General features: G+C 56.0%; 54 protein-coding genes and 1 pseudogene (2 of these 55 only partly in view). 17 read left to right on the top strand and 38 right to left on the bottom strand.

What is annotated here, in order from left to right; genetic code table 11:
• Nucleotides 1-1726 carry the 5' portion of an extracellular solute-binding protein gene (locus J8G15_RS04780; protein WP_210546404.1) on the bottom strand. It extends 71 nt beyond the left edge of the window, so only the first 1726 of its 1797 coding nucleotides appear in the window; it begins with the start codon at nt 1724-1726; its stop codon lies off the left edge, out of view.
• 125 nt (nt 1727-1851) lie between these two features.
• On the opposite strand from J8G15_RS04780, the gene fabI reads away from it, so the two are divergent.
• Nucleotides 1852-2646, top strand: a complete 795-nt coding sequence (gene fabI / locus J8G15_RS04775) for an enoyl-ACP reductase FabI (protein ID WP_210546403.1) — start codon at nt 1852-1854, stop codon at nt 2644-2646.
• Nucleotides 2647-2750: 104 nt separating this feature from the next.
• On the opposite strand, the gene J8G15_RS04770 is transcribed toward fabI, so the two are convergent.
• On the bottom strand, nt 2751-5003 hold the full coding sequence (locus J8G15_RS04770; RefSeq protein ID WP_210546402.1) for a bifunctional (p)ppGpp synthetase/guanosine-3',5'-bis(diphosphate) 3'-pyrophosphohydrolase: 2253 nt from the start codon (nt 5001-5003) through the stop codon (nt 2751-2753).
• A 24-nt stretch (nt 5004-5027) separates the two neighbouring features.
• Nucleotides 5028-5924, bottom strand: coding sequence for an alpha/beta fold hydrolase (locus J8G15_RS04765; protein WP_210546401.1), 897 nt, complete (start codon nt 5922-5924; stop codon nt 5028-5030).
• Between the two features lie 111 nt (nt 5925-6035).
• On the opposite strand from J8G15_RS04765, the gene J8G15_RS04760 reads away from it, so the two are divergent.
• A complete protein-coding gene (locus J8G15_RS04760; RefSeq protein WP_210546400.1) occupies nt 6036-6806 on the top strand; it encodes a 3-hydroxybutyrate dehydrogenase in 771 nt (256 codons plus the stop codon).
• A gap of 74 nt (nt 6807-6880) precedes the next feature.
• Here J8G15_RS04760 and J8G15_RS21415 read toward each other — a convergent pair whose 3' ends face one another.
• The 5 genes from J8G15_RS21415 to J8G15_RS04745 all read right to left on the bottom strand — a co-directional run bounded on the left by J8G15_RS21415 (nt 6881) and on the right by J8G15_RS04745 (nt 12925).
• The gene (locus J8G15_RS21415; protein ID WP_240538449.1) at nt 6881-7864 is read right to left on the bottom strand and encodes a hypothetical protein; all 984 of its coding nucleotides are present in this window, start codon (nt 7862-7864) and stop codon (nt 6881-6883) included.
• Nucleotides 7833-8531, bottom strand: coding sequence for an HDOD domain-containing protein (locus tag J8G15_RS21410; RefSeq protein ID WP_240538448.1), 699 nt, complete (start codon nt 8529-8531; stop codon nt 7833-7835). The genes J8G15_RS21415 and J8G15_RS21410 overlap by 32 nt, the downstream gene beginning before the upstream one ends.
• Entirely contained in the window at nt 8528-9388 is an 861-nt protein-coding gene (locus J8G15_RS21405; RefSeq protein ID WP_240538447.1) for a serine/threonine-protein kinase, read from the bottom strand. Before J8G15_RS21405 ends, J8G15_RS21410 begins: the two co-directional genes overlap by 4 nt.
• 83 nt (nt 9389-9471) lie before the next feature.
• Nucleotides 9472-11979: an EAL domain-containing protein gene (locus tag J8G15_RS04750; protein ID WP_240538446.1), complete on the bottom strand. Its 2508-nt coding sequence runs from the start codon at nt 11977-11979 to the stop codon at nt 9472-9474.
• Nucleotides 11980-12214: 235 nt separating this feature from the next.
• Nucleotides 12215-12925: an SIMPL domain-containing protein gene (locus J8G15_RS04745; RefSeq protein ID WP_210546399.1), complete on the bottom strand. Its 711-nt coding sequence runs from the start codon at nt 12923-12925 to the stop codon at nt 12215-12217.
• 501 nt (nt 12926-13426) lie between these two features.
• Between J8G15_RS04745 and ompR the strand changes: the two genes are divergently transcribed.
• Nucleotides 13427-14158 (top strand): two-component system response regulator OmpR, encoded by a 732-nt coding sequence (gene ompR, locus J8G15_RS04740; RefSeq protein WP_210546398.1) that lies wholly within the window; start codon nt 13427-13429, stop codon nt 14156-14158.
• Nucleotides 14159-14163: 5 nt separating this feature from the next.
• Nucleotides 14164-15573: an ATP-binding protein gene (locus J8G15_RS04735; protein WP_370627536.1), complete on the top strand. Its 1410-nt coding sequence runs from the start codon at nt 14164-14166 to the stop codon at nt 15571-15573.
• A 12-nt stretch (nt 15574-15585) separates the two neighbouring features.
• Here J8G15_RS04735 and J8G15_RS04730 read toward each other — a convergent pair whose 3' ends face one another.
• Both J8G15_RS04730 and J8G15_RS04725 read right to left on the bottom strand, forming a co-directional pair.
• On the bottom strand, nt 15586-17946 hold the full coding sequence (locus tag J8G15_RS04730; RefSeq protein ID WP_210546396.1) for a YgiQ family radical SAM protein: 2361 nt from the start codon (nt 17944-17946) through the stop codon (nt 15586-15588).
• An 89-nt stretch (nt 17947-18035) separates the two neighbouring features.
• Nucleotides 18036-19136 (bottom strand): oxidoreductase, encoded by a 1101-nt coding sequence (locus J8G15_RS04725; protein WP_210546395.1) that lies wholly within the window; start codon nt 19134-19136, stop codon nt 18036-18038.
• A gap of 129 nt (nt 19137-19265) precedes the next feature.
• Between J8G15_RS04725 and J8G15_RS04720 the strand changes: the two genes are divergently transcribed.
• On the top strand, nt 19266-20159 hold the full coding sequence (locus J8G15_RS04720; protein WP_210546394.1) for an acyltransferase: 894 nt from the start codon (nt 19266-19268) through the stop codon (nt 20157-20159).
• 372 nt (nt 20160-20531) lie between these two features.
• On the opposite strand, the gene J8G15_RS04715 is transcribed toward J8G15_RS04720, so the two are convergent.
• The 3 genes from J8G15_RS04715 to J8G15_RS22000 form a co-directional block, all read right to left on the bottom strand.
• Nucleotides 20532-20759: a hypothetical protein gene (locus J8G15_RS04715; RefSeq protein WP_240538445.1), complete on the bottom strand. Its 228-nt coding sequence runs from the start codon at nt 20757-20759 to the stop codon at nt 20532-20534.
• A gap of 118 nt (nt 20760-20877) precedes the next feature.
• Nucleotides 20878-21249: a heme-binding protein gene (locus tag J8G15_RS22005; RefSeq protein WP_370627491.1), complete on the bottom strand. Its 372-nt coding sequence runs from the start codon at nt 21247-21249 to the stop codon at nt 20878-20880.
• 78 nt (nt 21250-21327) lie between these two features.
• Nucleotides 21328-21465 carry a heme-binding protein gene (locus J8G15_RS22000; protein WP_210546392.1) on the bottom strand — a complete coding sequence of 46 codons (138 nt, stop codon included), beginning with the start codon at nt 21463-21465 and terminating at the stop codon, nt 21328-21330.
• Between the two features lie 385 nt (nt 21466-21850).
• On the opposite strand from J8G15_RS22000, the gene J8G15_RS04700 reads away from it, so the two are divergent.
• Nucleotides 21851-22444 (top strand): HD domain-containing protein, encoded by a 594-nt coding sequence (locus J8G15_RS04700; RefSeq protein ID WP_210546391.1) that lies wholly within the window; start codon nt 21851-21853, stop codon nt 22442-22444.
• A gap of 334 nt (nt 22445-22778) precedes the next feature.
• Here the strand turns inward: J8G15_RS04700 and J8G15_RS04695 are convergent, their stop codons facing one another.
• Nucleotides 22779-23831, bottom strand: coding sequence for a TauD/TfdA family dioxygenase (locus J8G15_RS04695; RefSeq protein WP_210546390.1), 1053 nt, complete (start codon nt 23829-23831; stop codon nt 22779-22781).
• A gap of 437 nt (nt 23832-24268) precedes the next feature.
• Between J8G15_RS04695 and J8G15_RS04690 the strand changes: the two genes are divergently transcribed.
• Nucleotides 24269-24478 (top strand): hypothetical protein, encoded by a 210-nt coding sequence (locus J8G15_RS04690; protein ID WP_210546389.1) that lies wholly within the window; start codon nt 24269-24271, stop codon nt 24476-24478.
• Nucleotides 24479-24650: 172 nt separating this feature from the next.
• Here J8G15_RS04690 and hflC (J8G15_RS04685) read toward each other — a convergent pair whose 3' ends face one another.
• Nucleotides 24651-25652 carry a protease modulator HflC gene (gene hflC, locus J8G15_RS04685; RefSeq protein ID WP_210546388.1) on the bottom strand — a complete coding sequence of 334 codons (1002 nt, stop codon included), beginning with the start codon at nt 25650-25652 and terminating at the stop codon, nt 24651-24653.
• Entirely contained in the window at nt 25649-26713 is a 1065-nt protein-coding gene (gene hflK / locus J8G15_RS04680) for an FtsH protease activity modulator HflK (RefSeq protein WP_210546387.1), read from the bottom strand. The genes hflC (J8G15_RS04685) and hflK (J8G15_RS04680) overlap by 4 nt, the downstream gene beginning before the upstream one ends.
• A gap of 533 nt (nt 26714-27246) precedes the next feature.
• On the opposite strand from hflK (J8G15_RS04680), the gene J8G15_RS04675 reads away from it, so the two are divergent.
• Both J8G15_RS04675 and J8G15_RS04670 read left to right on the top strand, forming a co-directional pair.
• Nucleotides 27247-27642 carry a hypothetical protein gene (locus J8G15_RS04675; RefSeq protein WP_210546386.1) on the top strand — a complete coding sequence of 132 codons (396 nt, stop codon included), beginning with the start codon at nt 27247-27249 and terminating at the stop codon, nt 27640-27642.
• Nucleotides 27643-27769: 127 nt separating this feature from the next.
• Entirely contained in the window at nt 27770-28165 is a 396-nt protein-coding gene (locus J8G15_RS04670) for a nuclear transport factor 2 family protein (protein WP_210546385.1), read from the top strand.
• 128 nt (nt 28166-28293) lie between these two features.
• On the opposite strand, the gene J8G15_RS04665 is transcribed toward J8G15_RS04670, so the two are convergent.
• Both J8G15_RS04665 and J8G15_RS04660 read right to left on the bottom strand, forming a co-directional pair.
• The gene (locus J8G15_RS04665; protein WP_210546384.1) at nt 28294-28872 is read right to left on the bottom strand and encodes an MOSC domain-containing protein; all 579 of its coding nucleotides are present in this window, start codon (nt 28870-28872) and stop codon (nt 28294-28296) included.
• Nucleotides 28873-28891: 19 nt separating this feature from the next.
• Nucleotides 28892-30055 (bottom strand): acyl-CoA dehydrogenase family protein, encoded by a 1164-nt coding sequence (locus J8G15_RS04660; protein ID WP_210546383.1) that lies wholly within the window; start codon nt 30053-30055, stop codon nt 28892-28894.
• 112 nt (nt 30056-30167) lie between these two features.
• On the opposite strand from J8G15_RS04660, the gene J8G15_RS04655 reads away from it, so the two are divergent.
• From J8G15_RS04655 to J8G15_RS04630, 6 genes are all read left to right on the top strand, one after another.
• Complete coding sequence (locus tag J8G15_RS04655; protein WP_210546382.1) at nt 30168-31373, top strand: acetyl-CoA C-acetyltransferase; 1206 nt, start codon at nt 30168-30170, stop codon at nt 31371-31373.
• Nucleotides 31374-31447: 74 nt separating this feature from the next.
• A complete protein-coding gene (locus J8G15_RS04650; RefSeq protein WP_210546381.1) occupies nt 31448-33607 on the top strand; it encodes a 3-hydroxyacyl-CoA dehydrogenase NAD-binding domain-containing protein in 2160 nt (719 codons plus the stop codon).
• A gap of 51 nt (nt 33608-33658) precedes the next feature.
• Nucleotides 33659-34552, top strand: a complete 894-nt coding sequence (locus tag J8G15_RS04645; protein ID WP_210546380.1) for a triacylglycerol lipase — start codon at nt 33659-33661, stop codon at nt 34550-34552.
• A 151-nt stretch (nt 34553-34703) separates the two neighbouring features.
• Nucleotides 34704-36050 carry an HD-GYP domain-containing protein gene (locus tag J8G15_RS04640; RefSeq protein WP_210546379.1) on the top strand — a complete coding sequence of 449 codons (1347 nt, stop codon included), beginning with the start codon at nt 34704-34706 and terminating at the stop codon, nt 36048-36050.
• A 3-nt stretch (nt 36051-36053) separates the two neighbouring features.
• Nucleotides 36054-36665, top strand: a complete 612-nt coding sequence (locus J8G15_RS04635) for a chromate transporter (RefSeq protein ID WP_210546378.1) — start codon at nt 36054-36056, stop codon at nt 36663-36665.
• A complete protein-coding gene (locus J8G15_RS04630) occupies nt 36662-37252 on the top strand; it encodes a chromate transporter (protein WP_240538444.1) in 591 nt (196 codons plus the stop codon). The genes J8G15_RS04635 and J8G15_RS04630 overlap by 4 nt, the downstream gene beginning before the upstream one ends.
• On the opposite strand, the gene J8G15_RS04625 is transcribed toward J8G15_RS04630, so the two are convergent.
• From J8G15_RS04625 to J8G15_RS04615, 3 genes are all read right to left on the bottom strand, one after another.
• Nucleotides 37249-37593: a hypothetical protein gene (locus J8G15_RS04625; protein WP_240538443.1), complete on the bottom strand. Its 345-nt coding sequence runs from the start codon at nt 37591-37593 to the stop codon at nt 37249-37251. The two genes, J8G15_RS04630 and J8G15_RS04625, sit on opposite strands and share 4 nt — an antisense overlap.
• 47 nt (nt 37594-37640) lie before the next feature.
• Nucleotides 37641-38408, bottom strand: a complete 768-nt coding sequence (gene rlmB, locus J8G15_RS04620) for a 23S rRNA (guanosine(2251)-2'-O)-methyltransferase RlmB (RefSeq protein WP_210546377.1) — start codon at nt 38406-38408, stop codon at nt 37641-37643.
• Nucleotides 38409-38488: 80 nt separating this feature from the next.
• Nucleotides 38489-39178 (bottom strand): ABC transporter ATP-binding protein, encoded by a 690-nt coding sequence (locus J8G15_RS04615; protein WP_210546376.1) that lies wholly within the window; start codon nt 39176-39178, stop codon nt 38489-38491.
• On the opposite strand from J8G15_RS04615, the gene J8G15_RS04610 reads away from it, so the two are divergent.
• Together J8G15_RS04610 and mnmH are read left to right on the top strand one after the other, a co-directional pair.
• On the top strand, nt 39177-39851 hold the full coding sequence (locus J8G15_RS04610) for an arylesterase (RefSeq protein WP_240538442.1): 675 nt from the start codon (nt 39177-39179) through the stop codon (nt 39849-39851). The two genes, J8G15_RS04615 and J8G15_RS04610, sit on opposite strands and share 2 nt — an antisense overlap.
• Nucleotides 39848-40942, top strand: coding sequence for a tRNA 2-selenouridine(34) synthase MnmH (mnmH, locus tag J8G15_RS04605; RefSeq protein WP_210546374.1), 1095 nt, complete (start codon nt 39848-39850; stop codon nt 40940-40942). Before J8G15_RS04610 ends, mnmH begins: the two co-directional genes overlap by 4 nt.
• Here the strand turns inward: mnmH and J8G15_RS04600 are convergent.
• From J8G15_RS04600 to J8G15_RS04520, 17 genes and pseudogenes are all read right to left on the bottom strand, one after another.
• Entirely contained in the window at nt 40939-41124 is a 186-nt protein-coding gene (locus J8G15_RS04600) for a hypothetical protein (RefSeq protein ID WP_210546373.1), read from the bottom strand. The two genes, mnmH and J8G15_RS04600, sit on opposite strands and share 4 nt — an antisense overlap.
• A 79-nt stretch (nt 41125-41203) precedes the next feature.
• Nucleotides 41204-42025: pseudogene (locus J8G15_RS04595) on the bottom strand (DUF2189 domain-containing protein).
• Between the two features lie 52 nt (nt 42026-42077).
• Nucleotides 42078-43286 (bottom strand): PLP-dependent transferase, encoded by a 1209-nt coding sequence (locus tag J8G15_RS04590; RefSeq protein ID WP_210546372.1) that lies wholly within the window; start codon nt 43284-43286, stop codon nt 42078-42080.
• Between the two features lie 15 nt (nt 43287-43301).
• Nucleotides 43302-43826: a phosphoribosyltransferase gene (locus tag J8G15_RS04585; RefSeq protein WP_210546371.1), complete on the bottom strand. Its 525-nt coding sequence runs from the start codon at nt 43824-43826 to the stop codon at nt 43302-43304.
• Between the two features lie 86 nt (nt 43827-43912).
• The gene (locus J8G15_RS04580) at nt 43913-45289 is read right to left on the bottom strand and encodes an adenylosuccinate synthase (RefSeq protein ID WP_210546370.1); all 1377 of its coding nucleotides are present in this window, start codon (nt 45287-45289) and stop codon (nt 43913-43915) included.
• On the bottom strand, nt 45286-46458 hold the full coding sequence (locus tag J8G15_RS04575) for an ATP phosphoribosyltransferase regulatory subunit (protein WP_210546369.1): 1173 nt from the start codon (nt 46456-46458) through the stop codon (nt 45286-45288). The genes J8G15_RS04580 and J8G15_RS04575 overlap by 4 nt, the downstream gene beginning before the upstream one ends.
• A gap of 57 nt (nt 46459-46515) precedes the next feature.
• Nucleotides 46516-46662, bottom strand: a complete 147-nt coding sequence (locus J8G15_RS04570) for a DUF2065 domain-containing protein (protein WP_370627535.1) — start codon at nt 46660-46662, stop codon at nt 46516-46518.
• Between the two features lie 59 nt (nt 46663-46721).
• Nucleotides 46722-47621 (bottom strand): protease modulator HflC, encoded by a 900-nt coding sequence (hflC, locus tag J8G15_RS04565; protein WP_210546367.1) that lies wholly within the window; start codon nt 47619-47621, stop codon nt 46722-46724.
• 9 nt (nt 47622-47630) lie between these two features.
• Nucleotides 47631-49001: an FtsH protease activity modulator HflK gene (gene hflK, locus J8G15_RS04560; RefSeq protein WP_210546366.1), complete on the bottom strand. Its 1371-nt coding sequence runs from the start codon at nt 48999-49001 to the stop codon at nt 47631-47633.
• 69 nt (nt 49002-49070) lie between these two features.
• Complete coding sequence (hflX, locus tag J8G15_RS04555) at nt 49071-50219, bottom strand: GTPase HflX (protein ID WP_210546365.1); 1149 nt, start codon at nt 50217-50219, stop codon at nt 49071-49073.
• The gene (hfq, locus tag J8G15_RS04550) at nt 50197-50463 is read right to left on the bottom strand and encodes an RNA chaperone Hfq (protein ID WP_210546364.1); all 267 of its coding nucleotides are present in this window, start codon (nt 50461-50463) and stop codon (nt 50197-50199) included. Before hfq ends, hflX begins: the two co-directional genes overlap by 23 nt.
• 103 nt (nt 50464-50566) lie before the next feature.
• Entirely contained in the window at nt 50567-51901 is a 1335-nt protein-coding gene (der, locus tag J8G15_RS04545) for a ribosome biogenesis GTPase Der (protein ID WP_210546363.1), read from the bottom strand.
• Nucleotides 51902-51921: 20 nt separating this feature from the next.
• Nucleotides 51922-53055: an outer membrane protein assembly factor BamB gene (gene bamB, locus J8G15_RS04540; protein WP_210546362.1), complete on the bottom strand. Its 1134-nt coding sequence runs from the start codon at nt 53053-53055 to the stop codon at nt 51922-51924.
• Between the two features lie 14 nt (nt 53056-53069).
• Nucleotides 53070-53732 (bottom strand): tetratricopeptide repeat protein, encoded by a 663-nt coding sequence (locus J8G15_RS04535; protein ID WP_210546361.1) that lies wholly within the window; start codon nt 53730-53732, stop codon nt 53070-53072.
• A 12-nt stretch (nt 53733-53744) separates the two neighbouring features.
• Nucleotides 53745-55040 (bottom strand): histidine--tRNA ligase, encoded by a 1296-nt coding sequence (gene hisS, locus J8G15_RS04530; RefSeq protein ID WP_210547465.1) that lies wholly within the window; start codon nt 55038-55040, stop codon nt 53745-53747.
• Between the two features lie 35 nt (nt 55041-55075).
• The gene (ispG, locus tag J8G15_RS04525) at nt 55076-56341 is read right to left on the bottom strand and encodes a flavodoxin-dependent (E)-4-hydroxy-3-methylbut-2-enyl-diphosphate synthase (protein ID WP_210546360.1); all 1266 of its coding nucleotides are present in this window, start codon (nt 56339-56341) and stop codon (nt 55076-55078) included.
• A protein-coding gene (locus tag J8G15_RS04520) for a RodZ domain-containing protein (protein ID WP_210546359.1) crosses the window boundary here: on the bottom strand, nt 56341-56886 show its 3' portion. It continues 378 nt past the right edge of the window; the window shows 546 of its 924 coding nt (coding positions 379-924); its start codon lies off the right edge, out of view; the stop codon is at nt 56341-56343. Before J8G15_RS04520 ends, ispG begins: the two co-directional genes overlap by 1 nt.

Here is a 56886-nt window from a genome sequence, read left to right as displayed (position 1 = left end):
CCAAGCGCCAGCTGTTGTAAACCATGCGGTGCGTGCCGGCGGACCACTGGGGAATCAGCAAGTGAAGGTGGCTCACCACCCGGTCCAGCGCGCGGCAGGCGGGCAACAACTCGGCCTCGCTTTTGGCCCCCGTCATCTTCTGGACCAAGGCGTCAATGGCAGGGTTTTTGACACCCGACAAATTGCCGGAATCCTCGATGTCGGCCGCTGCCGAGCCAAAGAGGTCGGCGTACTCCTGCCCCGGGTTGTTGGTGCCGCCATAGGCCAATGAAGACATGTCGAATTCAAATTTTTGTAAGCGTTGCTGGTAGAGCGCAAAGTCAACCGCTCGGTGATTCAACTGAATACCCAGTTTTTCCAGGTTGCGCGCCCAAGGCGTGACGACCCGCGCGCTGCCTTCGTTGCTGTCCAGATACTCCAGCACAAAGGCCTCGCCTTTGGCGTTGCGCAGCGCCCCGTCTTTGACCGCCCAGCCCGCTTCGTTCAACAAGGCCTTGGCCTGACGCAAGTTGCCCCGCAAGGACGAATCACTATCGGTGCGCGGCGGCACGGTCATGGGGCCAAAGGTGGCCGCTGGCAGCGCAGTGCGCCAGGGCGCCAGCAGCGCCAGTTCCTCTGGACCAGGCAAGCCGCTGGCCTGGCAGTCCGTGTTGCCAAACAAGCCATTGACGCGTTGGTACGCGTTGTAAAACAGCTGACGGTTCAGCCATTCATAGTCAAAAGCCAGCCCCAGCGCCTGGCGCACGCGCACGTCTTTCAAAAATTCTTTCCGGGTGTTGAGCACATAGCTCTGAAACCCCGTCGGCAGGCGGTGCGGAAACTCCACTTTCACCAGTTCACCGCTGTCAAACCGCTTGCCCGTGACTCGCCGCGCCCAGTCTCCAGCCGAGAAGAAGCGCATTAAATCGAACTCTCCCGCTTTGAGCGCTTCGAGTCGGGCAGTGTTGTCCTTGTAAATTTTGACCGTGATGCGATCAAAGTTGTTGCTGCCGCGTCTGACATTCAAGTCGCGGGCCCAATAGGATGGATCACGCACATAGGTGATGTCTTTGCCGAATCGCACCGGGCCAATTTTGTAGGGTCCGCTGCCAATGGGGGTGTCGGTGACGACCTGGTCAAAGGACTTGGCTTTGCCGTTTTCCACCCCCCATTGCCGGCTGAACACCGGCAAACCGCCCACCGTCAGCGGCAATTCCCGGCTGGGTTTTTTGAAGTGGTAGCGAACCGTGCGGTCACCAATCACTTCCACACGGTCCACATCGGACAACAGGCTCTTGTAGCCGGGCGAGGTGAAAGGGCCAATCAGCGTGTCATAACTGTGTTTTACGTCCGCCGCCAATACCGGGTCGCCATTGTGAAAACGCGCTTTAGGGGACAGTTGAAAGGTCACGCTCAGTCCATCGGCCGCCACTTCAACGTCATTGGCCAGCAGGCCATAGCCCGCGCCGGTCTCATCCATGGCGCTGGTCAGGAGGGAGTCAAACATCAAATCCGACAAGTAGGCGGGTGAGGCGCCTTTGATGGTGAAGGGGTTGTATTTGTCAAACGTCGATACCCGCAGGTTACTGACCAGGCGCAACTCCCCGCCTTTGGGGGCTTGCGGATTGACGTAGTCAAAATGGGCAAAACCCGGCGGATATTTTAAATCAACCCACAAGGCGTAGCCGTGCGCAGACCACGCTGGACACCCAAGGCCCAGAAGGACAAAAAACAGCAGACTTCGCATGCGACAATTCTGCATCAACTTGCGCGACTGCCAGAGCGGCGCGCTGGGGGCTCGTGATAAACCGCAGGTGAGCTTGAGCCGGCACTTACACGACAAAGATTCACCTGACCAATTAAGAGGACGATATGGGATTCCTGACGGGAAAAAAACTGCTGATTACTGGTGTTTTGTCAACCCGCTCCATTGCGTACGGTATTGCCAAGGCTTGCCATGAGCAGGGTGCGGAACTGGCGTTCAGCTATGTGGGCGAGCGTTTCAAAGACCGCATTACCGAGTTTGCTGCTGACTTCAACTCCAAGCTGATCTTTGACTGCGACGTGGGTGATGACGCCCAAATTGAGAAGATGTTTGCTGACCTGGCCATCCATTGGCCCAAGTTTGACGGTTTTGTGCACAGCATTGGCTTCGCCCCCCGCGAAGCCATTGCCGGCAACTTTCTGGACGGGCTCACCCGCGAGAACTTCCGCATTGCCCATGACATCAGTGCTTACAGCTTTCCCGCCATGGCCAAGGTCGCCCTGCCCTACCTCAATGACAAGTCGTCTTTGCTGACACTGACTTACCTCGGTGGTGTTCGCGTGGTGCCCAGCTACAACACGATGGGTCTCGCCAAAGCCTCACTGGAGTCTTCGGTGCGCTACCTGGCCGACGCCATTGGCCCACGTGGCATGCGCGTGAACGGTTTGAGCGCTGGTGCCATCAAAACCCTGGCTGCCAGCGGCATCAAGGACTTTGGGCGCTTGCTTGCCATTTCTGCCAACGCGTCGCCTTTGCGTCGCAACGTCACGATCGAAGAAGTCGGCAACGTGGCCGCGTTCTTGCTGAGCGATTTGGCGTCTGGCATGACCGGTCAAATTTCTTATGTCGATTGCGGCGTGAGCCAAACGGCCGTGGCCGTGGTGGAAACGCCCGCTGCTTAAGTATCAAAAGTGACGCTGGCGCTTGTTAATCAAGCGTATGTAGCTACTTTATTGATAGCAACCAAAAATCGCCCCAAGGGGCGATTTTTGGTTGGGGTGTTGCCTCAGCGTCGGCGTGCCGATTGCACACCCGGCAACTCGGTCACCAGCCCCAGCACTTTTAACAGGCGCCCGGAATCGGACACCTCCACGGTGAAGGTCATCGTGGCCTTGCCTTTGACGGTTTGGGTTTGCATACCAATCACGTTCATTCGGTCTTTCGAAAAAACTTCAATAACGTCTTTGAGCAAGCCCAATCGGTCGGATGCCTCGACGATGACATCGACCGGATAAACGGCGTGGGTGGCGCTGGGGGCCTGCCCCCACTCCACGTCAATCACCCGTTCACCGTTTTTGCGCACCATTTCGCCCAGGTTGGAGCAATCGGTACGATGCACACTCACGCCTTTGCCTCGCGTGACAAAACCACAAATAGCATCCGGAGGCGCTGGTTTGCAGCACTGGGCCAGTTGCGTCATCAATGAATCAACCCCCACCACCAGCACCCCTCCTTTGGCGGGATTGGTGCCGCTGCGGGGTTTTTTAAGCGTAGGGATCTCTTCGTCGGTCTGCACGGGCTCGGGCGGGCGCAGCAAAATTTCAATGTTGCGAAGGGAAAACTCGTCTTTTCCCACCACCTCAAACAAGGCGTCTGCCGAGTTGAAACCCAGTTGAGACGCCAAGTCTTCCAGCTTGACCGAGGTTTTTCCCTCACGCTGCAGCAGCTTCTCGACCGACTCCCGTCCCTTGGCCACGGTCTCACCCAGCGCCAGGGCGTTAAACCACGCCCGGACCTTGGACCGCGCCCGTGGGCTGACCAGGTAGCCCTGTTCGGCAATCAACCAGTCCCGCGAGGGGCCGCCCTCCTTCACCACAGTGACTTCCACGGTTTGACCGTTCTTGAGCGGTGTATTCAGCGGCACCATGACGCCGTCAACACGCGCGCCCCGGCAGCGGTGGCCCAAAGTGGTGTGCACGCTATAGGCGAAGTCAACGGCGGTTGCGCCTTGAGGCAACTCCACAATGGCGGCATCTGGCGTCAACACGTAGATGCGGTCTTCAAATACGCCGGGCGCCTGGTCGCCTGACAGGTCACGCTCCCAGGCCAGCAACTGGCGCAACACCGCAATCTTGGCGTCGTATTCTCCGCTGGCAGACACACCGGCGTACCCCTTTGTGCCCGCTTCCTTGTAGGCCCAATGGGCGGCCACACCGTGTTCAGCGTGGTCATGCATGGCCTGGGTGCGAATTTGTATCTCAATCGGCAAGCCGGATTGATCACGCACCACGGTGTGCAGCGACTGGTAGCCATTGGCCTTGGGCTTGGCGATGTAGTCGTCAAACTCGTCTGTGATGGGCGAGAACGCACTGTGCACCCAGGCCAAAGCGGCGTAGCAAGCCGGTACGTCAGGCACGATGAGCCGCAGCGCCCGAATGTCGTACACCTGTCCAAATCCCAGCGCCTTACCCCGCATTTTTTTGACAATGCTGTAAATATGCTTGGGGCGGCCTTGAACGGTGGCTTGAACGCCCTGGGCCTGCAACTCAGATTCCAGGCGAGTGCGCAAATACGCCATGGACAGTTCACGTTCAGAGCGCTTTTCATCCAGCAGACCGGCGACTTGTTTGTAAGTGTCCGGCTCCAGAAAGCGGAAAGACAGGTCTTCCATTTCCCACTTGACCTGCCAAATGCCCAAACGGTTGGCCAGTGGCGCGAACACCTGTTGCGACTCCAGTGCCAGGCCCGGGGGCAATGGCAGCTTGGTGGCGGCAAAGTGGCGCAAGGTTTGCAGCCTAGACACCAGGCGCAGCATGACCACCCGCAAATCGCGCGAAAAGGCCAGCAACATCTTGCGCACGCTCTCAGTCTGCGCAGCCGCTGTTTGCGCCATTGGCACAGGGGTGGCCGCACGGGCGTTGGCAGCCTGTGTGATGCGGGCTTGCCTTTGCACGCGAACCAGCTTGGTGGTTTCCATCGCCAGTGCTGCAAAATTTTCGCCAAATGCCTTGGCGATGACTTCTTGGGGCTTGTTCAGGTGGTCGCAGGCGTACACCAAGTAGCTCGCCGCCTGCATGGCCTCGGAGCCACCAATGGTTTTCAAGATGGCGGCCACCGCGTCGGCGTGGCTCAGGGTGTTTTCGCCGGTGTCCAGCGTCTCCCCGCTCAGTAGAGGCTCAGCAAAGGCCCGAGCGCGGGCCAGTGCATTCACTTGCTCCGGCAGGGTCTGCGCGGTGGCTGAGATTAATTCGGGCACCGGGGCCACGGGTTGGTCGAGGTACCGACCCGACCCTTCGGGGTCAACGGAAAGCGTTTTCATCCAGGACTCGCTAGATCTATGTCTTTATTCCAGTAAAAAAGAGGCCAGTGCAGCCACTTGGTCGTCGGCCACAAAAGTCGGTGCATGACCAACACCAACAAATTCAATCAAACGGGCCTTTGGCCCGCGCTGTCCCATGGCCAAAGCGGTCTGGCGAGACAGCAAGTCCGACTCGGCGCCACGAACGAGAAGCGTGTTGGCCTGGATCTGGTCATACAACTGCCACAACTGGGCTTCACTGGCAGGTACAGATTCTTCGGTCATTTGGCTGAAGGGTTGGGCAATGGCGGGGTCGTAATGCAGCGTCAAGTCCCCCGACCCATCTGGCAGCGGTTTGACCATGTACTGAGACAAGGCCAACCATTCTGCGGAGGTATGGGGGCCAAAACTGCTGGAAACCGTCCACATGAGGTCAGCCGCCTGTTGCACAGATTTGAACCGGCCAGTGCGTCCCAAATACTCTCCAATGCGCTGCAAGGCGGTCCACTCCAGCGCCGGGCCCACGTCGTTCAGCACCAAGCGGCGCACCGGCACTGGCAGGGGCAAATTCGCGGTGCCGCACACCACCATGCCAATGAGGCCGCCCATGCTGGTTCCCACCCAATCCAGGGTGGTGGGTTGCAGCTGCGCCAGCAAGGCCAGCATGTCGGCGGCGTAGGTGGGCAACTGATAAGCCTCCGGGTCCTTGAGCCAATCACTTTGCCCACGGCCCACGACGTCCGGGCAAATCACTCGCACGGTTCCGTTTGAACGTTCACACAAACCGTGTGCCAGCGTATCGAAGTCCCGGCCCTGGCGGGTCAAACCGTGCACGCACAACACGACATGTTTGCTACTCGGATTGCCCCACTGCCAAAACGCCATGCGGTGCCCATCCAAGGCGTCCGGGCAATGTACGTAGTTCAGCGTAGGTTCAGTCATGGTGTGATGAATGGTTTGATAAAGTCAGGGGTCTGACAGATGTGCAAGTTCAAATTGCGTCTGCGAACCCTAATTCAACCACAGTGCCCCGCCCTATTTTGGAGAATCAGCATGCTTAAAGGCAAAACAGCCCTTGTCACCGGATCAACGAGCGGCATCGGTCTTGGCATTGCCAAGGCCTTGGCCAAGCAAGGCGCTAACATTGTCCTGAATGGCTTTGGTGATGTAGATGGTCCCAAAGCCGAGATCGCAGCCTTGGGCGTCAAGGTCGCTCATCACGGCGCCGACATGAGCAAACCAGCGGAAATCGAAGCCATGATGGTTTTTGCCGCTGCTGAGTTTGGTCGCGTCGACATTTTGGTGAACAACGCGGGCATTCAGCATGTCGCCAAGATCGAAGATTTTCCTATTGAGCGATGGGACGCCATCATCGCCATCAACATGAGCAGCGCGTTTCACACCACCCGTCTGGCGCTACCGGCCATGAAGGCGGCGGATTGGGGTCGAATCATCAACGTCGCATCCATTCACGGTTTGGTAGGTTCAGCTGAAAAATCAGCCTATGTGGCCGCCAAGCATGGCGTGGTCGGGCTGACCAAGGTCACGGCGCTGGAAAACGCAACCACCGGCGTCACTTGCAACGCCATCTGCCCGGGCTGGGTGCTGACACCGCTGGTTCAGAAGCAGGTGGACGCCAAGGCGGCCGCTCAGGGTATTTCCAATGAAGAGGCTACTCGTCGCCTGTTGGGTGAAAAAGAGCCTTCCATGCAATTCACGACCCCGGAGGAGTTGGGTGAGTTGGCGGTGTTCTTTTGCTCGGCCGCCGGCAACAACGTGCGCGGCGTGTCCTGGAATATGGACGGCGGCTGGACCGCCCAATAAATAATGCTATCCATTTGATATCATCTTGCGCAGGCTCCCTGTGGCCGAGGGAGTTAATATGCCTATAAAGCAGATTAGCTGGATTGGCGGAAAGCCATCACAGCCTGGTTGCGCAAGGTTCTGAGCAAAGCCAGTTCCTTGTCGTCGAGCACCATCTCGCCTTTCTCCGCTTTGTCCGCATAAATCAGGCCAAAGGGCTTGACTTTGATGGTGAGCGGCAGCAGCAAAAACGTTGGCGCATTGACCGATTTTATGTACCAGACGGGCAGACGACTGGCAATACGCGCTTCACTGGCGTCGCTGATCATGGTGTCAGCCCCCTTAAGACAGACTGCCGTGAACAGGTCAGGGTTGGACGGCGCCAATCCAATTGCAAATGTTTTGACCACTGACTCGACCCCGTTCCCAAGTCCAAATCGCCCCGTCAGCGCATCGGTTTTCGGGTCACGCATGCAAAACACCACACGTTGAAAGTTCATTGCCCTGAACATCGTCTCCAAAATCATGCGAAGGACGTCAGTGAGTTTGAAGTCCTCCACCATGGCGTTGGTGATGTCCTGTATGCCAGCCGCCAGAATCTCTGCGACTTGGCGTTCATCTGTCTTCTTTAAAGGCAATGACTTTTGTGACTCAAGTACGGTGGCCTGCAGGGCAAGCGAGTCAAGAGAATCAGCCGCAGCGTCGGTTGGAGGCGCATTGTCAATGGTTTTGGGCGGCGGACTCAGTAAACGTGCTGCTGCCGAGTTGGGCAGTACCTTGATGTCCATCGCCGAGGCCATCTCAATGAATTTCTGGCGTGCCAGCAGGGTTGAACTTTGCATTTCCTTCAAGCTAATGCCCAAAGTCGACGCATAAATGCCAGAAACCTGGACCACTTTGGCATCCACCTGCGCGGCGGGCGTGCGCAGCAAGATGTCCGACACTTCATTGGCCGCTGAGGCCAACCAGCGCAGGCGCTGCAGGGGCTGAAGTGAGGGGCGCAGCGGCGGTGAACCGGTTGGTTTGCGAATGCAGCTTTGAATCACCTCAGGCAATCCCCATACCTGGGCAATCCCCATACCTGGGCAATCCCCATACCTGGGCAACGCCCAGCCCCAATGCCTCATAACTCATACCGAGTACGTCAGCGGACGCCCTCGCCTCAGTCACCGGTTGACGTGGGTTGGCGAACTGGGAGCGCACGGTCGCAGCTTCTTCCGCGAAGTAAAACTCCGCCAACAAACGCCCCAGATTTTGAAACATGGTGCCAATAAAGGCCTCTTCACGGTCCTGAGGATTCGCTGAAAGCTCACTGGCAATGGCACCGGCCATTAGCGAACGCAGAAATTCTTCTTTCAGGACGTTTGCATGGGCTTTGTCCTGCATGTGTTCAAGCAACACCAAGCTTAAGGCCATATTGCGAATGCCGTTGAACCCCACCAGACTCACGGCCCGTGACACGGTGCTGATGTGGCCACCGCCGCCAAAATGCGCGCTGTTAACCAATCTGAGCAACTTGTTGGTGAGCGCAACGTCCTTCAGAATTTCATTGGTGACGCTCCCCACGCTTTCCGTCTCTGAACTGGCCATGCCTTGAATGCGCACAATGGAATCCGACATCGCCGGAAAATCTGATTTGTGGCGCATGCGGCGAAGCAGAAACTCCAATGTGCTGTTGGATGCGTTGCCCGACTGTGGCTCGCTGGATGCACTGGCAGACGCTGCCACCGACCCGGACCATTTCACCAACTCATCTCGGAACACCTGTGCGCTCGGGTGGCGCAGGTGCGGGTCGAGTTGAATGGCGCGAAGCAAGATAGCCCGCAAGGTGTCGTTGGCCTCGGGGGCCAGCCCCTTGGGCAAGGTAAGTTGCTCGTGGAGGACTTTTGCACTGCCTTGGCAGGGTTTTTCTCGGCAACCAAGGCCTGGCCAGAAAGCATTTCGGTCAGCACGATGCCTGCCGAGAACACGTCCATCAAGGGAGACGCTGCCCCGCGCTGCGTTGCCTCTGGCGACATATAACCTGGGGTTCTGCCATCAATGGCCGTCAGCATGACACCATCGTCCCGGCTTGCTCGCGCCGCGATACCAAAGTCCATGACTCGTGCCCGGCCGTTCAAATCAACCATCACGTTGGATGGTTTGAGATCCCGGTGAATGACCCCCGCCGCATGGGCGACCACCAGAGCGTCCAACACGTCAACCATGAGTGACACGGCTTGATGCACCGGCAACGCACCGTTTTGGCGCAAAACTGCGGTGAGGGTTTCCCCCTCGACATGCTCAAATACAAGATAAGGTTGACCATCCTGAATGTCGGCTTCAAACAGGGGCACTACATTGGCGTGGGCCAGGCGACTCACGCTGCGGGCCTCTTGCATCCACTGGGAAACCTCCAGTGCGTTTGCACTGGGCCGCACTTTCATCAGTTTGATGGCAACTTCTCGTTCGAGATGGGGGTCAAATGCCAGCCAGACGACCGATTGGGCGCCTTTGCCCAGAATCCGTTTCAATTGAAATCGTCCCAAACTCGCCGGCTCACTTGGGGCAACTTTGCGGCCAATGAGCTGGCCGACCACGGACAAAGGGGAAGAAGCGCTCATGAGTCTTTCACTTAGCCTGTCAAAGCCAACGTGTGGTTATTTAGCCGCAGTATCGCACTGCACCTTCAGGATGCGCAGGCCGGTCAGCTCGCTGGTGCCACAGCGTCTTTGGTGCCCAGCAATTTCTCAAAGGCATCAATTGACAATGGCCGACTGAACAAGTATCCCTGATAGTCCAGACAACCATGTTGCGCGAGAAACGCCCGTTGAGGCTTAGTCTCCACTCCTTCTGCGATGACCTTCAAACCGAGGCTGTGACCCAGAGTAATAATGGTTTTCGCGATGACGGCGTCGTTGGGGTCCGTCAGAACGTCTCGAACAAAAGACTGGTCAATTTTGAGTTGGCTCAGAGGAAGCATTTTGAGATAGGACAGGGACGAGTAGCAGGTGCCAAAATCGTCGAGCGAAAACTGAAGCCCACTTTGTCGCAATCGGTTCATTTTGACGATGACGTCATCCAGATTTGCGGCCAGCATGCTTTCAGTCAACTCCAGCTTCAAACGGCAAGGGTTGGCACCCGTTTTCTCAATCAAGGAAAGTACGTTTTGTGCGAAGTCTTTTTCCTTGAACTCCCGTGCGCTGACGTTCACGGCAATAAAGAGGTGAGCGCATGAGGGGCGTTTAGCCCAATCCACCAACTGAAGACAGGCCTGTTTCAAGACCACAGCCCCGAGCGGCAATATCAGCCCGGTTTCCTCCGCCAGCGGAATAAAGTGAGCGGGGGAAACCATGCCCCGAGCGGGGTGGTTCCAGCGCACCAGCGCTTCCGCCCCACAAATCTGCCCCATGGCATTGACTTGGGATTGGTAGAAGAGCGTGAATTGATTGCCCTCCAGTCCCAATCTCAAATCGTTTTCCAGCGTCGCTCGTTCATTGATGGCTGCCTGCATGGCAGGATCGAAAAACTGCAGCGTGTTGCGTCCCGCGGCCTTGGCCTGGTACATCGCCACGTCAGCCTGCTTGAGAAGTTCCTCCATTGGAACTTCAGCACCCCGAAACAAGGCAACGCCAATGCTGGGAGTGCTGTGGTAGTCCAAATTGCCCACCGGATAGGTTTCACCCAAGGCAGACATGATCTTGCATCCAACCGAGCGGGCATCAGCGGCGGCATTCCTGCCATCTAACCCCTCCAACATCAGCACAAACTCATCGCCGCCCAGTCGGGCGACCGTGTCAGTTTCCCGGACACATTTCAATAACCGATCGCCAACCTGTTGCAGCAGTTCATCGCCTTTTTCATGGCCAAGGGTGTCATTCAGAGTCTTGAAATGGTCAAGGTCAATGAAAAATATGGCCCCGCTGGTTTGATTGCGCTCACTAGATACAAGCGCCCGTGTCAGCCGATCCATTAGCAATCGCCGGTTGGGCAAGTCGGTTAGTGAGTCAAAGAAAGCCAGTTGGCGAATTTGGGCCTCCGCCTCTTTTCGCTGCGAAATGTCTTTGACCGTCACGACGAAGTGACTGACCTCGGCGCCTTCTGCGCTCACCGAGGTCACCCCTACGTAAACAGGAATCAGACCCTTGTCGGCTCGCTCCAGCTCGATCTCTCCCGTCCATCGCACCTGGTCCTGCAAAGCCAGATCCAGAGTGGCATAAAAATTCGGGATTAATTGCTCAGAAATCAAAATCACGTCGTTCAAAGCCTTGCCCACCATGGCCTCTGCAGGCTGTCCAAGCAAATCAGTGAAGGCTTTGTTGACTCGCAAAATGGTCAGCTTAGGGTCCGTGATCGCAATGCCGTCCTGGGCTTCGAACGCGGTCGCCGCAACGCGCAACTCCTCCTGCGCCCTGTGGCGCTCGGTTAGATCAATGTCAATACAAAACATTTCTGGGGGCCCGCCGCGTGGCCGAACCAAGGCGTGACTGGAGAAAACCGGGACCGTAGAACCATCTTTTCGTCGCAGTGGAAGTTCTCCAGCCGGAATCGGAATATTGTTTTGAAAGCTCGCCGTCATCGCTTGACGGACACCTTCGTGCATTTCCGGCGGGATGATCAAGTCCAAAAGATTTTTACCAATCGCCTCTTCCCTCGAGTAGCCGTAGACGGTCTGAGATGCGTTGTTCCAATAGATCGTGGTGCCGTCGGGCGAATAGCCTTGAACCGAGACACCGGGGATATCCTGCAACAAATTGCGAAACCGGGCTTCGGACTCTTTCAGTGCTTCGTTAACCTCCTGCCGGAGCACGCCATCTTTGAGCAATACCCCTAGTCCCAGCGCGATCGCCGCCATGCTCGCAATCCGGAATAAATCGATGGCCTCAAACATTTTCGACTGCGCCTCGCCGGGCAGCAAGGTAAAAAAGAGCAGTTCAGCTAGTTGCAGCAAGACCCCGAAACACAGGAGCTGCACAGCTCTGGTTGAAACCAATCTTCGCTCATTGGCCCGACGGTAAAGTAGACCCAAGGCGGCACTGGCCAAAATAACCAAAGCGCCGACCAACGCACCAACGCCACCGATCCAAAAGCGAAATCCGCTACCAATTAGGGCGCTGATGAGTGCAACGAGCGGGCCACCAAACAAGCCAGTCATCCCCATCACCGCTGAACGGGCGTCCAAAATAACACCCGGAGCCACTGTCACTGGAGACATCATTCCAGCCACAGCGACGCCACCGAATAGGCAACCAGCCACTATTTTCTACACTCCCGGTCGAGTCCGAAGCACGCGAATATTGATGCTCTGGAGCAGACTCAACGCCAAGAGTAATGCCCCGCCCTTGATGAGTTCAATCAGCAAAACAGCCCTACCTGGGTCGTTAGGATGAACTCATTATGGCTGCTGATCAATCTATCTGCAAATAAGTAATAGATTTAAGGCCATGGGCCTATTTCAGTTGAACGGTGCCTGTGACTGTGACCACAATCGACGCGTTGCCAGCATCCACGGGAACAGGCGATCCTGAAGGGACAGCTCTGGCCTCCATGGTCATCATTCTGGGGCGAGGTCCGCCGCCTTGGTCATTGGCTTGCACACTGACTTCACGCAGCGTGAAGCCGGAAAATCCAAATCTACCTGCAATCTCCGTGGCGCGTGAATTGAAGCCGTCAATGGCCAGTGCCTGGGCGTCACGTTCAGCCTTCTCGCGCTGAGCCCGACTGAGTCCAAAGCTGAGTTGGTTCACTGTCAATGTTTGAACTTTGCCTGCTACCGCTGTGATTCTGGCGAAATCTTGTCCTTCAAGCACCATTTCGGCTTGCCCCTGCCACCCCGACGATTTCCCGTCTCGCCCCCACCTGGGTGTCAGGCTGAAATTCCCGGTCCGTACCTCCATTGCCCCCGATTTCTCCAGTGGCTTGGCTTCGAGTAGCGCCGCATTGACGGCCTGCTTCAATTGGGTTTGAACGGCATTGGCATCGCTGCCTTCTCGTAGAGTGCTGACAGTCACCGTCATGAGATCCTGCTGAACCTCAACTACGCCGTTGGCGGTGAGCTGAATGATGTTTTGCTGAGGTGTGTTGACCAGCGGCTGGGAAAACCCTGCGCCACTGGTTGCCAATAGTGCCGATGCGACCACGAGTTTGATGGTTGGGTTCAATCCGTACTTTCAAATGGGGCAAGCTTACTTGCCAAACGGTTCAAAGCACTCGCTACTGGGTTGAATCGAAGCCAATTACCCTAAACTGTTCACGAAGTTGCCGCCTCAGGTCAGCCCTCTCTTTGGCAGAGAGCTGGTGCTCATGAAACCCGTCGCTGTCTGTTTTTTTGCGCTCGTCACTTTTGCTTGGGACAGGCGCACTGAGCGCCGAGCGAAGTTCCGCCCTGCGGTGCGCGCGGCTCTCAATTTCATCGCTATTTTTGGTCTCAGAGCGAGCAGACGCTGACAGGCCGACCAAAAGCAGGGACAGCAGCAAAAAAGACCAACGATTCTTCATGCCTCGAAGATACCGCGAAACTACTTCGCATATCTATCTCAGAACGTATGGGCTTGCCAGGTAGCGCAACATCTGTAACAGTGTGTCAACAATCCGACAAATTTGGCTCAATCGTCAATTTCAGCCTTCAAAATCGGCTCTGTTACAAATTCAATGGTACTTTCATGAGCCCCAATCCAAGCCGCAACGACAAGATCATGGTTGTCGATGACGATGCAAGAATTCGCGACCTGCTGCGCCGCTACCTGGCTCAGGAAGGCTTTGAGGTCTTGCAGGCAGAAGATAGCAAGGCAATGAGCCGGATCTTGCTGCGCGAACCCGTTGACCTGATTGTTTTGGACCTGATGCTTCCAGGTGAGGACGGGCTCTCGATTTGCCGCCGCTTACGTGCGTCCGGAGACCGGACTCCCATCATCATGCTGACGGCCAAGGGAGAGGACGTGGACCGCATTGTGGGTTTGGAGGTCGGCGCAGACGATTATTTGGGCAAGCCCTTCAATCCGCGTGAGCTGCTGGCCCGCATACATGCAGTGTTACGCCGCCGGCCCTCTGTCGAGGCGCCAGGTTCGCCTTCCATTGACCCGGAGTTGGTCACCTTTGGACCCTATACCTTTGATTTAGGCGTGCGTACCTTGCGCCGGGGTGACGAGGATCTGCCCCTCACTACCGGTGAATTTGCCATGCTTAAAGCGCTGGTGAGGCACCCACGGCAACCTCTTTCTCGCGAAAAACTGGCGCAATTGGCACGCGGGAGAGATTTTGAGCCGTTTGACCGGAGTCTGGATGTGCAGGTCTCGCGTTTGCGCAAACTGGTGGAAACTGACGCCGCCGCGCCGCGCTATATTCAGACGGTGTGGGGCGTGGGCTATGTCTTTGTTCCGGACGGCGCAGCTTGAACAACTTGAATGAGGCGTCGAGCCTTCAGCACGACCTCACTGGCCCTAGCCCGCTCGACACGGCGAATGACGATGGTGGTGAGCGCACCCGCTGGGGCTTGAGTCTTTTTTGGCGCACCTTTTTTCTATTGGCTCTGCTGTTGTTTGGCAGCATTCTGGCTTGGCTGCAAACCTTACGCGCGCTGGAATTTGAACCAAGGGCGATACAAACAGCCCAGCAAATTGCATCACTGGTGAATTTGAGCCGGGCTGCGTTGGTGCATTCCGACTCCATCGCCCGTGTGTCTCTGATCAAGACAATGACTGATCAGGAAGGCGTGCGAATCGTCCCGCGTGAGCCAACGGACACCTACGAGCGCTTTGAAACGGACACTTTGAGTCAGCAGGTTTCGAGCGAGCTGGCCGCCCGTCTGGGGCCAGACACCGTGGTGACCAACCGGGTGAACAAGGACGAGGGGCTTTGGGTCGGTTTCACGATCGATGGTGACCGCTACTGGATGCGCGCTGATCGAGCGCGCTTCAACCCAACCGCCAGCGCCACCTGGACAATCTGGCTGCTGTCCGCAGCCGCCCTCTCACTGGCCGGTGCCGCGCTGATTGCCAGGCTGATCAACCGCCCGCTTAAACAGCTGTCGTTTGCCGCCAGCCGTGTGCGAGACGGTGACTTTGACGCCAGTCGACTTGATGAAACCGTGTCGACCAGCGAGGTGCGGGCCGTCAACGTCGGCTTCAACCGGATGACACAGAAGCTGGCCAAGATTGAGCACGACCGGGCCCTGATGCTGGCAGGTATCTCCCATGACTTGCGCACGCCACTGGCGCGCCTGAGACTGGAGACTGAATTGAGTGTCCTGGATGTCGAGGCGAGAGACCATATGGCAGCTGACATTGATCAGCTTGACGCCATCATCGACAAATTCCTGGACTATGTGCGCCCAGGCAATGTGGCGCTGAGCGCTGTGTCCTTGCGCGATGTGGTCGAAACCTGCATTTACAGTGCCAAAGGTCGCACAGACATGCAGTTCAACCTCGATTTGTCGTTGGATTTGATGGTGATGGCCGACCCTGTGGAGTTGGGTCGTGTGATCAGTAACCTGCTGGAGAATGCCCGCCGATACGGAAAGTCCGTTGATACGGGTCTGGCTCAGGTCGACATTACGGCGAAGGCCCACGACGGTTGGGTGCTGATGCGGGTACGTGACCATGGCGAAGGCGTGTCACCAGAACAGTTGGTCGACCTGACGACGCCCTTTTACCGGGGAGAAGCCGCCCGGACTGCCGCCAAAGGCACTGGCTTGGGCTTGGCCATCGTTGAGAACGTGCTGGAACGCATGGGTGGCGCGTTCATGTTGAGCAACGCATCCACCGGCGGTCTGGCGGCCAATCTTAAATTGCGCCGCGCTCCCCTGCCCTGATTACCTTGTTGCTCAGCGCGGGCGCTTCGCCACTTTGCGCGGGGCTGGTTGGGCGCCAGTCTCACGCGGTGGCAAGCCCGTGTGCTGGGTCAACAAGCGCCCCGCCGACGGTTTGACAGCCACAGTCGTTGAGTTTTTACGTCGCGCACTGGTGTAGTTGCCGTCCGTCAAAGGCTGAAACGTCGGGATCAGGTGGTGCTTGCCATTGCCAATCAGGTCCGCACGCCCCATGGTTTTCAGTGCTTCACGCAGCAACGGCCAGTTGTTGGCATCGTGGTAGCGCAAAAACGCCTTGTGCAGTCGGCGGCGGCGATCGCCCCGAACAATGTCCACACTTTCACTGGTGCGCGTGATCTTGCGCAGTGGGTTGCGACTGGTGTGGTACATCGTCGTGGCAGTGGCCATCGGGCTGGGGTAGAAGGTTTGCACCTGATCGGCCCGAAAGCCGTTTTTCTTCAGCCACACCGCCAGATTCATCATGTCTTCGTCGCTGGTGCCTGGGTGGGCGGCGATGAAGTAGGGAATCAAAAACTGCTTCTTGCCTGCTTCAGCGGTGTATTTCTCGAACAAGGTTTTGAACTTGTCATAGGAGCCGATGCCGGGCTTCATCATCTTCGTCAGCGGCCCTTGCTCAGTGTGCTCAGGCGCAATCTTGAGGTAACCGCCGACATGGTGCGTCACCAGTTCCTTGACGTACTCCGGGCTTTTCACAGCCAAGTCGTAACGCAGGCCGGAGCTGATCAAAATCTTTTTGACACCCTTCAGCGCCCGCCCACGGCGGTACATCTGAATCAACGGACCGTGATCGGTTGTCAAGTTCTGGCAAATGCCGGGGTAGACACAGCTTGGCTTGCGGCACGCGGATTCAATCTCGGGGCTGCGGCAACCCAGACGGTACATATTGGCCGTGGGGCCGCCCAAGTCTGAAATCGTGCCGGTGAAGCCTTTCACCTTGTCGCGAATATCCTCAATCTCTTTGATGACCGAGTCTTCGGAGCGGCTCTGAATGATGCGCCCCTCATGCTCGGTGATGGAGCAAAATGTGCAGCCGCCAAAGCAGCCACGCATGATGTTGACTGAGAAACGAATCATTTCCCAAGCGGGAATTTTGGTGGCACCGTCATGGCTGCCGTTTTCGTCGGCGTAGCTGGGGTGCGGCGAGCGGGCGTAAGGCAAATCAAAGACCAGGTCCATCTCTGCTGTGGTCAGCGGAATGGGTGGCGGCGTGATCCAGACGTCGCGTGAAGTGACCCCTTCGCCATGGGCTTGCACCAGTGCCCGTGCATTGCCGGGGTTGGTTTCCAGGTGCAGCACCCGGTTGGCGTGGGCATAGAGCACCGGGTCAGCCTTGATTTGCTCGTAGCTGGGCAAGCGGATGACAGAGCGGTCGCGTGGTGGCACTTTGAGCTTGCCAATCAACGCGGGGTTGGGTACGAAACTCATGGCTTGCACCACGACTTTTGCCTCAACTTTTTGACCAATTTGGCCTGTAGCCCCCGTCGAATCAGCGGGAGGCGCTACGTTATTTGCAGCGTCTTCCTTGGCGCAAGTGCTGCCCTGTTGGGCCGCTTGCTCGCTGGTCGTCATGTAAGGGCTGACATGCGCCTCAACCCGGCCGGGCTCATCCACACTTGTGGAGTCAATTTCCAGCCAGCCTTTGCCCGTTTCGTCATCCGGGCGGCGTACAAATGCCGTGCCCCGAACGTCGGTGATGTGTTGGACGGGCTCATTGGCGGCCAGGCGGTGCGCAATTTCGACAATGGCGCGCTCGGCATTGCCGTACAAGAGCAGGTCGCACTTGGCGTCAACCACAATGGAGCGGCGCACTTTGTCAGACCAGTAGTCATAGTGGGCAATCCGGCGCAAAGAGCCTTCAATGCCACCCAAAATTACCGGCACGTCCTTGAAGGCCTCGCGGCAACGCTGGCTGTAGACAATCGCCGCACGGTCAGGGCGCTTACCGCCAATGTCGCCAGGTGTGTAGGCGTCATCACTGCGAATCTTGCGATCCGCCGTGTAGCGGTTGATCATGGAGTCCATGTTGCCGGCGGTCACGCCCCAAAACAAATTGGGCTTGCCCAGCGTCTTGAAAGCGTCGGCACTGGTCCAGTCTGGTTGGGCGATGATGCCGACCCGAAAGCCTTGGGCTTCGAGCATGCGTCCAATGACGGCCATGCCAAAACTGGGGTGGTCAACGTAGGCGTCGCCCGTGACCAAGACGATGTCGCAGCTGTCCCAGCCGAGCTTGTCCATCTCCGCCCGCGACATGGGCAGCATCGGGGCCGTGCCAAAGCGGGCCGCCCAGTACTTGCGGTAACTGGAGAGCGGCTTGGCAGCGCGCGCGAAAAAGGAGACGTCGACGGGGGCGTTCATGGATCAACCGGTGAGAAAAAGGCCCCGAGTGTAAGGTTTCCCCTGTATCAGCGCACTCTGCAAGGGTACTGCCCCCGCGTTTCGGCCGGTTAACGGCTTACAAATTGATCTTCTCTGGCGCTCTGTTCACCTAGCGTCAACCAGTGCATGACGGATCGAATTTGCTCTGGCGTCACCGTCAACTTGGCTTGGCCTCGCAAGTGATCGCGCAAATTCGCATAGTAAAGGAGGTAGTTGCCTGGCAGATCGGGGGCCGGGCAGCTCACGCGCTGGCGGATCTCGCCTACGATTTCATGACGGACGACCTGCCCCACCATGGGGTCGATCCCCCAGTCTTGCAACGCGTTCAGCTGAGGACGGCGCCCGGTTTTCAGTGCGTCTTCCTGCGTGTCCAACCCGTACTTGACGAAGGAGCCCTCTGCGCCATGCACCGTCCAGCGTGGGCCCAACTCCGGCACCAGCGCGCTGGCGTGCAGGATGACACGCAGGCCGGGGTGGCGACTCTCATAGCGCAATTGGGCGTGAAACCAGTCATTGGTTTTCGCACCTGTGCGTTGGCAAGCCAGTTCAACTTGAAGCGCGTCCGGCTCACCCAAAAGCTGCAGGGCTTGGTCCAGCAAATGAGCGCCCAGGTCGAACCACAGGCCAGAGCCCGGCAAGTCTTCTTCTCGCCAGCGGCTGGGCACGTCGGGCCGGTAGCGGTCAAAGTGCGACTCCAGGTGAACCATGCGCCCGAGTTGCCCGCTGGCCAATACCTGCTGCAAGGCAAGAAAGTCGGCATCGAACCGCCGGTTCTGGAACACGGTGATAACCCGGTTTTGAGCTTTTGCGGTCGCCAGCAGGTCTTCTGCCTCGGGCAGCGAAACGGTGAAGGGCTTGTCCACCACCACATGCTTGCCCGCCAGCAATGCGGCTTTGGCCAGCGGGTGGTGGCTGGTGTTGCTGGTGGCAATCACCACCACCTCAATAGAGGCGTCAGCAAACACGGCCTCAGGCGTCGGGAGCACCCGCACTTGGGGCCAATGCACGTGCACGGCTTCGGGTTTGCTGGAGCAAATGCAGGCCAACTGCAGGCCGGGTACGCCTGATATCAGAGGGGCGTGAAAAATGCGACCGGCGTTGCCGTAGCCAATGAGCGCCACTTGAATCGGCGCGGCGGATCCGCCTTGGGTGTGTGGGGTTGATGTCATGGCCTCCATCATCGGTCAGGTCAACGGTGTCAAGTTACCAAAGGGTTACCTGAGGCGCTGATGGGACACCGCCCTTTCATTCGGTCGCTATGATCAGCGCGTCCTACGAAATGCCCCGGAGAACGAACCATGTTGAATTTCCTGCCCTCCCTGCTGGTGGGCCTCATTGCCAGTATTCTGATGGCCATCAATGCCCTGTTCTGGGTGCCTATTTTGTTGCTGGTGTCCCTTGTCAAGCTGGTCATCCCCGTCAAAACGGTTCGGCTGCTGATTGACCCTGTGTTGTTGCGCATTGCCGAGAACTGGATTTCTGGCAATAGCGCCTGGATGGCCTTGACCCAGCGCACTGAGTGGGACGTGCAAGGCATTGAGGGCTTGGACCCCCGCAGTTGGTACTTGGTGAACTGCAATCACCAGTCCTGGGTCGACATTTTGGTGCTGCAGCATTTGTTGAACCGGCGTATCCCTTTGCTCAAGTTCTTTCTGAAGCAGCAACTCATCTGGGTCCCCGTGATGGGCCTGGCATGGTGGGCACTGGAATTCCCTTTTATGCGCCGCCACAGCGAGGAGTACCTCAAAAAACACCCTGAGATGCGCGGCAAAGATCAGGAAACCACGCGTCAGGCCTGTGAAAAATACGCGCTGATTCCAACCAGTGTGATGAACTTCCTGGAGGGCACGCGCTTCACCAGTGCCAAACACCAGCGCCAAAATTCGCCTTACAAGCATCTGCTTAAACCCAAAGTGGGCGGCTTTGCGCTGGCGCTGAACGCCATGGGTGATAAATTTCAGTCCGTTTTGGATGTCACCATCGTTTATCCCGACGGTCGCCCTGATTTCTGGGACTTCACTTGCGGCAAAATCAGGCGCATTGTGGTGCGGGTGCGTGCCCTACCCGTACCGCATCATTTGGTGAATGGCGACTACGCTAATGATCCCGCGACTCGCGAAGCCTATCAAAAATGGGTTCAGCAACTTTGGAAAGACAAAGATGCGCAAATCGAGGCACTTCTGACCCGTTGAGCATGTACGAAGGAATTTACTTTCCAGGTACTCATCGCCGAAATTGCAATGTCTGAAATGTTGCGTTTGCGGTCTCTCAACTGGGTGTGGGAATCACAAAATCGGAATTGTGGTTCGCGCAACCAACCTATTACAGTCCATGCTGAACTGGCGGCGGTACAGCCCAAGCAAGCTAAGTGTACTCATATAGCGACCAGCGCGAGACTGCCTCAGCATGTCGCACTTGCCCCCTCGCAACGCCGCTACGAGGGCGATAGTTCACCGACGAATTAGGGTTGAAGAGGCTGGGCGCTGTTTACAAGCCTCTCATCAACGCCTTCCGCTCAGGACCGGATGCGAGAAGGCATGTTGCCGTGAGGACTCCTCGGATCGTTACTCGACAGCTGCGCCCGGTCGGCGGATCACCACCACCAACGTCACCAGGGTTAGCGGCACGACAAAGCTCATCTTCACGCCCGAAAAGACCTGTAGCCCTTCGTGCTGCTGCGCCGCCAGAGTCAGGTAGGCGACGTAGTAGCCGATGAAGACTCCGCCTTTCCAGCGAGCGATTTCGCGGCCGGTCATGAAAACCGGCAGACAGGCCAGCGCTACCGCCAGCATCACCCAAATATCGAAGGTGAGAGCGATGGCGCAATCGCTAGGCCTAAGTCGCCCAACACCATCCCTGACAGGCCCAGGATTTTTCCTGAGCTCAACACGACTCTTCTGTGTGCTTTGCCTATTCCACCGCGATCAATATCTCACTGCGTCGCAGCAGGGGCGGAACGAACGGCGGATCGTAGCGGGCGAACCGAGGCTTTCCCATGGCTGTCAAACCTTGCTGCGTCATCCAGCTCTGGAGCAGCGCGGTTTGCGACGCAACCGTGGCTTCGGAGCTGAACTTGGAGAAACGCACCGCAGCCACCTTTTGCGACGGAATCTCGCGCAGGGTCACGCGCGGATCGGCTGGTTTGGGCAAGGTCTGCAGGGTGTACTTCGAGGGCATCACAAAGTGCAGCCGGTAGCTGGACTCCGCGTTTGGCTCCATGGTGACGGGTACCGTCATGAATATCTTCTCCGGCGTCTTTTCCATGGTGACGGGTAAGGTCATGGAGATTTTCTCGGGGTCACTCCAGCTGACATCAACGGGTTCGTTTGCACCTTCGCGGAATATGTAGTCCTTGACCAATCAAGCGCCTTCCTTGCCTGCAGTCGAAATGTCACCTTGCACGAAAACTTCGGCAACAATCATTGGCCGGTAGCTGCGCAGCTCGAAGTCAGACTCTTTTTTGACGATTTCGTATACTGGCTCCTCAAGCTGAAACATCTGCGCGGCGGCAAAAAAACAAAGACCGGTGGGTCGAAATCATGGCGTCAAGCCCTTTCTTTTTGTTGCACGAATGCCTCTGGAGCTTAGCTTCGATCACTCCATTTGGCTGCGTGCGCGGAACAAGGCATGACAACACTTGGGACATTTGACACGCGGATGATGCCGCGCATGTGAATTCAAGGTTTGGCTCGCCAGTGTCCTCTGCATCCCCCGTGAACAGCCACTTTCGAATCGAAGGTAATGTCTCTAATGGACAGGTTTGAGTTGTGAACTGCACCAAGCTGGGGGACCGCGCCCTACCAAAACCTGACAGCCGGCCATTGAGCCACTGCGCCCATCCAACCCTATACTGCTTCACCCGCCCCTTTTCTAGGAGACTTATATGATTGGCCAAGCGACATTCACACGCATGGAACAAAGCACAAAAGCGGACTGGGATTGCATCGTCCCTGAAGCGATACAGATGGCCAAGCAGTTGCCAGACAGAGTGCTCACGCACTTGCGACTCCTGGACGGAGACTTCGGGGGATTTCCCGTTGACCGACTGACGCACAGTCTACAGGCGGCTACTCTCGCGCTCGACGATGGCAGAGATGAAGAATATGTGGTGTGCGCCCTTTTGCATGACATTGGCGACACGCTTGGTTCGTTCAACCATCCAGACATTGCCGCAGCGATTCTCAAGCCTTTCGTCAGCGAAGAAAATCTTTGGATGATCCAGAATCACGGCATTTTTCAAGGCTACAACTTCTTCCACTACATCGGCCTGGATCGCAACATGCGAGACATGTTCAAGCTCCATACTTGCTACGAGCGTACTGCTGAGTTTGTGAATTTGTATGACAACCCTGCGTTCGATCCTAAGGCGAAAGCGTATCCCTTGAGTCACTTTGAACCTATGGTGCGACGCCTCATGGCTTCGCCAAAGCGGTCCGTATACAAGGCCGCAATGGCCGACGATCAAAACTCCGCCTAACGAGTAGGCCCGCATGGTGCGCGTTCATGGCAACTTCGCCGATTCTTGGGATCCCACTTCAACAAGTCTCGTCACGGACCTTGTTGGAAGTCTTGGAGCAAGAGCTTGAAGGAGTGTGTGCGATTTTCTGGATCCATCGCGTCAAACTAATTTAACCACGGGCTTCCAAACCGTTCGCCGGGGACTACGGCTACCAATCCGTGAGAGGTGTGGGCTAAGCAGATCGGGTTGGATCTTTGGAACGACGGGACCCATTCAATGCGCACCACAGCGCTCATTCACTCCGGTTCCGTTCAAGGTAAGTACGGACATGAAGTCGACCATGCCCTAAAGGTCAATCTAGAGGTGCATGCAGCCGTGTTTCCTTGGTCATGATGCCGCCGCGTTTGCCAATCTCGATAGAGCCATAGCGCTCTTTGAAGCATTCCGGCAGCGGCCGATCTCCCGCCACGGACAACCAAAGCCGCAGCAGGTGTCGCTTGTTAACGGGATTGGGCCAGTCGACAAATCCGGTGCGGTCATGCAGTTGCGAATGGTTGTAAACAAACTGCATGTCACCGGGCTGCAACTGCATACCGAAATGGAGGTCAGGAGCATTGGCCAAAGCGTCAAACATGTTGAGCGCATCAACGTGTTCAGGCGTCAAGCGCATTGCGCCTTCGAATCTTTGCGCACTGTCGATATATTGACGTTGGTAAAACACGGTCAGGTGGCCTTCATGCCAGCTCAAAGGAGGTATCGTCATCCATTGGTTGGCGCCTTCGGGTACTTCGCCCCGGCGGTCAGTGGCTATAGGGTCAAACAGCCTCTCGAGCAAGTCAGGGCGCAGCTCCCGCATTCGGTTGTAGATCGTCTCAGCACTCACCAGCAAGGATCGTCCGCCTTCCTTCGCCTCTCGAATGCATAACAAACCTACAACGTCAGCACTGTCAGTATGAAAGGTCTGGCGCTCGGATGTTTGGTAAATCCGCGTGTTCGGATCTCGGGACGATGCGCCGAGGTCACGTACATGCCCGAGGATATGCCCTGCCGCATTCTGTGACCGCGCACTGCCAAGATGGGCGCCGATGCCGCAGAAAATCGTGGCGGCAAATTCCTGGCTGTAGCTTGCAACGGGCAAACCGCGCAGCACTTCGATTCCATTGCCGTGCAACAGCTTCTTCTGCAACGCTTTCAAGTAGCCTGCGAATGAGAGCAACGGAAAATCAGTCGCTGAAATCTCGCCGATGTCGCGGCCCAAGGAGAGGTAGTGACGCGCTGCATTTTCCAAATCAGAAATATGTTCGGACGAAAGGTGGTACAGCCAGGAGTCCTCATCCCTTGCCATCGCAGAGCCAATCCATGCTGCCGGGCCAGTGATTACTTTGGGCAAATCTGAAATATTCATACAACGATTATCCGCAGACTTTCAGCCGAAAAAGGGCCAATGTGGGCTCCTTATCTCAGCAGCCTGGTCAATCAAAGGCTGGGGTTTCGATTTTTGATTTGTCACTAACTGTCCTATTTTTAAACTGGCCATCAGTATTGACCGAACTTGGCCCATTGAATCATGAAAATTTTCCACTTTTGATGGCTGCTATCGGGAGCTAACCGATCATTCAATTTCAAAGTAAAACTTGCAAATACCCATCAGCGCCAACTGGTAAGGGACTTTGCCAAGTGGACTGAAAAGAGCCCAGCGGATCTCAACCGCTGCTTGCTGCCAGCTCCTGCTGATCAGCTATTCAAGGAATCCGTTTGAGCGACCGTCGCGGGGAAATATGCATAAGATGCATATGAGCGGGTAAAAGCGCAGAAAATAGCACTTTAGCCAACGAGGTCCTTGTGAATCAATCCGTCCCCCATGCCGAACTCATCGCCGCTTTCAGGAGAGCGGAGGCAGATGCTGCTCACAAGTTCGGCTTGATCAAAGCTGTTTCAAAAAAAGGGCCCATGGCTATTCAGACGGCCGTAGATACGGCGGCAAAGGCTTCAAAGCGCAGGGATTCATATGCAAAAAAGCTCAATTTTTTGGGGGTGGACCTCAAGGATTGAGCAGGACTGAATACCTGTGCGGCCGGCGACCATCTGGGAGCCGGACCCCACTACAGGCCGCCGCGCATCACGGATGCCAGGCCCGTTTTTGCGAGGCCAATTGAGCGAGGCAGTGTCGCTGGTCAGTTAATACAGCGAGGCGCCTTTTTTCAGGCGCCCCATCCGTTCAACCTCAGCGACTGGTGCTAGAACGCTGGCCAGAAAGACTATTTCCACCCGGATTCATGCCTTTCAGAAATTTGAACAAATCACTGTCGGTGGTCAGAACCAGCGTCGTGTTGTCCGCAATGGTCGACTTGTAGGACTCCATGGTGCGTGTGAACTCATAAAACGCGACGGCTTGAGGGCTTTGGTTATAAGCCTTGGCGTAGATTTCGGTGGCTTTGGCATCTGCGACACCTCGAATTTCCTCGACCTGCCGGTAGGCTTCTGACTGAATTTTATTCAGGTCGCGGACTCGATCGCCACCGATTCGGGCGGCCTCGCCGTTGCCTTCTGACAAAAAACGTTCGGCGATCTGGCGGCGTTCACTGATCATGCGGTCGTAGATCTTCGGACGCACACTTTCGTTGTAGTTGATGCGTTTAAAGCGAATGTCGAGCAGTTCGATGCCAAACACGCGAACCTTCTCGGCTGCCTCAGTAAAGATTTCATTCTCGACCAATTTGCGGCCTTTCTGGATAGGCACAAGTGCGCCCATATCCTGCGCGCGCTCATCCGCGGTCAGTAAGGTGTCGCGCAGCGGCACGCGGTCCTTCGTCGTTCGAATGATTTCGATGAGTTCGTGTTTGGCGATCGCATTGCGGGTCTCGCTACCCAAGATGTCGTTCAGCCGCGATTGAGCGCTGCGTTCATCGCGTAGCCGCAGAAAGTACTGCAGCGGATCGGTAATTCGCCAGCGTGCGAAAAGATCGACCGAAATGTAAAGCTTGTCCTTGGTAGGCATATCTGACGGGCTACCGTCCCATTCAAGAACGCGTTTCTCAATCGAATTGACTTCCTGGATGAAGGGCACCTTGAACTTCAGTCCCGCAGTCGTCACAGGCTCGCCGACAGGTTTTCCGAACTGCGTGATGACCATCTGCTCTACTTCGCTGACCGTGTAGACCGAACTCGACGTCAGGTAGGCGCCAACGACGACCACGATGACGATTGCTATCTGGCTGATCTTCATGGCTTCGCCTCCTTCTTTGGATCGAGATTCAGCAGGGGCAGAATGCTACGCGCCTGTTCATCGATAATTATTTTTGAGCGTATGCGTGGCATCACGTCCTGCATGGTCTCGATATAGATGCGGCGACGGGTGACTTCCGGGGCCTTGGTGTACTCCGCCAGCAAGGCGTTGAAGCGGGCCACGTCACCTTCCGCTTCGTTGATGCGTTTGAGCCGGTATCCGTCGGCCTCGCGGATGCGTTGATCCTTTTCACCTTCGGCCAGCGGTATCACCTTGTTGTAATCGCGGCGAGCTTCGTTGATCAACTTCTCTTTTTCCTGCTGCGCCTGGTTCACTTCGTTGAACGAACTCTGCACCGGTGCGGGTGGATTGATATTTTTCAGCTGCACCTGGTCAATGCTGATGCCCATCGCGTACTTGGTAGAGAGCTGCTGCATCTTGACGAGGGCTTCGGTTTCGATCTCCTGTCGACCAATGGTGATGACTTCGTCTACGGTGCGGTCGCCGACGACTTCCCGCATCACGGATTCGGACACATAGCGCAGAGTGGCGCGCGGTTCGCGAACCTCGAACAGAAATTTAACCGGATCCGAGATGCGGTACTGAACCACCCACTCGACCAGCGCGGCATTCAGATCGCCGGTCACCATTTCGGTCTCCCGCTTTCCGTCGGTTGGCGTCTGGTATAAATCATTCGCATCCGGCGTGGAGAAACCGAATTCCTGTTTCAACTGTCGCTTGACAGGAACAACCGTTGCTATGTCGATGCCCAACGGCAGTTTGAAGTGCAATCCTGGCGGCACTTCCGTGAGATATTTACCAAATCGTTGGATTACAACTACCGAATCGCTCGGCACCGTGTAGTAAGACGTCCACGCACCGAGTGCGACCACGCCCAACAAAATAATGGTGACCACGCTCTTTGGCCCACCACTGGATCCTCCGCCGGGCATGAGTTGTTTGAACCAGTTCCCCGCTCGCCGCAGCAGTGCATCAATATCGGGGGGCCCCTGGTTGCGGCCGGTATTCCACGGACCCCGCTCGATGTTATCGTTTGACATCTGTATCTCCTTTGTTGTCAATCAATGAGGTAATCCTCAGCGTGCTCTTATTGCGTTCAGCAACGAGCCTATTTGTATAAATCTCCATTTTGAATTTCATGGCGGGCTGGCAGGATTGCCCATCTACGGCCGTTCATCACAACCAACAAGAAGTCGTTAATGCTCGCAACGGTATTGCCAAGAAAAATCAGGAAAGAACCACTTCCCGTCGCTCAACCAGCGCAGGTCTTGAGGCACCTCAAAAACCGGATGACTTTTAGATCGAGCGACGCACACTCGAAGAAGGGGGTTTGGGGTGTCAGGGAGTTACGACAAGCATTAGCAACTTTGCAATGCCAGCTCATGACCCATGATGGATTGATCTGGTTCAACCATATCACAGCCTTCTTTAAGACCGGGTCGTCCCGCGATTTAACGTCACAGCCAGCGAAAGGTAAAAGAGGCTCCCAGCCAGCGCAGAAGTGGTCGCCACTTAATCACGCTGAATTGCACCCCTACCCCAGCCATGAACCGCTCCGCTTAAACTGTTTTCCATGATAAAACGAACCTCCCTGCTCGGTTCCGTGCTGCTCAGTGTTTCGCTATCGACCTCGCTGTGGGCCGCAGGTGGCGCAGAGCAGAAGTATCCCGACGTGGTTGCCGTTCAGGTTAAGGCCCGTGGCGCCGACACGTTTGACTTTGAGGTGACGGTGTCATCGCCCTACGACTCACCCCAGCGCTACGCTGACGCATTTCGGGTGTTGGGCCCCAAAGACGAGGTGTACGGCGAGCGCTTGCTGGCGCACGATCACGCGGGTGAACAACCTTTTACCAGGGACCTCTATGAGGTCAAAGTGCCCAAAGGGCTTGGTCGCGTTTCCGTGCAAGGCCGAGACCAACACTTTGGCTATGGCGGCCAGCGGTTTGACGTGAAGTTACCGGGCCGCTAAGCCTGCGCTTTGTCGAATGAGCGACAGATGAATGACCCGGCACCGGGACATTGTCGATAGCATGCCGATTCACACGCGGGTGGCATCCCTTACTGCCTCGCTTCTTCTTTTGCATTGGAGACACCCCATGACACCCACCCCCTTGGCCACCTGGCATGAGGTCGCTCGCACCCGTGACACAACTGGGCTCAAGGCACTGTTGGCCGACGACTGCGTTTTCCACTCACCCGTTGTCAACACACCTCAAGTGGGCAAGGCCGTGACCTATCAGTATGTGTCAGCCGCCTTCAAGGTGTTTTTCAATGACTCGTTTCGCTATGTCAGAGAGGTGGTAGGTCCCAACGATGCGATTCTGGAGTTCCAGGTGGAGATTGACGGCATCAAAGTGAATGGCGTTGACATGATGACGTGGAACGATGCGGGCCAGATTGTGGACTTCAAAGTGATGATTCGTCCCTTGAAAGCCATCAATCTGATCCACCAAGCGATGGGGGCGATGTTGCAGTCGGCCGCGCCTCGGTAAGCTGAATAAGCACCTCTGCCATAGCGCTATGGCGTCGCTGGATTGGTGGCGAAAAATACAAGAAAAAATCCCCTGGCCCAATAAAATAATACGTGAGTAGCTATTATTTATATAGCAAACAACGAAAATCAGCTAAAGGGCTTGGCCATCTTGGCGTTGAACGACTTGAGGATGCAAAGGCTTCTTGGGCCCGGCACCACCTCGAACGACTCCCCCGCGCTGATCGTGCCCGGTTGGTCCACGGCCAAGTACCAGCCACAAAAGCCACTTTGGGCCATGGCCCTGACCGCGCCACTGTAGCCCATGGTGGCATTGAATTTGTAGCAGGGCTCGCGGGGAATGGTCACGCGCAGGCTGCAGTGGGCAAATTTGAACACGTCGCCCACCCATACCTCCGTTTCCAGCAGGCCCTCCAGACTGAGGTTTTCGCCCATGGATCCGAACAGCAAGGCGTCATCAATTTCGGCGTAGCCAGTGCGCGCCCGGGCCTCAGACCAGAACGGGTAGTGCTCTGAGGGGTACGCGTAAATGGCTTTATCCAGCCCGCCATGGACTGACAAATCAGCTTGCTCATCGCCCGCCAGCCCCAATGGCTTCACCACGATCGGGCCATTCACTGCAGTTTTGAAAATAGCTGTTAACACCGCGCGCCCCCCAATCTGGGCACGACGGGCTTTGGCAACCTGAACACCGAGCAATGTAGGCATATTGAATCCTTAGGATGGCTTATTTTGCGCCCAAGCCCATGGCCCGTGTGATGACTTCTTTCATAATTTCATTCGTGCCACCGTAAATACGTTGCACGCGTGCATCAGCGTATGCACGGGTGATGGGGTATTCCCACATGTAGCCATAGCCACCAAAGAGCTGCACACACTCGTCCATCACCTTGCATTGCAGGTCGCTGCACCAGTACTTGGCCATGCTGGCGGTAGCGGTGTCCAGGGTGTTGTTCAAGACCAACTCGGTGCATTTGTCCACGAAGACGCGGGCCACCTGCACCTCGGTCTGCAATTCAGCCAATTTAAAGCGGGTGTTTTGAAACGACGCAACCGGCTGGCCGAAGACGGTGCGCTCTTTGACGTAGTCCACCGTCCAGCCAATCGCCGCCTCGGCCGCTGCCACTGCACCAATTGCGATTTGCAGACGCTCCCAGGGCAACTGCTCCATCAGGCAGATAAAGCCCTTATTCTCGTGCGCCGGTCCGCCCAGCAAGTTGGCGGCGGGCACGCTGACGTTGTCAAAGAACAGCTCAGAGGTGTCTTGGGCCTTCAACCCGAGTTTCTTCAAGCGTTTGCCCACGGAGAAACCCGCCATGCCACGCTCCACCAGCAGCAGGCTCGTGCCTTTGGCACCGGCACCGGGGTTGGTTTTGGCCACCACGACCACCAAGTCGGCGTGCCAACCGTTGGTGATGAAGGTTTTGCTGCCATTCAGCAGGTAGCTGCCGTTGGCCTGCTGGATGGCCGTGGCCTTGATGCCTTGCAAGTCTGACCCGGCGGCGGGCTCACTCATGGCGATGGCGCCAATCATTTCGCCGCTGGCCAGTTTCGGCAGGTAGCGGGTTTTTTGATCTTCGGTGCCGTAATGAAGAAGATAGGGTGCCACGATTTCGCTGTGCAAGCTAAAACCAATGCCGGTGAACCCCGCGCGGTTCAGCTCCTCCATCTGTACCACGGAGTACAGCTTGTCGGCCTCCGAGCCGCCATAAGCCTCGGGCATGGTGGCACACAGAAAGCCGTTCTCGCCCGCCTTGTTCCAGACCGCCCGGTCCACAAAACCCTGCTCCTCCCAGTCGGCGTGAAACGGGGCCACCTCTTTGTCCAGGAATCGGCGAAAGCTGTCTCTAAAGGTTTCGTGGTCCGGCGTGAATAGTGTTCTCTCAATCATGTTGTCTCCAAGTTGACTCAATTGCTGCGGTTTACAGGGATGATTTGCGCCTCAACGCACTTTACTGCACCCTGCTGGGTTGCAAGCACCCAATTTCCCCCCAGGAGACCCCATGACTGAAGCCTATGTATTTGATGCCATCCGCACCCCTCGTGGCAAAGGCAAGAAAGATGGGAGCCTGTATGAAGTGAAACCAGTCGACTTGCTGGCGGGCGTTCTGACCGAGCTGCAACGACGCCATGACCTGGATACTGCTTGCGTGGATGACGTGGTAATGGGCGTGGTCTCCCCGGTCGGTGACCAGGGCGCCGTGATTGCCAAGGTGGCCGCCCTCAAGGCGGGTTGGGACTTCACCTGCTCTGGCGTTCAGATCAACCGGTTTTGTGCGTCGGGTCTGGAGGCTGTGAACATGGCGGCACAGAAGGTGCGTTCAGGCTGGGAGGATTTGGTTGTAGCGGGAGGCGTGGAAAGCATGAGTCGCGTGCCCATTGGCTCAGACGGCGGCGCCTGGGCGCTGGACCCGCACACCAATTCCGCCACCGCCTTCGTGCCGCAAGGCATTGGCGCTGACCTGATTGCCACACTGGCCGGCTTCACTCGCCAGGACGTGGATGCCTTTGCCCTGGAGTCCCAAAAACGAGCCTCCCACGCCCGCGCCAGCGGCTACTTTGACCATTCTCTGGTGCCCGTCAAAGACGCCATGGGACAAATCATTTTGGCGCGAGACGAGTTCGTCAAACCCAACACCACGTTGGAGGGGCTAGCCTCGCTCAAACCCGCGTTTGAGCAAATGGGCGGCATGGGCTTTGACCAGGTGGCACTGACCCGCTCCCCCCAGGTAGAGCGTATTCACCATGTGCACCACGCGGGCAACTCGTCCGGCATTGTGGATGGCGCTGCGGCAGTATTGATCGGGTCTGCGTCGGCGGCCAAGGCCCATGGCCTCACGCCCCGCGCCCGCATCGTCTCCGTGGCGCTGAGTGGGGCTGACCCCACCATCATGCTGACCGGGCCCATGCCCGCCGCCCGCAAGGCACTGGCCAAAGCCGGTATGACGATCGACCAGATGGACTTGATTGAGGTGAATGAGGCCTTTGCCGCCGTGGTCATGCGCTTCATGAAGGAGATGGGCGTCCCGCATGACAAGGTCAACGTCAACGGCGGTGCCATTGCCATGGGCCACCCGCTGGGTGCCACCGGCGCCATGATTTTGGGCACCTTGATTGACGAGTTGCACCGGCGCCAGCTGCGGTACGGCATGGCCACCCTGTGTGTGGGCGGTGGCATGGGCATTGCCACCATTGTGGAAAGAGTCTGATATTTCAGGTAATTTATACCTCTAGCGCCCGTCCAGAATGCGCGAGCAGCTCCTTTATCTATAGCAAATTAAGTATGAAAACCATCCACTACAACTTGCAAGACGGCATTGCCACCGTCACCTTTGATGAACCGAACTCGCCCGTGAACACCATGTGCCTACAGTGGCAGGATGACTTGGCCGAATTGTCGGAACAGGTGTTGAAGGACAAGAACAGCATCCGTGGGCTGCTTCTGACCTCAGCTAAAACCACTTTTTTTGCCGGTGCTGACCTGAAAGGCGTGATGCGTCTGCAAGCCTCGGACGCCGCTGCGGTGTTTGCCGGCATTGAGCGCGTTAAACACCACTTTCGCACCTTGGAAACCCTGGGCAAGCCCGTTGTGAGTTGCTTGAATGGCACCGCGCTGGGCGGCGGTTGGGAAGTGGCCTTGGTGGGTCATCACCGCATCTCGATTGACGACTCAAAGATTCAGTTTGGTTTGCCAGAGGTCACTTTGGGTCTGTTGCCCGGTGCCAGTGGCGTGACCAAAATGACCCGTCAACTTGGATTGATGGGTGCCCAACCGTATCTGGTTGAAGGCAAATTATTTTCACCCCAGAAAGCGCTGGAGCTTGGCTTGGTGCATGAGCTCATTCCTCAATCAAGCAATGCCGCAGCAGACATGCACGAACGGGCGCTGGCCTGGATTGCCGCCCACCCGGTGGCCCAGCACCCCTGGGAGGCCAAAGACTACAAAGTACCGGGCGGTACCCCGGCCAACCCCAAGGTGGCCGCCATGCTGGCCGTGGCGCCGGCCATGATCAAGCAACAAACACGTGGGCTCTACCCTGCTCCGGAGGCGATTCTGGCCTGCATGGTGGAAGGGCTCCAGGTGGATGTGCCCACGGCGCTGCGCATTGAGAGCCGCTACCTTGCCCAACTCATGACGGGGGCCAATGCCCGCGCCATGGTCAACACTTTCTTCTTCAACCTGAACTCGGTCAAAAGCGGCCAGTCACGCCCGGGGAAAACATCGCGCTTCAAGCCGCAGAAGGTGGGCTTGCTGGGCGCCGGCATGATGGGGGCGGGCATCGCCTATGCGCAGGCCAGCCGTGGCATGGCCACTGTGCTCAAGGACATCACGCTGGAAAAGGCCGAGGCGGGCAAGGCCTACAGCACCAAGCTCACCCAGTCGCGCGTGACCAAAGGCCGCATGAGTGCCGCACAGCAGGCCCAGCATTTGTCGCTGATTCAGACCACCGAGCAAGCGAGCGACCTCAACGGTTGTGACTTGATTATTGAGACGGTGGTGGAGAACCGCGCACTCAAGGCTCAGGTCACGCAGGAGGCCGAGCCCCTGTTGGCATCCGATGGCTTCTTTGCCTCCAATACCTCAACATTGCCCATTGGTGGCTTGGCCCAGGCCAGCGCGGCGCCTGAGAAGTTCATAGGCATCCACTTTTTCAGCCCGGTCGACAAAATGAAGCTGGTAGAGATCATTCGGGGCCCCCAAACCAGCGACGACACTGTAGCCAAGGCCTTTGACTACGTGCAGGCGCTGGGCAAACTGCCCATTGTGGTCAACGATGGCCAGGGTTTCTTCACCAGCCGGGTGTTTGGCACCTTTGTGATGGAAGGCGTGGCCATGCTGAGCGAGGGCATTCCCGCCCCGGCCATTGAAAACGCCGGCATTCAATGCGGCATGCCGGTGGGGCCACTGGCAGTGTTGGACGAGACAACATTGACCTTGAGCCTGCACGTGATGGACCAGGCCAGAGCCGACTGTGAGGCCGAAGGTCGGAGCTATGTCGCCTCAGCCGGCGAACTGCTGTTGGCCGACATGGTGCGCCAGCACAAGCGACCTGGCAGGTCCGGTGGTGCCGGGTTCTATGAGTACCCGCCAGAGAAGGGCGCTAAAAAAATTCTCTGGCCGCAACTCAAACCATTGTTTGAAAAGGATGAAACGACCTGGAACATCACGGATCTCAAAGACCGTCTTCTTTACCGCCAGGCAGTGGAAACGGCACGCTGCCTTGCCGAGGGAGTGTTGACCAGCGTGCATGAAGCCAATGTGGGTTCCATCTTCGGCATCGGATTTCCAGCCTGGACGGGGGGCTCCCTGCAGTTTATTTACGGTATGGGCATTGAGGCCTTCGCCCATCGTTGCAGCGAGCTGGCGGCAAGCTATGGTCATGGATTTGTGTTGACCGATGAGGTCAAAGCCAACCTTAAGCAAATTCAACCTTTCTATTGAGCTTCCCTCTAAACTTGGTTTTCTCTCCTGAACTCACTCAAAACGTCCTTTATGCTTGCCAGCCTGCTCCGCCGAATCATCATCACGCAACTGTTCTTCGGCGGTCTGTTGGGCTGGTGGGTGACTCGCAAACTTGAGATTTCGCCGGGCTGGGCGACCATTGGTGCCTTGATGCTTCCGGTGGTTTCCATCAAACTGATTGTGTTCATTGCCGCTGTGCGCGCCTACCCTGCCGGGACCAATCCAATGCTTTGGTGGCGTTCTATTGTTGGTGAAAATTGGTCAACGCTTCGGTTGGCCTTGCTGGAGATGCCGTGGACATTTCGCGCACCCGCCGTCATGCCCGCTTTAGGGGCCGAGCAACGAATCCCAATGGTTTTGGTCCATGGCTATGTGTGCAACCATCGTATTTTTGACCGCTTGACCGTCGACCTGCGGCGCGCCGGACACCCGGTGTTGGCGGTGGATCTGGAGCCCTTATTTACCAGCATTGATGACTACACACCGCTGGTTGAGCAAGCCGTGGAGCGCTTGTGCAAGGAGACGGGTGCCGCACAGGTGGCCCTGGTCGGACACAGCATGGGCGGATTGGTCATTCGAGCATGGATGCGTGAGTACGGATCGGCCCGCGTGGCCCGAGTCCTCACATTGGGCACGCCGCATTCCGGGACGAAGGCAGACCCCTTCCCCTTCACACCCAATAGTCGGCAAATGGTGTGGCAAAGCCCGTGGCTGAAAGCTTTGACCGACAGTGAATCATTGGCGACCCACCACCTCATGCAGATTGCTCTGAGCCCCCAGGACGCCATCGTTTTCCCGCAGCAAGAGCAAGTCTTGCCCGGCGCTGCAGTCGAGGTCTTTGAGGGGCTGGGTCACATTGAACTTTGCTTCAATCCGCAAGTTCGTAACTGGATCGTGGGCCAACTGGACATACCGAAGCTTTAGAAAGCGGCTTGTCTGAGCGGTATTGCCACCATCGGAACTCAATAGATAGCAGTTGGGTTGGCTGATAAATAGGGGCACACCTCGCTGTTTAGGGGCTGTCGCTGCGGTAAGCTCAAAGGCATGGAAATTTCTTAGAAACCGAGGAAGCGTCTTGAGTGAGATTGATACCGGCGACCAACAGCATTTCACACAAGCTGTAGCCAAGTTGGGAGAGACGCAGGTGGTCGTGGCCCACTGCGCCATCTTTAATGACAGTGGCGTCAAAATCGTTGACAAGGGTGTGGCCATTAACCAGGCGCTGTACAAGCGCTTGACGCAACACAAACTGTCCGCCCCCATTGAAAACTGCGTCGCAAGCGCTAACGGACTGACTGGCGACTCCCTTCGGGACGACGCTAAACTAATTCTGGACAGTAAGCCATTGTTTGGTCGTATGGCGCCAGACAACAAAACCCGGGACCTGTTTCTGGACGCATTGCAGACCCTGCCCCTGCCCGCACCCATCGCTTTGCAACTCACAATCGCCCGAGACCTTCATCCACCAATTTATCAGCATTTGCTTCGAACCGCTCTTACCGCCGCGTGGCTGAGCAAAACGCCCTTGCTGTCCCGCTTCGACGTGAACGCGGCTGTGATGGCCGGCATGCTGCATGACATTGGCATGTTGCACGTCGACCCGCGTCTGATGCAACCCAGCAAGACACTGAACCGTGAACAGCGCCGTCAACTTTATGTTCACCCCTTGGTGTCGACCGCGCTGATCGAGCGACACCATCAATACCCCAAGGAAGTTGTGCGAGCGGTCAGGGAGCACCATGAATACCTGGATGGATCAGGTTACCCGCGTAATCTGACGGGTGACGCCATTGGGCCATTGGCCCGAATTCTGGGCATTGCCCAGGTGGTTGCGGCCATGTTTTCCAGCAACCTCCCCGGTGCAGAGTTGCGACTGTCTGTGTTGCTGCGCATGAACACCCACCGCTTTGACGCGACGCTGGCCATGCAAGTGATTGGATTGTTGCGACCCAAAGACGACATGCCGTTGATGGAGGTCGAGCGCGCCGAACAGCCATTGGAACTCTTGCGACAGATTAACGTTCTGATGGACCAGTGGCCGGACGCCTTGCTGCAACAAACCGATCTGTCGAGTGCCCGGTTGGATCAGTTGCACAAGCTTGGCGCCCAACTCAAGGAAGTTCGGCGTGCGCTGGCCAAGGTGGGGGCTGCACCCGATCAGTTGACCCAATTGGGAGAGAGCCTGGATGATGACATCCTGATCGAAATTTCACTCATCACTCGGGAAGCCGCTTGGCAGTTGCGCACTCTCGCCAGACAAACCCGAAGTCGTTGGAAATTGGGCGAGCGGGAGAGTTACCCCGAACCGTTGAGTGCGTGGATTGGAAGTGTTCAAACCATGGTTCGACCTGTTTTTGGCCAGGCTGATGCCGGCTCCGAGGCAGTCGAAGGTGAGGATGTCATCAATGCGCCGTTGGATTGACTGATGAACGCCTCCCAACCGGCTGACACGGAGCTTGGGCTGAGTCGCCCTGAAAACCTGCGAGATCTCTTTTGGTCATTCACGCGCCTCGCATTGCAAGGCTTTGGCGGAGTGGTCGCGATTGTTCAGCGTGAATTGGTGGAAGAAAAGAAATGGATGACGCGAGAGCAATTTCTGGAGGACTGGTCAGTCGCCCAAATACTGCCTGGCGCCAACGTGGTGAATCTGTCGTTGATGATCGGCGACCGGTACTTTGGAATGCGGGGGGCGCTGGTGGCGCTAGCGGGCATGCTGGCGTTTCCGATGCTGGTGGTGATACTGGTGGCCCTGGCCTTTGCAGGTGTCGCGGATTCGCCCCATGTACAGGGGGCACTGACCGGGTTGGGGGCCGTGGCCGCAGGGCTGATTGCTGCCACAGGGCTGAAACTTGCCGCGGCGCTGGGTAAAAACATAATGGGATCGGTGGTTTGCTGGTTCTTGGTGGTGGTCACCATCGTGGCAATTGCCGCATTTCGGGTGCCATTGATTGCGGTGTTGGTGGTGGCCGGTGGACCGGCTTGGGTTTGGGCTTATCGACAACTTCGAAAAACGGCCCTTGCCAAGGATTCCGAATGAATATGACACCTGCCGACTGGCTGGCTCTGCTGACCCACTTCATGTCGCTTTCCCTGCTGGCCATCGGCGGCGCGATCACCACCGCGCCCGAGATGCACCGTTTTTTGGTGGACGAGCGGCATTGGTTGACCGACAGCCAGTTCAGCTCGTCCATCGCCTTGGCTCAAACGGCTCCTGGGCCGAATGTTTTGTTTATTGCGCTTCTCGGATGGAATGTGGGCGTGAATGCTGGGGGTGGGTTGGGTGCTGGCCCGATGGCCTGGGGCTTGGCAGCCTTGGGCATGATCATCGCCATGGCGGGCATTCTGGTGCCCAGTACCACCCTCACCTTTGCGGCCGCCCGATGGGCTCATCGACACAAAGAGCTGCGTGTGGTGCGGGCTTTCAAACAAGGCATGGCGCCTATCGTGATTGCTCTGTTGATCGCCACCGGCCTGATTTTGGCACTGAGTCAGGGTCGTAGCCTGGATCACTGGCGCTCGTGGTTGCTGACGGCCTTCAGTGCATTGGTGGTCTGGCGCACCCGCGTCCACCTGCTTTGGTTGCTGGGCTTGGGTGGCCTTGTTGGCTGGTTTAACTGGATTTAATGCGGGTTTTCGAAAAACAGGTAGCTGGTGGCGTAGTCGCTAATTTCGAAGTAGACCTTTTTCTCACCGGGGTCTGCGACAAAATTCAGATTTTCATCAAACACGCCGTAGCCAAAACGGTAGGGGCGCGGCTTGTTGTCATCGGTTCCCATGGCCGTGCTGAGCTTGTCAATCTTGAGAAAGCGGCGCACCACCTTGTCGCCAGCGTAAATCTCCAGTACCCCGTTGGTTCCGGTCCAGTTTTGAATGTCGCGGCTGATCTTGTTTTGTTGCTCCTGGGTGCAACTCACACTCACCACAGCAGCAGCAAGCGCTACCGCAAGCATCGTCCATCGCTTCATATGCATCCTCGATTCGTTATTAAACCCGGCCTAAAATCTGTCCTCAATCAGCTGCGTTGACGCAGTGCCTCGTAGAGGCAAACGCCACTGGCCACCGAGACATTCAAGCTTTCGACAGCGCCATGCATCGGAATACTGATCAATTCGTCGCAGGTTTTGGCAGTAAGTTGACGAATGCCATCACCCTCGGCGCCCAACACCAGGGCCACAGGCCCCTTCAGATCGGTTTGGTACAAGGTCTTCGGCGCTACGTCGCTGGTGCCAATGATCCAGATATTGCGTTCTTTCAGTTCATTCAAGGTGCGGGCCAAATTGGTCACCATGAAATAGGGCACGGTCTCAGCAGCGCCGCTGGCGACCTTGGCCACGGTGGCATTGATACCCGCTGCGTGGTCCTTGGGCGCGATAACGGCATGCACGCCAGCGCCATCTGCCACACGCAGGCAAGCACCCAAATTATGAGGGTCAGTAACGCCGTCCAGCACCAGAATCAGTGGCGCCACGCGTTCGGCGAGGGGTTTCTCGGCTTGGGACGCCTCCAGCTGTTCCAGCAACTCGTCCAGTGAAGTCACCTGGGCCAGTTCCTGAACTCGAGCTGCCACGCCTTGGTGACCGTGGCCTCCGCAGAGTTTGACCAATCGAGCGCTGTCGGACTCAATCAAACGGGCGCCGGCTCCGTTGGCTTTGTCCAGAAACTGGCGCATACGCGCGTCGCGGCGGCTGGGGTCGAAGTAAATTTCAATGACGGATTTGGGAGCGGTTTTCAGACGCACACCGACGGCATGAAAGCCGAATAGAACTTTGGATGAAGACATGGCTCGATTATCGCGGTATGAAGGTCGCTATAGATAATGAAGCGCCATCAGCACGGCTGACGGCGGTCAGATCGCCTATTTCACTGCAAATCAGCCATGCTCTCCAGTACCCGACCCGCCTCTATCGTGATGCAGCGGGAGCATTGAGTGGCAATGGCCTTGTCATGGGTGACGAGCACCAACGTGGTGCCCAGCTCGCGATTCAGATCAAACATCAAAGTCATGATTTTCTCGCCGGTGGCAAAGTCAAGGCTGCCGGTGGGTTCGTCGGCCAGCAACAGCGCCGGTTTGACCACAAAGGCGCGGGCCAAAGCCACGCGCTGCTGCTCTCCGCCGCTGAGCACCTTTGGGTAGTGGCCAAGGCGCTCCGACAAGCCCACGCGGGCGAGCATCTCGGTAGCCGCCGTGCGGGCGTCCCGCCGACCTGCCAATTCCAGGGGCAGCATCACGTTTTCAAGTGCCGTAAGATTGCCCATGAGTTGAAAGCTTTGGAACACAAAGCCGACTTTCTCAGCGCGCAAGGCGGCACGGGCGTCTTCGTCCATGGCAAAGAGGTCCTGTCCAGCGAGACGCACGGTGCCTCGGCTCGGTGTATCAAGCCCGGCAATAATGGACAACAAAGTGCTTTTGCCTGATCCCGAAGCGCCCACGATGGCCACGGTTTCACGGGCCGACAACACAAAATCAATATCGCGCAAAATGTCGAGTGTCCCGGTTGAATCCGTGACGGACTTGAAAACGTGCTCTACAGCAATAATTGAATCAGACATGAGGCTTTCTTTGTATCGACATCTTTTGAACCGGCGTCACTTTATCGCGCTCCCGGTACTCATTGCTGCGGCGGGGAATTGCGCGTTCGCAGCGACCGCTGGCGGTGCCAGTCCTGAGCGGACGATATTGGTGGTGGGCGACTCGCTCAGCGCCGAGTATGGCCTCAAACGGGGTACGGGCTGGGTGGCATTGTTGGACGAAAAGCTCAAAACCGAGCGCCCCGGCGTCTCCGTGGTCAACGCCAGTATCAGTGGCGACACGACTGCGGGCGGGCGGTCCCGCCTGAGCGGCCTGCTGAACAAGCACAACCCAGGCTACGTGATCATTGAGTTGGGCGGGAATGACGCCTTGCGTGGTCTGCCACTTCGGCTGACCCAGGAAAACCTCAACTTTATGACCAAGGCGGCCCAGGCGGCCGGGGCCAAAGTATTACTCGTTGGCATGCAGGTGCCGCCGAACTACGGCAGCGAATACGCCGCCCAGTTTGCCAATCTGTTTTCCGTGGTTGCCAAGACGAACCAGGCTGGGGTTGTGCCCTTCTTGCTGAAAGGGATCGCCGACACCGCTGACAGCACCGCCATGTTTCAAGCGGACCGAATCCACCCCAAGGCAGAAGCTCACCCCACCATGTTGGCCAATGTATGGCCTGAACTGAAGAAACTACTGAAATGAGCTTGACCCCCATTCCCGCTGCAGACTTGCTGCAACGGCTTCATGAGTTCGACACCATCGTCGATGCCCGCAGCGAGGGAGAGTTTGACGAAGACCATTTGCCGGGTGCCGTCAACTGGCCGACTCTTGACAATGATCAGCGCCGGGACATTGGCACGCTCTACAAGCAAGTCAATGCGTTTGAAGCGAAAAAGCGCGGTGCAGCCCATGCGGCACGCAATATCGCTGGTCACATTGATCGCGAGGTGATTGACAAACCCAAAGACTGGAAGCCGCTGGCCTACTGCTGGCGAGGTGGCAAACGAAGTGGTTCACTCTCCCTCATCCTGTCTGAAATCGGGTTTCGGGTGACGCTGGTGGAAGGCGGCTATAAGGCGTTCCGCGCCGCATTGGTTCTGGATATTCCCCGGCTTGTCAATACATTGAACTGGCGCGTGGTCTGTGGGACCACCGGCTCAGGCAAGACGCGCTTGCTGAAGGCACTGGCACAACAAGGCGAGCAAGTGCTTGACTTGGAGGACTTGGCGAACCATCGCAGTTCGGTATTGGGCGCCCTGCCCGGCATACCTCAACCGACGCAAAAGCGTTATGACACATTGGTGTGGGATGCCTTGCGCCAATTTGACCCGGATCGCCCCGTGTACGTGGAAAGCGAAAGCAAGAAGGTTGGCAACGTGGCGGTTCCAGCCTCGTTGATCGACGCGATGCGCCAAAGCCCGTGTTTGAACTTGGTGCTTCCTGACGCTGAGCGCGTGGCGCTGCTGATGGAGGACTACGATTTCTTTGTACAAAACACAGAGGATTTCTGCGGGCGTCTGCAGGTACTGTCTGAATTTCGTGGGAACGTGGTGGTTGACGGTTGGCTGAGTCAGGTGCGAGCCGGAGACATTGGCGCCGTAGTGCAAGAGCTACTGACGCAACACTACGACCCCGTGTACCTTCAGTCCATGCGTCGCAATTTCAAGCATTTTGAGCTGGCGCGAGTCATTTCGCCGGTTGACCATTCAGAGCAGGCCATGAATGACTTAGCCATTCAAATGACTCGTGAATCCTCGGCCATTGCAGCCGAGGTCAGGGCTGAGTACCGTTAGGATTGAGCAGGAGTGTCTGCGCCAGCTTGGTCCGGATCGATACCGTCATTGTCAGAAGCGTTGTCGTCCCCAGACGGGTCTCCGACTTTGCGCTCAGCCTTCTGCTTGAGTTTGTCTTCTTTTTTCTTTTTCTTGGCCAGTTCTTTTTGACGCTTCTCGTATCCGTAATTTGGTGTTGCCAATGTGTGCTTTCAAGTTGATGGCGCCCACTTTAACATTCCCAAGGCGCGCCTCGGCCCCAGCGACAGGGATATTGATGTTTCAAGCCGCGGTTTCCGGTGTTTGGGCAGCATCGTCTAGCCAGCGGACGGACCCTCGGTAGGCGTGCCAACTGGCGTGGCCCAACAAAGGACCCACCAAAATCAGGCCAGCCCCCCAGGGCAACAAGGCGACAAAAACGAGCGAGCTCAAAAGTCCCCCCCACAAAACCATGACCGCCACATTGGCAAACACGACCTGCAAGCTGGTGATCGCTGCTGAGATAGCGTCGGTATCCCGGTCCAGAATCATTGGGATCGACACCACTGCCACCGAGAAAACGAGACTGGCAAATGCACCGCCCACGATCAGGTAGACCAACAGGAACTCCCAGTTCTCAGGGTTGAAAATAGCCTGCATGACACCGGTGGTGGATGGCATTCCGGTGTTAAAGAAAACGGCGAACACAACCAACGACGCACGACCCCAGAGCAACTCCAGAACAATCAACACCAAGACCAGCATGCTCATGCTTTTGAGGTGATCGTCCCAACAGGTCAGTGATGCGCCCAATTCGGGTTGAATACTCAATTAACGGCGGCGACTGACTTCGTAGAGGCCCATGGCCAGAAATGGGCCCACTAGAAGACAACCGGAGGCGATTGACATCGCATATTCCGGCCTGCTTCGGAAGACCAGCCCCAAGACCAGCGCCATTGACCAAAAGCAAAGCCCATAAAAAAGTGCAATGCCTTTCTCCGCCCACAGATCCCGGGCGCCGCGTTGCAGCCACCGAAAGGGGTCGCTCAGACGGAGCGAAACAATCTCCTTCAAAGGCGCCTCAGAGGGCGGCGGCACATAGGGTGTGGGGGCGGAGGCATTCATCCTGTCAGCATAGCGGTGATCAGCATCAGCGACCACTCAGGAAAACACTGAGCTAGCGCAACGCCTTGGCCAACGCTTGGGCCAAGTCGACTCTCAAGTCGTTAGCCGACTCCAAACCAATGGAAAAGCGAACCACGGTACCGCGGCGGATATAGCTTGGCCAGTTAGCTCGCATCGACTTTAGTCCATACGGAACGACCAAACTCATTGGCCCACCCCAGCTGTACCCCACCTTGAAAAGTAGAAGGGAGTCACAAAATTTGTCCACCTGAACTTGGGTGTAGCGTTCGTCGATCACCACCGAGAACAGGCCAGCTGCAGAGCCCATCTCACCCCCGCACAAGGCAAGCCACTGGGCGTGCCCGGGCGACGAGGTCAATGATGGATGCAACACCTGAGAAAATTCAGCGCGCGTTTCAGCCCAAGCAACCAATTGTCGTGTGCTCTCGTCATGGGCGTGGTAGCGCAGTTTCATACTGGGCAGGCCCCGCATCACGGCTTCTGCATCGTTTGCGCCAACGCCAAAGCCCATACGCATATGGGTCAACTTGAGTTTCATGTGCAGCGCTGTGTTGCGTGTGACCACGCTACCCATTAGTACATCGCCTCCCCCGCTGGGGTATTTGGTCAAGGCGTGCACGGACACATCAACGCCGAGAGGCGGAGTTGACCCGGGCTGCAGGTCGAAGGGTGCAAAGGCGAGCCCGGCACCCCAGGTGTTATCGAGCGCCGTCAGGACCCCGCGCGCATGGCACAGTTTCACCATAGCGGGTAAATCAGGAAACTCCAGCGTGACCGATCCGGCCGCCTCAAGCCAGACCAATCGGGTCTTGTCGGTGATCTTGCTTTCGAGGTCCTTGAGATCGAGGGGGTCGTAGTACTGGTGGGAGATGCCCCACGACAACAACTCACCCTCGGCCAACGTTTTGTTTGGCCCGTACGCATTGTCCGGAATCAGGACTTCGTCGCCTGTAGACAACAAGGACAAGGCGACATTCGCAATGGCGGCCAATCCACTTGGCAAAAGTAGGCATTGCAGCCCGCCCTCCAATGTGCACAAACGCTCTTCCAGCATATAGGTGGTCGGCGTACCGTGCAGACCATAGGTGTAGGCGGACTTGTCCTTCCACTCAAAGTCGCGCATCGCAGCGACGCTAGGAAAAATAACAGTGGATGCCTTGAATACGCCCGGTTGCGGCGATGAAAATCCCTCTGGAGGCTTGTAGGGGTGGTGTATCAGCGTCGTGGTGAGGTCCGTCATTGTTTCAGCCAGGCTTTATACGCTCCACTTTTGAATCAATTGCTCGGGACGCAACGCATCGTAGCCTTCAAACGGTTGATGGATCCAAGGGTTGGTCGGCAAAAACTCCACCGAGTAGTCCGGCGAGAAGGTCGACAAAGCCTTGGTCCAGATGACTGCACTGCGAAGTTCAGTAATGGGCGCATAGTTGCTCTTAAGCTGACCAATCACTGAATTCAGCGTGTGGCCGGAATCGGCCAAATCGTCCACCAGCAGCACCTTCCCCGCAATTTCACCCTTGGGCGTGGTGATGTAGCGGGCGATGTCTAAGTTGCCCTGCACCGTGCCCGCGTCAGAGCGGTAGGAACTGGTGGACATGATGGCCAACGGCTTATCAAACACCCGCGACAATATGTCTCCTGGGCGCAGGCCTCCACGAGCCAAGCACAAAATGGTGTCAAATTCCCAATCAGACTGGTGAACTTTGATCGCCAGTTTTTCGATCAGATTGTGATACTCGTCATAGCTCACGTACAGGTGTTTGCCGTCTTCTGTCAGCATAAAGTTGCTCCTTAATTAATAGCACTATACACATATAGCGCAAGGGCTAGATGCAGTTTTTGTGTACAAAATAAACTTCACCCAGCTCAATCAGCGTGGTAGGGGTGACGGATCATGATAGTGTGATCCCGATCAGGGCTGGTCGAAACAACGTGCACTGGAACCCCGGTCACTTCTTCAATGCGTTGCAAATAGAGCTTGGCATTCACCGGCAGTTTTTCATATTGTGTGACGCCAACGGTGCTATCGGTCCAGCCTGCAATGGTTTCGTAAATGGGCTTGCAGCGTTCGATGTCATCTGCTCCCATCGGCAAGATGTCGATGGTTTCCCCGTCCAGCTCGTAGCCAATACAAAGTTTCAACTCACTCAAACCGTCCAAAACGTCGAGCTTGGTGATGCACAGCCCAGTCAAGCCATTGACCTGTGCCGAGCGTTTCAGCAAGGCCGCGTCAAACCAGCCGCAACGACGGCTGCGCCCCGTTGTGACGCCCTTCTCGGCGCCAATCGTGCTCATGTGGTAGCCGGGAGTTCCTGCCGCTTCCCAATCCAGTTCGGTTGGGAACGGCCCGCCACCCACACGGGTGCAGTAGGCTTTTGTGATGCCCAAGATGTAGTGCAGCAGGCCTGGGCCAACACCAGCGCCGGCTGCGGCGTTGCCAGCAACACAGTTGCTGGATGTCACAAATGGGTAGGTTCCGTGATCAACATCCAAAAGTGTGCCTTGCGCACCTTCAAACAACAGATTCTCACCCTTTAGATGCGCTTCGTTAAGTTCACGAGACACATCCGCCATCATCGGCTTGAGCAACTCAGCCTGACGCATGGCTTCGTCATAAACCGGCTGAAAAAGCACCTGGCCGTCGGCCATGTAAGGGGCCAGTCCGGTGCCAAAATCGAATGCTGCTGAACCCAGGTAAGTAGTCAATACATGGTTGTGCAGCGCCAACAGCTCACGCAACTTTGCGGCAAAACGCTCGGGGAACTTCAAATCCTGAACGCGCAATGCGCGGCGAGCAATTTTGTCTTCATACGCTGGACCAATGCCGCGACCAGTTGTGCCGATCTTGGCATTACCGCCCTTTTCACGCGCAGCTTCACGGGCAACATCCAACGCAGTATGGAATGGCAATATCAGCGGGCACGCCTCGCTGATACGCAGCCGCGAACGCAGCTCAACCCCAACTTTTTCAAGCCCTTCGATCTCCTCGAAGAGTTTGGTGGCTGACAACACCACCCCGTTGCCGATATAACACTTGACGCCAGGGCGCATGATGCCGCTTGGAATCAAGTGCAACGCGGTCTTCACGCCGTTGATCACCAGGGTGTGGCCTGCGTTGTGTCCGCCTTGAAAACGAACAACACCTTGCGCACTTTCGGTCAACCAATCAACCAGTTTTCCCTTGCCCTCATCACCCCACTGGGTCCCGACGACGACGACATTACGTCCTTTTGTTGCGATCATTTTTGTTCGTTCCATTTATCTGAAATAGTTTGTACGACCCATTGCTGCGCGATCTGAACCAGCTCGCGATCACAATGGAACTCATCAACTTCACTGTCGTGTCCGGGAAGTGCGCAGACCACAGTCTCACCACTCGACCTGAGTTTCGAAATCTCGGACCGCAACTCTGTGCTGTCGCTCCAGGGAGCGCGGATGGCTGAGTGCAATGGACGTCGTGCTAGCACGCCAACCAACGCCTTTATGTCCAGACTAAAGCCTGCAGCGGGGCGACTGCGGCCAAATACGGCACCGACCTCGTCATATCGCCCGCCCCGTGCAAGTGCATCACTGGCGCCAGGGGCATAAATCGAAAATCGCGTGCCGGTGTAATAGGCATACCCTCTTAAATCAGCGAGGTCGAAACTCACCTTTGAGCTCTCCAACTGAGTGCCCAACCAAGCCAAGCTAGACAACGCCTCTTGCACCCCAGGAAGAGCAGGCAGCGTCTTTTTGGCTTCGGCGAGTATCTGCGCGTCTCCATAGAGGCGTAGTAGCGCCAATAGGCCTTCGCGCGACGCAGCCTGGAAACCTCGAGTCAAGGAGGAGAGCTCACTGCTGTCCTTGGCCGCCAATGCTGCATGGATTTGGGCCAATAACTCAGCATCGACGGGATTGCCATCCAACAAGGCTCTAACAATTCGAGCGTCCGCCATATCGACAGTCAGAGGCGGCGCTTTTGCAACCTTCAACACATCAAGGGCGAGCAGCAAAATCTCTAAATCAGCCTCCAGTCCGGCGTGACCATAGATTTCGGCGCCAAACTGCAACGGTTCGCGAGTGGCGTGTGGTGCACCAGGGCGAGTGTGAAGGACTGGGCCGCAGTAGCACAAGCGGGTGACGCCCTGGCGATTCAGCAAATGAGCGTCTATACGGGCCACTTGTGGCGTGCTGTCGGCGCGCAAACCCATCATGCGACCCGAGAGTTGGTCCACCAACTTGAATGTTTGCAGATCCAATGCTTTACCCGCACCAGTCAACAAAGACTCAAGATGTTCCATCAACGGCGGCATGACCAGTTCGTAGCCATAGCAACGCGCCATGTCCAATAGGTCACGACGTAATTCTTCGATGTGCCGCGCTTCGGACGGCAAGACATCGGCAATGTGATCCGGCAGGACCCAAGCAGACATGTTTTTTGAGGGTGCTGTTAAAACGGAGATTTTACCGGGCTTGAAGCCCGTAATCGCCTAAGCCAGAAACCAAATGAGAATCGAGCCGATCGTCATGCTGCATATCCCAACAAAACGAAGCTGACCATCATTCAATTGCAGCAACTGTGAAAAGGTTTGTCGCCATGTGGATGGCGACAAAAAAGGGAAAAGGCCCTCGATCACAAGAACAAGGGCCAAAGCAAGCCAAAGTGACTCAGCGGTCAAGACAATCCAGAATCAACTTATTTCTTGCTTGCAGCTGGTGCGGTATTGCCACGCATAGCATTAAAGAACTCTGAAGACGAAGGGTCGATCACCACAACATCGCCTTTTTTATTGAAGCTTGACCTGTACGCGTCCAAACTCCGATAGAACTTTGCAAATTGCGGGTCCCGGCCAAACGACTCGGCATAGACACGGGTTGCTTCTGCATCGCCCTCACCTTTGATTTTCTGGGCTTCACGATAAGCGTTGGCAACGGTCACTTCGCGCTGGCGGTCAGCATCGGCCCGAATCTTCTCACCCTCGGCAGCACCAGTCGAACGCAACTCATTGGCGACACGCTTGCGTTCAGCTTCCATGCGGCGGTACACAGATTCTGTAATTGCGTCCACATAGTCAACCCGGGTGATTCGAACGTCAACGACATCAACGCCCCAAGGTTTGGCGCCTCGCACCTGAGCCAACACTTCTCGTTTAACGTCGGCCATCAATGCCTCGCGCTTAGAGGACAGCAAGTCTTTGACCGTGCGTTTGTTCACCTGCTCTTGAAATGAGTTGCGAACCACCCGATTCAATTGGCTGGCACCAGCGGCTTCATTTGTTCCGACGTTGCGGATATATTCAGTTGGCTCAGAAATCCTCCAGCGAACATACCAATCAATAACAACCCGCTGCTTCTCAAGAGTCAACATGGGCTCGTTGTCAGTGCTGTTAAGAGTCAGCAAGCGCTTGTCAATGTACGAGACATTCTGGAAAGGCGGGGGTAGCTTGAAATTCAAGCCTGGCTCAAGAATGACATCCTTGATTTGCCCCAAGGCATAGACCACGCCAAACTGGCGCTGATCCACAACAAATAGCATAGAACTCGCCAACGCCAAAGCGAATAGCAGCGATGAAAAAATAAAACCTAGCCGATTCATACTTGACTCCTAGCGGGTATCGCGGTCACGTGACCGGGCGGCAGCGTCACGGCTGCGGGTATCGACCACTGGCGCTGTCGGCGCGACCGAACCAGCAGCAGAAGAATTGGCCGACGCGGCCGCCTCATTGCTTGGTCCATTCATTTGCATGATCTTGTCTAGTGGGAGATACAACAAATTCGAGCCTTGTTTGGAGTCCACCATGACCTTGGTCACGTTGCTATAGACCTGCTGCATCGCGTCTACGTACAAGCGATCTCGCGTCACTTGCGGCGCCTTTTGGTACTCGGTCAATATCGAGCTGAAACGCTCAGCGTCACCCTTGGCCTGAGCCACAACCCGCTCCTTGTAGGCATCTGACTCTGCTTTGAGTCGCGACGCGGAACCAATGGCACGGGGAACCACATCGTTCGCATAAGCTTGCGCTTCATTCTTGGCTCGCTCACGCTCTTGCCCGGCTTTCAAGACATCATCGAATGCTGCCTGAACCTGCTCTGGTGGGCGCACGCCACCCTGCTGCAAATTAATACCAACAACTTCAATGCCAACCTTGTAACGATCCAGAATTGTTTGCATCAAATCACGAACACGGGGGGCAATCTGGTCCCGCTCTTCCGACAAGGCGCTGTCCATTTTCATTTTTCCAACGACCTCGCGCACTGCTGTCTCAGCCGCCTGTACGACGGCTGATGTGGGGTCCTTGCTTTCAAACAGGAACGCCCGAGCGTCATTTAGCCGGTATTGAACCGCAAATTTGATTTCGACAATATTCTCGTCTGCAGTCAGCATGGCCGACTCTCGCAGGCCTGTGGCTTTGATAATCGTATCGCGGCCCACATCAACAGAGCGAATCTGAGTCACGAAAATTAATTCATGACGCTGAATCGGGTACGGTAAGCGCCAATTAAAACCGGCCCCGACGGACGAGTGGTATTTGCCAAACTGGGTGATGACGGCCTGCTGACCCTCCTGCACGATAAAAAAGCCCGTGCCCAACCAGATTAAGGCGACCACGCCCGCAATGAGTCCTGCACCAACGCCCGCATTTTTCATATCAGGCTGAAACCCGCCACCTGAACTGTTTCCGCCCGAACCACCGCGTCCGGAGCCGCCAAATAACCCACCCAATTTGCGATTGAAGTCCCGCCACAGCTCATCCAAGTCCGGAGGACCCTGAGGGGCACCCCGCTTGTTGTCACGCTCTTCATTGCCATGCGGGTTTGGTGGCGCCTCGGTAGGATCTGGCCGAGCAGGGGGCTTTGAGTTGTCAGACGATGGAGTCTCATCATCACGGCCCCATCTTGGATCGTTCAGGTTGAACATGCCTCTGATCCGCCCGGGCAAAAATGCCCTGCGAAAAGTAGGTAAATGAAGTTTCATTTCTTCTTCTCTTGTTAATCGTTGAGGGATTGTGCCCAAACACCCGGCAGCCTCATGGCTCTCAGGGATTTACGGGGTCTCATTGACAGCGGCTACTTCTACTCCAACTGCATTCGCCAGTAACTGTCGCAGCAAGGGCACGCCCTCACCACTCATGGCACTCAAAAACACCCGGGGAGTTTGCACACCAGCCAAGTCATAGTGGTCCACTAGTTGCAGGGGGTGCTGCTCAATTTCAAGTGCATCGAGTTTGTTGAACACCAAAATCTGGGGGATGTCCGCGGCGCCAATTTCACCGAGCACACGTTGCACCTCCGCAATCTGCTCGGTAAAATTTGGACTGGAGGCGTCTACCACATGAATCAGCAAATCGGCATCCACCGCTTCTTGCAAGGTAGCTTGAAAAGCGTCAATCAAACCGTGTGGCAAATCTCGAATAAATCCAACTGTGTCAGAAAGTGAGACCGACCGACCTGCCTCCCCAAGATAGAGTTGCCGGGTGGTAGTGTCCAGGGTCGCAAACAGTTGATCAGCGGCATAGGCCCGTGCCTTTACCAGCGCGTTGAAGAGCGTGGACTTCCCTGCATTGGTATATCCGACCAATGAGATGTTGAACGCGTCGCGGCGCTCCCGTTGGCGTCGCTGTGTTTGTCGCTGCTTCTTTACCTTCACTAGTCGCTCTTTGATCTTCTTGATGTTGTCGCCAATCATCCGTCGATCCAGTTCAATCTGAGTCTCACCTGGGCCGCCCCGCATGCCGATTCCGCCACTCTGACGCTCCAAGTGAGACCATCGACGGACCAAACGTGTCCTCAGGTATTGAAGTTTGGCCAACTCTACCTGGAGCTTGCCTTCGTGACTGCGCGCTCGTTGACTGAAAATCTCCAGAATCAAGAGCGTTCTGTCATTAACTGGAAGCTCCAAATGGCGCTCCAGGTTGCGTTGTTGAGCCGGGCTCAAGCTTTGGTCAAACAGCACCTCGATTGCGCCCAGCTGGGTCGCCAGCAACTTGATTTCGTCGGCCTTTCCTGATCCGACAAATAAAGCCGAGTCTGGCGCCTTGCGTTTGCAGGTAATCCGAGCAACTGGGTTCAAGCCTGCCGTTTGCGCAAGCAAACCCAGCTCTTCCAGCCCACCATCAAAGTTGGGTAGCCCTAAATCAACCCCAACCAATATAGTGGGGGCGGCCTTGTGATCACGGGGCGGCAGGTTCGTCACCCTCGCCGGTTGCAAAAGTTACCGCGCGTCCTGGCACGATGGTGGATATTGCATGCTTGTAAACCATTTGGGTCACCGTGTTGCGAAGCAATACCACGTACTGGTCAAAAGACTCAATCTGACCTTGAAGCTTGATGCCGTTGACCAAATAGATAGAGACCGGTACATGTTCACGACGCAATGCGTTGAGGAATGGGTCTTGAAGCAATTGACCTTTGTTGCTCACGATATTCTCCGTGTTCAAAAAATTAATAAGAGCCTACGATAACACAGCAAACTGTGGTTTCTGGACGGATGCTTGCAAAGCTAATATTCAGCCAGCTGTCAGTCGGACTTCGCACAAAGCTTTACTTTTCAGAATACGGGTTGTTTGAGGTTTTCATCTCAATACGCATCGGCGTCCCCACTAGGTCAAACTCCTTTCGGAAGCGTCCTTCCAGAAACCTCTTATAGCCGTCAGTGACATGCTCGAGAGAATTGCCATGAATGATGATGACTGGCGGATTCATTCCACCTTGATGCGCGTACCGCAGTTTGGGGCGAAACATTCCCGCACGCTTCGGACTTTGAAATTGAACAGCCTCAAGCAGCAGCCTAGTGAGGACGGGCGTAGACATCTTGCAGTTGGCTGCTTTGTGCGCTTGGGCAATCGACGCCCACAATGGCCCCAGGCCCTGCCTTTTCTGCGCCGAAATCAAATGCATGGTTGCAAATTTAAGAAATGGCAAACGCGTTTCGATAGAGCGCTTAACCAACTCGCGCTGATACTCATCCACAGCGTCCCACTTATTGACCGCCAACACAACGGCTCGCCCATTTTCAAGAATGTATCCCGCAATGTGGGCGTCTTGATCAGTGACGCCTTGAGTGGCGTCAATGAGTAGTAAAACAACGTTACTAGACTCAATCGCCTGTAATGTCTTAACAACAGAAAATTTCTCAATAGCCTCGAAAACCTTCCCCTTGCGGCGCAAGCCAGCGGTATCGATCAACTCAAATTTCTGACCGTTGCGCTCGAACGGCACAGAGATCGCATCTCTGGTCGTGCCAGGCAAATCAAATGCCACCAAGCGCTCTTCGCCAAGCCAGGTGTTGATCAGGGTCGATTTGCCGACGTTCGGGCGTCCGGCCACAGCCAGCTTGATAACCCCAGGCTCCGTTGAGTCCTCAAGTTCAATGTCTTCCGGCAAATCTAGCGAATCCAGAGCGAGCTCAAGCAGGGTGAGTATGCCTTGCCCATGGGCGGCAGAAATTGGGTGAACATCACCCAAACCCAGTTCATAGAACTCAACCAGTTGGCCGCTTGCGACTAGGCCCTCTGACTTATTGGCAGCCAAGATGCACGGCTTGCCTAGCTTTCGAAGGTATTTCGCAATTTCGTGGTCTTGTGCGGAAAGCCCGCTTCTCGCATCAACAACAAAAATGACCACGTCAGCTTCGGCAACGGCTTGTGTCGTTTGCTTGGCCATCTCCTTGAAAATTCCACTAGCAGCGTCCGGCTCAAATCCACCTGTATCGATGGCGATGAACTCACGCTTGCCAAGTTTTGCATTTCCGTAGTGACGATCCCGTGTCAGTCCCGCGAAGTCCGCAACAATCGCATCCCTCGACTTGGTCAAACGATTAAAAAGGGTGGACTTGCCAACATTGGGGCGACCTACAAGGGCCAAAACAGGTTTCATAATGAATACAGGGCCAAAAACTATTCAGGCTTAAAGCCAAAAACTCCGCCATTGCGGGTTACTATAACCAGTGTGCCGGAAGCCAATATTGGGGCCACCGCTATCTGGGATCCATCTGTTGAAATGCGGCCGAGTGGAGTGCCATCTTCTCGCGATAACCAGTGCACCGTACCGGTCTCGTCACCAACAACAATTGAACGTCCGAGCACTAGTGGGGAAGACAGGCGACGATACTTCAGACGGTCACTGATCCAAACCCGTTCTCCGTCAGCGCGTGACCAAGCCATTATTTCGCCATTGCCTTCGGCTCCGTAAATGCGCAGGTCATCACCGTCTATCCCGGTCGATCCAGAGGCGGCCATGGTCCAAAGGACTCGGCCGCGCCCAGCGTCAACACAGCCAACGTTCGATTGAAATGATCGAGCACAGACAACCTCACCAACCCGACTAACTCGGCCGATCAAGTCGACTAGCCGCTCAATTTCATTGGTCCCCCGCGGAGACGAAAGGGATGCCTCCCACAGGACACTGCCATTGGATGGATTCAGGCCCACCAACTTCCCTGATATTCCGGCAATCAACGTGTTACCGACTGCTAACAATACTCCGGACTGTCGCAAGACCAAAGAGTCTCCAGTCCGTTGCTGAGTCCACAGTTTCCGGCCGGACTGAGCATCAAATGCGACCACCGAGCGATCAGCGGCCAAAAGAAACACACGGCCGCCTGCAACAAGAGGTGCCGTAAAACCTTGCGCCAACAGCGCTTGACGCCACAGTACCCGACTCTCGTTGAGAACTACCAACTCATTCTCAACCGTGACAACTGCGGTCATACGACCATCGCTCCCAATGCCTGCAGAGAGGTTGGCTCCTACGTTCGCACTCCACAATGTTTCCCCTGTTAGAGCACTAAGCGACTTTAGTGCCCCATTGGAACTGGCAAACAAAACGGCATCGCCATTGACCTTGAGTGCCAATGGGTACTCTACCGCGTCTGATTTAACGGTCCAGGCCAAGCGAACACCGAGCAAGCCAGCGCTGGGTGGCAATTCTGCCGGTTTAGGGCGATCGGGTGTTCCGGCGCAACCCACAACCAAACCTAAGATCGCCGAAAGAAATACTGTGCGAAATGCAGCGGTGAAATACACGTTCATGAAGTGAGCAATCCTTACTTTATCAATGCGCCATTGGCGGGGTTGACACCGAGGGAGTTGAGTTTGACCTCCACCAGTCTTCGGTACTCGGTGCGTTCGTCAGTCAACTTATAAGCTTCAGTGTAGGCCACGATAGCTTCAGGCTTTAAACCCTGCAATACCAAGATATCGCCTTTTCGGTCTTGGGCTAAGCCAATAAATTCAGGTGGGAGTGCCGAGTCGAGCAGTTTGATAGCTTCAGCGTAAGCCCCCTCCTCTGCCAGCATGCCGGACAACCGCAATTTGGCAATACTTTGATAACCGCTGTCCGTTGGCTTTTCAACAACCCAAGCCAAGGCTGCCTTGGCCGCATCGACTTTGCCAGCTTCGTAATAGTATTTCGACACAAGCAGGCCCGCTTGCTGGGCATAAACTGTGGATTCATATCCTTTTTGAAGGTCTGACACTGAGCGCTCAACCTTGGTCATGTCACCTAACTTGATGCTTTTGTCGACTTCTTCAAACAGGGCGGAGGCCTGTGCTGACTTTCCTCGCTGCCAATATTGGTAGAAATTCCAGCTTGCAAATCCAGACAATACAGCGATCAATGTCCAAGTGATGGCATTGCCATACTGCTTCCAAAAGTGCTTCAGTTGATCTAATTGTTCTTGTTCTTCGAGGTCTAAAGGTGTCGCCATATTTGTTCTCAGTTAAGCACGCAATTGTAGGGTCGGCGCCCAGTCGGAAATGGAATCGAGGGATTGGCTTACTTGAAGCCCAGTGCCATCTCGCAGCGACTTGATCGTCACTGAGTTGGTTTTAACTTCCTCATCGCCAAATACCAATGCAAAATGGGCGCCACTTGAGTCTGCTCGTTTGAACTGCGACTTTAAGCTGGCCATTGCCGAGTCGGAACTTGCTTGCATTTGTATGCTGACGCCCTCACTTCGTAATTTTTGCAACACCCTCAACGCACGTGGCAATCCAGACAGGTTGGCGACAATCGCGTAGGCATCCAATGCCGTATCGATTTCTCCGAGCCCTTGTTCCTTTAGCAACTCCAGTATGCGATCCACGCCAAGTGCCCAACCGACGGCGGGGGCAGATTTTCCACCCAAATTCTCGATCAGATAGTCATAACGACCGCCCGCGCACACTGTCCCCTGGGAACCCAGGCGGTCGGTCGTGAATTCAAAAACGGTCAGGTTGTAGTAGTCCAGTCCCCGAACCAAGCGGGGATTCACGGTGTAGGACACCTGGTTTTCATCTAGGATGCGCTTCAGGTCCGAAAAATGTGCGAGTGACTGCTCGCCCAAGTAGTCGATAGGTCGCGGCGCGCCATCAACAATTTTTTGCAGCGCCGGGTTTTTTGTGTCCAGAATCCGAAGCGGGTTGGTATGAAGCCGGCGACGCGAGTCTTCATCCAACTCATCATGATGGGATTCGAAGTAAGCAATGAGCGCTTTTCGATGCTCATGACGCTCTTCGGGCTGTCCCAGGCTGTTTAGTTCCAGTCGTACATCAGTCAGACCCAAGTCACTCCAGAGGGCCACAGCCAACAAAATCAACTCTGCGTCGATTTCAGCACCCGAAAATCCCAACGCCTCTGCACCAATTTGATCAAATTGACGATAGCGACCACGCTGAGGTCGTTCGTGACGAAACATCGGCCCGATGTAATAGAAGCGTTTGCCACCGTCATACAGCATCGAGTGCTCGATAACAGATCGAACAACACCTGCAGTTCCCTCTGGCCGAAGCGTCAGCGGGTCTCCGTTCAACCGATCTTCAAAGGAGTACATCTCCTTCTCCACCACGTCAGTAACCTGTCCCAGTCCACGGACAAACAACGGGGTTCTCTCAACGATGGGAGTTCGGATGTTCTTATAGGCATAGCGGGCCATCACCGTGCGAATCCTGCCTTCCAGCCACTCGACCGCCGCTGATTGGGGCGGCATGATGTCGTTCATGCCCTTGACGCCGGTCAATTTTTCAAACCTTGGCATCGAACTCTTTTCACTCATGAGCTGTGTCAAAACGGTCAAATGACCGAGTCCTTACTAAATCGTTTTTGGATGTACGTTTCAACAATTTGCTGAAACTCTTGCGCGATATTTTCGCCGCGTAATGTCAGCGCTTTTTCACCGTCAATGAATACGGGTGCTGCTGGCGCCTCGCCAGTACCGGGAAGGCTGATTCCGATATCGGCATGCTTGCTCTCCCCTGGGCCATTGACGATACAGCCCATAACGGCTACTTTCAGCTTCTCCACCCCAGGGTACTTTTCACGCCAAACAGGCATCTGGCTTCTCAGAAAATCTTCAATTTGTTTGGTCAACTCTTGAAAAGTCGTGCTTGTGGTTCTACCGCACCCGGGACACGCAGTGACACTGGGGACAAATGACCTAAGCTCAAGTGCCTGCAAAATTTCACAGGCGATCACAACCTCTTGGGTACGAGACTCACCGGGTTGGGGGGTCAGAGATACGCGAATTGTGTCCCCGATACCTTCCTGCAACAGCACCGAAAGTGCCGCCGTAGAAGCAACCGCTCCTTTGGTTCCCATACCTGCTTCAGTGAGACCTAGGTGCAAGGGATAGTCGCAACGTGCATTCAGCTCTCGATACACGGCAATCAAATCTTGAACACCACTAACCTTGCAGGAAAGAATGATCTGGTTGGGTTGCATGCCCATGTCAACAGCGCGACGGGCTGAATCCAGAGCAGAGGTGATCAATGCCTCGTACATGACGGGCTTTGCTTCCCATGGCGTGGCCCGCCGACTGTTTTGGTCCATCAGGTCTGCCAACAGGTCTTGGTCCAAGCTGCCCCAATTGACACCAATGCGGACAGGTTTCTTCCACCGAATGGCGGCTTCAATCATTTGACCAAATTGTTTGTCGCGTTTATCGCCTTTGCCGACGTTACCGGGATTAATTCGATACTTCGACAACGCCTCGGCGCAAGCAGGAAACTCACTCAACAGCCGATGCCCGTTGTAATGAAAGTCGCCGACCAGTGGGGTATCAATTCCCATGCGATCCAGCTGATCTCTTATGTGCGGCACAGCCTGCGCCGCTTCCGGGGTGTTGACAGTCAGGCGAACCATTTCGGAGCCAGCCAGTGAGAGCTCCTTAACCTGAATCGCAGTTCCAATTACATCTACCGTGTCTGTATTCGTCATCGATTGGATGCGAACCGGTGCATCGCCACCAATCGTGACTACTCTCTGGCCCCAACTTACTTGAGCTTGCAAAGAGGTTCGGCGTTTTGGTGCTGCAATGGCGATGGGGGCGTGATGGTCCACTATTTCACCTCAAAACGAGCAATATTGTTATTGGTCAGCTGTGCGAGATCAAAGCTCTTGCCCCTGACCTCAACAGCTACTACGTCAGCCCGACCGATCACAACGGACAGTGGACTATCACCAGATGCCCCGAGCACCTCACCTTCAACCATGGATTTTCGTACCTTGACGACGCCGTTGGCATCGACAACCTCAACCCACGAAGTGGCAGTCGCTTTCAATACTACGGTGCCGGCCACCGCCCCATTGCCACCGACAGTGAGTGGCAGTGGACTTGCTGAAACCCTGCTGGGCGCAGCTGTCAAAGGAGAACTGTTTGCTACTGCCACCTCCGAACCTGAGACTGGAACAAGCACATCGGTAGATCCATCAGCAATGGTTGACACAACGGTGTCGGTTGTCGCCGGCATCGTTTCCGTTGTCTCATCTGTGGGATCAGCGGGGGCAACCCTGAATGTATCAAGGCTCGAACTGAGGAAGTCGCCTGGCGCGAAGAGCAGCGCAACAGCCGAAAAAACAAGGGCTAAAACGGCCAAAGTTCCTGG

Source organism: Rhodoferax sp. PAMC 29310 (genome assembly GCF_017948265.1).
Classification (GTDB): Bacteria; Pseudomonadota; Gammaproteobacteria; order Burkholderiales; family Burkholderiaceae_C; genus Rhodoferax.
This window is presented reverse-complemented; position numbering and strand designations above follow the sequence as displayed.

Excerpts from the sequence above, each read along its gene's own strand:
- fabI (WP_210546403.1), top strand. The coding sequence starts at position 1,852 with ATGGGATTCCTGACGGGAAAAAAACTGCTGATTACTGGTGTTTTGTCA.
- J8G15_RS04770 (WP_210546402.1), bottom strand. The coding sequence starts at position 5,003 with ATGAAAACGCTTTCCGTTGACCCCGAAGGGTCGGGTCGGTACCTCGAC.
- J8G15_RS04765 (WP_210546401.1), bottom strand. The coding sequence starts at position 5,924 with ATGACTGAACCTACGCTGAACTACGTACATTGCCCGGACGCCTTGGAT.
- J8G15_RS04760 (WP_210546400.1), top strand. The coding sequence starts at position 6,036 with ATGCTTAAAGGCAAAACAGCCCTTGTCACCGGATCAACGAGCGGCATC.
- J8G15_RS21415 (WP_240538449.1), bottom strand. The coding sequence starts at position 7,864 with ATGGGGATTGCCCAGGTATGGGGATTGCCTGAGGTGATTCAAAGCTGC.
- J8G15_RS21405 (WP_240538447.1), bottom strand. The coding sequence starts at position 9,388 with ATGAGCGCTTCTTCCCCTTTGTCCGTGGTCGGCCAGCTCATTGGCCGC.
- J8G15_RS04750 (WP_240538446.1), bottom strand. The coding sequence starts at position 11,979 with ATGTCTCCAGTGACAGTGGCTCCGGGTGTTATTTTGGACGCCCGTTCA.
- ompR (WP_210546398.1), top strand. The coding sequence starts at position 13,427 with ATGAGCCCCAATCCAAGCCGCAACGACAAGATCATGGTTGTCGATGAC.
- J8G15_RS04730 (WP_210546396.1), bottom strand. The coding sequence starts at position 17,946 with ATGAACGCCCCCGTCGACGTCTCCTTTTTCGCGCGCGCTGCCAAGCCG.
- J8G15_RS04725 (WP_210546395.1), bottom strand. The coding sequence starts at position 19,136 with ATGACATCAACCCCACACACCCAAGGCGGATCCGCCGCGCCGATTCAA.
- J8G15_RS04720 (WP_210546394.1), top strand. The coding sequence starts at position 19,266 with ATGTTGAATTTCCTGCCCTCCCTGCTGGTGGGCCTCATTGCCAGTATT.
- J8G15_RS04715 (WP_240538445.1), bottom strand. The coding sequence starts at position 20,759 with ATGCTGGCGGTAGCGCTGGCCTGTCTGCCGGTTTTCATGACCGGCCGC.
- J8G15_RS22005 (WP_370627491.1), bottom strand. The coding sequence starts at position 21,249 with ATGACCTTACCCGTCACCATGGAAAAGACGCCGGAGAAGATATTCATG.
- J8G15_RS22000 (WP_210546392.1), bottom strand. The coding sequence starts at position 21,465 with ATGTTTCAGCTTGAGGAGCCAGTATACGAAATCGTCAAAAAAGAGTCT.
- J8G15_RS04700 (WP_210546391.1), top strand. The coding sequence starts at position 21,851 with ATGATTGGCCAAGCGACATTCACACGCATGGAACAAAGCACAAAAGCG.
- J8G15_RS04695 (WP_210546390.1), bottom strand. The coding sequence starts at position 23,831 with ATGAATATTTCAGATTTGCCCAAAGTAATCACTGGCCCGGCAGCATGG.
- hflC (WP_210546388.1), bottom strand. The coding sequence starts at position 25,652 with ATGAAGATCAGCCAGATAGCAATCGTCATCGTGGTCGTCGTTGGCGCC.
- hflK (WP_210546387.1), bottom strand. The coding sequence starts at position 26,713 with ATGTCAAACGATAACATCGAGCGGGGTCCGTGGAATACCGGCCGCAAC.
- J8G15_RS04675 (WP_210546386.1), top strand. The coding sequence starts at position 27,247 with ATGATAAAACGAACCTCCCTGCTCGGTTCCGTGCTGCTCAGTGTTTCG.
- J8G15_RS04670 (WP_210546385.1), top strand. The coding sequence starts at position 27,770 with ATGACACCCACCCCCTTGGCCACCTGGCATGAGGTCGCTCGCACCCGT.
- J8G15_RS04665 (WP_210546384.1), bottom strand. The coding sequence starts at position 28,872 with ATGCCTACATTGCTCGGTGTTCAGGTTGCCAAAGCCCGTCGTGCCCAG.
- J8G15_RS04660 (WP_210546383.1), bottom strand. The coding sequence starts at position 30,055 with ATGATTGAGAGAACACTATTCACGCCGGACCACGAAACCTTTAGAGAC.
- J8G15_RS04655 (WP_210546382.1), top strand. The coding sequence starts at position 30,168 with ATGACTGAAGCCTATGTATTTGATGCCATCCGCACCCCTCGTGGCAAA.
- J8G15_RS04650 (WP_210546381.1), top strand. The coding sequence starts at position 31,448 with ATGAAAACCATCCACTACAACTTGCAAGACGGCATTGCCACCGTCACC.
- J8G15_RS04645 (WP_210546380.1), top strand. The coding sequence starts at position 33,659 with ATGCTTGCCAGCCTGCTCCGCCGAATCATCATCACGCAACTGTTCTTC.
- J8G15_RS04635 (WP_210546378.1), top strand. The coding sequence starts at position 36,054 with ATGAACGCCTCCCAACCGGCTGACACGGAGCTTGGGCTGAGTCGCCCT.
- J8G15_RS04630 (WP_240538444.1), top strand. The coding sequence starts at position 36,662 with ATGAATATGACACCTGCCGACTGGCTGGCTCTGCTGACCCACTTCATG.
- J8G15_RS04625 (WP_240538443.1), bottom strand. The coding sequence starts at position 37,593 with ATGAAGCGATGGACGATGCTTGCGGTAGCGCTTGCTGCTGCTGTGGTG.
- rlmB (WP_210546377.1), bottom strand. The coding sequence starts at position 38,408 with ATGTCTTCATCCAAAGTTCTATTCGGCTTTCATGCCGTCGGTGTGCGT.
- J8G15_RS04610 (WP_240538442.1), top strand. The coding sequence starts at position 39,177 with ATGAGGCTTTCTTTGTATCGACATCTTTTGAACCGGCGTCACTTTATC.
- J8G15_RS04615 (WP_210546376.1), bottom strand. The coding sequence starts at position 39,178 with ATGTCTGATTCAATTATTGCTGTAGAGCACGTTTTCAAGTCCGTCACG.
- mnmH (WP_210546374.1), top strand. The coding sequence starts at position 39,848 with ATGAGCTTGACCCCCATTCCCGCTGCAGACTTGCTGCAACGGCTTCAT.
- J8G15_RS04590 (WP_210546372.1), bottom strand. The coding sequence starts at position 43,286 with ATGACGGACCTCACCACGACGCTGATACACCACCCCTACAAGCCTCCA.
- J8G15_RS04585 (WP_210546371.1), bottom strand. The coding sequence starts at position 43,826 with ATGCTGACAGAAGACGGCAAACACCTGTACGTGAGCTATGACGAGTAT.
- J8G15_RS04580 (WP_210546370.1), bottom strand. The coding sequence starts at position 45,289 with ATGATCGCAACAAAAGGACGTAATGTCGTCGTCGTCGGGACCCAGTGG.
- J8G15_RS04575 (WP_210546369.1), bottom strand. The coding sequence starts at position 46,458 with ATGTCTGCTTGGGTCCTGCCGGATCACATTGCCGATGTCTTGCCGTCC.
- hflC (WP_210546367.1), bottom strand. The coding sequence starts at position 47,621 with ATGAATCGGCTAGGTTTTATTTTTTCATCGCTGCTATTCGCTTTGGCG.
- hflK (WP_210546366.1), bottom strand. The coding sequence starts at position 49,001 with ATGAAACTTCATTTACCTACTTTTCGCAGGGCATTTTTGCCCGGGCGG.
- der (WP_210546363.1), bottom strand. The coding sequence starts at position 51,901 with ATGAAACCTGTTTTGGCCCTTGTAGGTCGCCCCAATGTTGGCAAGTCC.
- bamB (WP_210546362.1), bottom strand. The coding sequence starts at position 53,055 with ATGAACGTGTATTTCACCGCTGCATTTCGCACAGTATTTCTTTCGGCG.
- J8G15_RS04535 (WP_210546361.1), bottom strand. The coding sequence starts at position 53,732 with ATGGCGACACCTTTAGACCTCGAAGAACAAGAACAATTAGATCAACTG.
- hisS (WP_210547465.1), bottom strand. The coding sequence starts at position 55,040 with ATGCCAAGGTTTGAAAAATTGACCGGCGTCAAGGGCATGAACGACATC.